Here is a 43489-nt window from a genome sequence, read left to right on the forward strand (position 1 = left end):
CACCTTGCGCGCATCGAACAGCGAATGCGTATCGAGCGTTTCGACGCCCTCGCGGATGCGCTTGAGGGTCACTTCAGGAATGCGGTCGCCGACGTGGATGGTCATGGGGAACTCCTTGCAGGGGCAGGCTAGGGGACCGGATGGGACAGGGGCGTCAAGACATTGGAAACCCGGTGTGCAGGCTCCATCTTCAGGCCTCGCGGCGCAGGCATCCAGCCACAGTCTGGGGCAGGGCGATGGCCGCCGCATTGCGCAGGATCAGTCGGCCTCACCGGGGCCGCACGAGGGGCGGAGTAGCATCGCCGGCGCGTAGAATGAACCCGGGGCGGCGCCACCGGCGCGGCCGAAGCGAATCGAGGTAGCTGGATGGAATTCAAGGATTACTACGCCACCCTAGGGGTGGAACCGAGCGCGGGCGAGGCGGAGATCAAGACCGCCTACCGCCGGCTGGCACGCAAGTACCACCCGGACGTCAGCAAGGAGGCCGGGGCCGAAGACAAGTTCAAGGCGGTCAATGAGGCCTACGAGGCACTGCGTGACCCGGAGAAGCGCGCGGCCTACGACCAGTTGCGCGCACAGGGCTACCGCCCGGGCGAGGAGTTCAACGTGCCGCCGAACTACGGCGGTGCCGGCGGCTTCAACTTCGAGGAAGTGTTCGGCGGCGGTGGCGCCAATGGCGGCTTCAGCGACTTCTTCGAGAGCCTGTTCGCCCGCCAGCGCGGCGGTGCCGGCCCGGGTCCGGGCTTCAGCAGCCAGGGCCATGCGCCCAATCGCGATACCCGCGCCAAGCTGTCGGTACCGCTTGAGGCGGCCTACAGCGGCGACAGCCTGCGCATCACCGTCAACGGCAAGCAGCTGGACGTGCGCGTGCCCAAGGGCATCCGTCCGGGCCAGGTGATCCGGCTGGCCGGGCAGGGCAACCATGGCGGCAACCTGCTGCTGGAAGTGGAGTACGCCGCACACCCCCAGTTCGAGGTCGATGGCCGCAACATCCTCTACACGCTGCCGGTCACTCCATGGCAGGCGGCGCTTGGCACCAGCATCAGCGTGCCGACCCTGGGCGGGGCGGTGGAGCTGAAGATCCCGGCCGACTCCGATGCCGGCCGCAAGCTGCGCCTGCGCGGGCGCGGCCTGCCGGGCAGCCCGGACGGCGATCAGATCGTTGAACTCGAGATCGTGGCTCCGGCAGCGACCGACGAGGCGCAGAAGAAGGCCTACCGCAATCTGGCCAAGGCGTTCGGCGAGACGATCTGAGACCTGGGTCCGCACGCCTTCCGGTAGTGCCGGCCGCTGGCCGGCAGAACAAAAGCGTGCCAACCAAGGTTGGCACCTCCCGGAGCAGCCTCAGCCCTGGCCGGCGAACACCCGTTCCAGCACCTCGGACAGCTCGTCTTCCGAGAACGGCTTGGTGATGTAGGCCTTGGCGCCCTGGCGCATGCCCCACATGCGGTCGGTGTCCTGGTCCTTGGTGGTCACCAGGATCACCGGGATATGCCGGGTCGCCTCATCGCGGGCCAGCGTGCGGGTGGCCTGGAAGCCGTTGAGATTCGGCATTACCACGTCCATCAGGACCAGGTCGGGCAGCTCGGCCTTGGCGGTCTCGACCCCGGCGGCGCCATCGGTGGCGGTCAGGATCTGGTGCCCGAGCTTCTCGACGATGCGCTGTATCCCCAACAGCTGCGACGGTGAGTCGTCGACGATCAGAATGCGTGCCATGTTGTTCCCCAGGTAATGCCCGCAGTGTAGTGCGGGCACATTACCGGCGGGAGGGGCACGCGTGCCGTCCGTCGCCTGCCTGCGACGTTCAGTCGATCCGCACCACGGTACGGCCCAGCGAACCGCCGGCCAGCATCCGCTCGAAGACGGCCGGCAGGCCATCCAGGCCGACTTCGGCGGTGCAGATGCGGTCCAGGTGCTGCGGCTTCCATTGGTTGCCCAACCGCGCCCAGACTTCTTCGCGCAGTCCGCGCGGCGCATTGGCCGAGGACACACCCAGCAGCGACACGCCGCGCAGGATGAACGGCATCACCGTCATGTCCAGCGTCGGGCTGGCGGCCAGGCCCGCACTGACCACGCTGCCGTAGGGCACGGTCTGCGCCAGCAGGCTGGCCAGCATGTCGCCGCCGGCATTGTCCAGGCCACCGCCGAAACGCGCCGACTGCAGCGGACCGGTATCGGCCAGCGCTTCGCGCGGCAGCACCTCGGTGGCACCGATGGCGCGCAGGAAGTCGGCCTGGTCGGGCTTGCCGCTGACTGCATGCACCGTGTAGCCGGCACGGCTGAAGATCGACAGGGCCAGCGCACCGACGCCGCCGCTGGCGCCGGTGACCGCCAGCGGGCCCAGTTCCGGGGTCTGCCGGTTGTCCTGCATGCGCAGCAGGGCCAGCGCCGCAGTGAAGCCGGCGGTACCCAGCACCATCGCTTCGCGCGGGCTCAGCCCGGCCGGCTGCGCGATCACCGCGCTCGATTCCAGCCGCACGTACTGGCTGTAGCCGCCATCACGGGTCTCGCTGAGGCCGCAGCCGGTGGCCAGCACCGCGTCGCCTTCACGCCAGGCCGGGTCGGTGCTGGCAACCACGGTACCGGCCACGTCGATGCCCCCCACCAGCGGAAAGCGGCGCAGGATCCGGCCCTTGCCGGTACCGGCCAGTGCGTCCTTGTAATTGACCGAAGACCACTGCGCGCGGATCAGCACCTGCCCCGGGTTGAGATCGTTGACATTGAGCTGGGCCAGGCCGCTGCGGTAGCCGGCGTCGTCGTTTTCAATACGGAAGGCGGTGAACGGGGTGGTGGGGGCCATCGGCGCTGCCTGACTTCGAGGAAAACGCCACCTTACCCCGCCGGGCCCCTTTCGATCCTGCCGATCCGCCCCATCTTGTATGATCGGTAATGGTTTCACGGCTGGTGGTGCGGGAAGGGCCCGCGCCGCAGCCCAAATCTTGACGGAGCGTGCATGGCCTGGAATACACCCGGCGGCAACAAGGGCGGACAAGGCCCCGAGGACAATCGACGCGGGCCGTTCGGCTCCCGCGGCGGTGGCAATGGTGGTGGCTGGGGCGGACTGCCCGGGCCGCTGAAAGACCTGTTCGACGGCGGCATCGTGCGTTGGGTGGTGGCGGCCGTGGTGCTGCTGGTGCTGTTCTCCAGCTTCCAGCTGATCGGCGAACAGCAGCGTGGCGTGGTGCTGCGCTTTGGCCAGTTCTCGCGCATCCTGCAGCCCGGACCGAACTTCAAGCTGCCGTGGCCGATCGAATCGGTTACCAAGGTCAACGCCACCGAGATCAAGACCTTCTCGATCCAGGTGCCGGTGCTGACCCGTGACGAGAACATCGTCAACGTCTCGCTGAACGTCCAGTACCGCATCGACGACCCGCAGCAGTACCTGTTCGGCACCGTGGATGCCAACCAGGTGCTGGAACAGTCGGCGCAGAGCGCGGTGCGTGAGGAAGTCGGCCGCGCCGACCTCAACGCCGTGCTGAACAACCGTGGCCCGCTGGCCGTGGCCGCCGAAGAGCGCCTGCAGGCGCTGCTGAAGGCGTTCAAGACCGGCCTGACCGTGACCGGCCTGACCCTGCAGGACGCCCGTCCGCCGGAAGAAGTGAAGCCGGCCTTTGACGAGGTCAACGGCGCCCAGCAGGTCAAGGAACGCCTGATCAACGAAGCCCAGGCCTACGCCGCCAAGGTCGTGCCGGAAGCCCGTGGCCAGGCCTCGCGTGCCCGTACCACCGCCGAAGGCTACAAGCAGGCCGTGGTGTCCAAGGCCGAGGGTGACGCGCAGCGCTTCAGCCTGTTGCAGGCCCAGTACAAGGACGCCCCGGAAGTGACCCGCAAGCGCCTGTGGCTGGAGACCGTGCAGCAGGTGCTGAGCGAGAACCGCAAGGTGATCGGTGGCGATGGCCGCCAGCTGATCTACGTGCCGATGACCGGCGATACCCGTCCCACCACCTCGGCCCCGCCGGGGGTCACCAACCCGGAGGTGGTGATGCCGTCGCTGCCGGGTACGGCGGTGGAACAGTCCCGTGATCCGGGTCGGCCGGTGGGCCGCCCGACCGGGCGACCGAGCGGCCGTGAGGAGGGCAGCCGATGAAGAGTCCAATCTGGATCGCCGTGATCGTGGCGGTGGTGCTGGGCCTGCTCGGCTCGGTGTACGTGGTCCGTGAGGACCAGACCGCCATGGTGCTGAACCTGGGCAAGGTGGTGCGTTCGGACATCAAGCCGGGCCTGCACTTCAAGGTGCCGGTGGTGGAAACGGTGAAGGTCTTCGACCGCCGCTTCCAGGTGCTCGATACTGCCCCGGCGCGCTACTTCACCGCCGAGCAGAAGGACGTCAGCGTCGACTTCTTCGCCATCGGTTACATCTCCAACGTGGGTGACTACTTCCGTGCCACCGGCGGCGATCCGCGCATCGCCAATGCCCGCCTGGCGCCGATCATCACCGACTCGCTGCGCAACCAGATCAACTCGCGCACCCTGCAGCAGCTGGTCTCCGGCGACCGCAGCGAGCTGATCGCCGAGCAGCTGAAGGGGATCAATGAAGCCGTGGCCGGCCTGGGCATGCAGATGATCGACCTGCGCATCAAGCAGGTGGACCTGCCGACCGACAGCCAGGTGATCAACGACGTGTACGAGCGCATGCGCGCCCAGCGCAAGCAGGAAGCCGCCAAGCTGCGTGCGGAGGGCGAGGAGCAGTCGCTGACCATCCGCGCCCAGGCCGACCGTGACAGCACCGTGCTGATCGCCGAAGCCGAGCGTGATGCGCAGCGCCTGCGCGGTGAAGGCGATGCCGATGCCGCCCGCATCTACGGCAAGGCCGGCTCGGCCGACCCGTCGTTCTACGCGTTCTACCGCAGCCTGGAGGCCTACCGTGGCTCCATGACCGACGGCAACGGGGTGATCGTGCTGGACAAGAACGACCCGTTCCTGCAGTACCTGAAGAACGACCGCTGAGGTCGCAGGGCATTACCCCACGGGGCCCGGCCAGATGCCGGGCCCCGTGCTTTTTCCGGAGTCCCCCATGAAAGATCTGTTCGCTGCCGTCTGCCTGGTGGCGGTGCTGGAAGGCCTGTTCCTGTTCGTTGCGCCGATCGCCTGGAAACGCATGGCAGAGCGCCTGCTGGATCTGCCCAGCCCGGCCCTGCGCAGCTTCGGTGGGCTGGTGCTGCTGGCCGGCCTTAGCCTGCTGTGGTGGGCCCGCCACTAGACGCCCCGGGGCGGCGGCCTGCGTTCACATGTGTGGCCCGGCTCTGGTAGATGCCAACCTTGATTGGCGTTGCCGGCCAGCGGCCGGCACTACCAGGCGGGGCGCCTGACCGGCCGGTGAAGCCGCCCGTCGGAAAGGTGGCACCCGACCCCGGAAACCCGGATAATGCACAAAAGCCGGACGGGCCTCCCCCGTTCGGCTTTTTCCGTGTCTGGGCCATCCATCGCCGGCCGCTCCCCGTTTGGAGCCGCCTTGCAGGTGCTGGCCAGCCCCGCCACGGTTTACCCGTCCGCGGCCCCGATGGCCGCAACAAATCGAGGAGCCCGTCATGGGTCAGTCTGTCGTAGTGTTGGGTGCCCAGTGGGGCGATGAGGGCAAGGGCAAGATCGTCGATCTGCTCACTGAGGAAATCGGCGCCGTCGTGCGCTTCCAGGGCGGCCACAATGCCGGCCACACGCTGGTCATCAACGGCAAGAAGACCGTTCTGCACCTGATCCCGTCGGGCATCCTGCGTGATGATGCGCTGTGCCTGATCGGCAACGGCGTGGTGATCTCGCCGGCCGCGCTGCAGAAGGAAATCGCCGAGCTGGAAGCCTCCGGCGTGGAAGTGCGTTCGCGCCTGAAGATCTCCCCGGCCGCGCCGCTGATCATGCCGTACCACATCGCCCTGGACCAGGCGCGCGAGCGCGCTGCCGGCGGCAAGGCGATCGGCACCACCGGCCGTGGCATCGGCCCGGCCTACGAAGACAAGGTGGCGCGCCGCGGCATCCGCATCGCCGACCTGCACTACCCCAAGCAGCTGGAAGAACTCCTGCGCACCGCGCTGGATTACCACAACTTCGTGCTGACCAAGTACCTCAACACCGATGCGGTCGACTTCCAGAAGACCTTCGACGAAGCACTGGCCTTCGGTGAGTACGTGCAGCCGATGAAGTCCGACGTGGCCGGCATCCTGCACGACCTGCGCAAGCAGGGCAAGCGCGTGCTGTTCGAAGGCGCGCAGGGTGCGCTGCTGGACATCGACCACGGCACCTACCCGTACGTCACCAGCTCCAACACCACCGTCGGTGGTGCGCTGGCCGGTTCCGGCGTCGGCGCCGATTCGATCGACTACGTGCTGGGCATCGCCAAGGCCTACGCCACCCGCGTTGGCGGTGGCCCGTTCCCGACCGAGCTGGATGATGAAGTCGGCCAAGGCATTCGTGACCGCGGCGCCGAGTACGGTGCCTCGACCGGTCGCCCGCGTCGTTGCGGCTGGATGGACATCGTTGCGCTGAAGCGCGCCGTGGCCATCAACGGCATCAGCGGCCTGTGCATCACCAAGCTGGACGTGCTCGATGGCATGGAAAAGCTGAAGGTCTGCATCGCCTACGAATACAACGGCAAGCGCACCGAGTACGCGCCGCTGGACGCGCAGGGCTGGGAAGACTGCACCCCGGTGTACCTGGAGTTCCCGGGCTGGAGCGAGAACACCCACGGCATCACCCAGTGGGACGAGCTGCCGCCGGCCGCACGCGCCTACCTGCGTTCGCTGGAAGAGCTGGCCGGCTGCCCGATCAGCATCGTCTCCACCGGCCCGGACCGCGATCACACCATGGTCCTGCAGGACCCGTTCGCCTGAGGTAGCGCCGGGCCATGCCCGGCGAAGCGACCATCCGGCAGTGCCGAGCGCTGCCCGGCGTCGCTGAAAGAAGAAGCCCCGCGAAAGCGGGGCTTTTTCGTTACTGTGTCGACAAGACCAGCAGGGAAGCGCCGTGATGACCCGGATGTCAGCGTGAAAGGCGAGACCGTGGTGCGCATCGCCCTGTGGGTGTTGTGGAGCCTGTGGGGCATTGCCTGCGTGGTGTTGGCGCTGGGCGCCGCTGCCAATGCCCTGGCCTCGCGTACGCAGACGGTGCCGCTGATGCTGAGTCCTGGCGCAACCGCCCAGATCACCGTCTACCGCCTCATCGATGACCAACTGCGGCTGCGCCTGCGCTATGCCGCGGACGGTACAGAGACTGACCCCGAGGTGCTGTTGCGCATCGATACTCCCACCGATCATGGAGACTTCCGCGCGGGAGAGCGTTCGGGTGTGGCCGGGCAGGGCATCGACCGAAGGCTGGCATCGGTTGAATCCAGCGGCCTCACGGCGTCCTATTTCGGCTATGGCCGCGGCGATGCATTGCCGCGCGGCCGTTCATGGCTGCGGGCAACCGTGCTGGAGGTGGACCCTGCGCTCGCGGGGCGCGCGGCAGACATCGAGCTGCAGCCGCCGCTGGATCTGCTGAAGCTGACCAACCTGGATTACATCTGGTTGTGGCCGTTCTTCTTCTGGAAAGTGGCGGCGCTGTTCCTGCTGATTCCAGGGGCTGCGTTGGCAGTGTTCACTTTTACCTTGTGGCGCTGGCGGCGCCTGCCGTCGAAGCTGCCGGCTTCAGCAGCGGATACGGATTGATCGATTCGCCCTTCCACCACTGTTTTTCAGGGCCCAGCACGTGCACCTCGAAATGCAGGTGCGGCGCCTCGGCGCTGGCATTGCCGGTGCTGCCCACGTAACCGATCACGTCTCCGCGTTTGATCATCTGCTTCTCAGCAAGGCCATCGGCATAGCGCTGCAGATGTGCGTAGTAGTAGCACCAGCGTCCGCTGGGTTCGAACTGGTAGATCGTCAGCCCGCCGCGCTTGCTGTCGAACAGTTTCTCCACCGTGCCGTCGGCCGCGGCCAGCACGGGCGTTCCGGCATCGGCCATGATGTCGATCGCATCATGCACGCGTCCTTCGCTGCGGGCATCGGTGAAGGTATCGCGCAGCTGCGAGGGCAGCACGCCCTGCACCGGCAACAGCAGGCCGCCCGGTGCTTCATCCAGGCTGGCCGGCAGCGGCGCGCTCGCTGTGGTCGCTTCCGCCGTCGGCGTTGCCATCACGGTGAGTGGCGTTGCAGGCATGGACGCCGCCCTGGGTTCAGCGGCATCGCGGCGCAGCCACCAGCCCAGTCCCACACCCAGCAGCACGCCCAGCACGATCAGCTGCGAAAGACGCATCGGCTCACTCCTGCATCAGCACGGGTACGGAGGTGTCCACCGCATCGGCCACTCGCAGCGCATCCCAGTTGGTCATGCGCACGCAGCCATGCGATTCGGTCTTGCCGACATGGCCCGGCACCGGCGTTCCGTGCAGGCCATAGTGGGGCTTGGACAGATCGATCCAGACCCGGCCGACCGGATTGTTCGGGCCGGGCGGCAGCGTGGCCTTCCTGTCGCCCTTGCGCGCATCCCAGAACAGCTTGGGGTTGTAGTGGAAGGGTGGGTCACGATACACGCCGAGAATCTTCCATTCGCCGATCGGCAGCGGATCGTGCTGGCTGCCTGACGAGACCGGCACCTGTGCGATCACCTTGCCCTGCGCATCCAGCAACTGCAGGGTGGAATCGGATTTGTCGACCACGATCTTCGCCGCCTTCGGCAAGGCCCCCGCTGCGATGTTGGGCACCTGGATGCGGTTACCGGCCCTGGCCAGATCGACGCCAGGATTGAGTGCCTTCAGCAGCTCGGGCGAGGCATGGAATCGCTCGCCCAGTGATTCCTCCACGCTGCTGTAGCCCAGCGCCTTCAGCTTTGCCTGCGCAGCGGGCGTCTTCGGAACGGCGACGAATGGCCCGGCCACGTCCTCGGCGGTCAGCGTGTAGCTGGCCAGTGGCACGACCGTATCGGCCTGCAGGGCCTTCCAGGTGCTGTCGTCCAGCTCTCCGCTCACTGCCAGGCCGTGGGCGGCCTGGAAGCCGGCCACGGCGCGACGCTGGTTGCTGCCGACTTCACCGTCGATCTCGCCCGGGGAGAAATTGGCGCGATCCAGCAGCACCTGGGCGTGCAGCGGTGAGCGCGCCGCGATATCGGGTCCGGCCTTCTCGGCAATGGGCTCCGGCAACGGGGCCGGCGGCGGCACCTGCGCGAAGGCGGGCGACACCAGCAGGGAAAGGGCGAGCAGGGCGGGGCGGTGTACGGGCATGGGCGTCTCCGGCAGATGGCCGCTCCACCCTGCCCGCAGAGGCTGCGCAGCCCCCGTGAAAGCAACCTGATGCCGGCATGAGCAGGTCCGTCTCTGCGCGGTGCAGGCCCTTGTCGCAGAAGCGCGTCACGTGGCCTCACCAAGGTGAACGGCTGCCGACGGGTGTGCGGGTGGCCGATCAAGAATGCCGGTGGGCCGGCCGATACGGGCGCATCCCCCCGTTTTGGATGTACCGATGAATTTCTTGAGGAATGTCAGGGTTGCCTGGCGTCTTGGGCTGGGCTTTGGCCTGTTGCTGCTGCTGGTTGCCGCCGTGGTGGCCACCGGCGCCACCGCCAGCGTGGTGCAGAAGCGCGCGATGCAGCAGGTGGTCGATGTCAGTGTGGCCAAAGTGCGGCTGCTGTCGCAGATGCTCGATGCCAACAACCAGATGATGGTGGTGCGCCGCGAGATGCTGATCCGCCAGGGCGAAGACCGTGGCCACGACGAGCAGCGCATCGCCGACCTGGTCAAGCGCTACGAAGCCAGCTGGAGTGCCTACCAGGCGTTGCCCAGCGATGCCGAAGGCAAGGCGTTCGCTGAAACCATTGCCGCCAAGCGTGCCATCGCACGCCCGCTGAACAAGCAGACCAGCGACCTGATGGAGCATGGCGACTATCCGGGCGCAGTGGCGCTGACCCTGGGCCCGGTGCAGGAAGCGGCCAACGGCTGGAACAAGGCGCTGTCCGATGGCGTGGACTTCGAAGAGAAGGAAAGCCGTACTGCCGCCGCCGAGGCGATCCGCCTGGGCGAGCGCAGCCTGCTGCAGCTGCTGGTGCTGGGCGGTGTTGCACTGCTGGTCGGCATCGCGGCCTCGGTGATGATCGGGCGCAGCCTGACCGGCCCGCTGGCACGCGCGGTGAACCTGGCCGAACGCCTGTCCAAGGGCCAGCTGGACCAGGAATTCCGTCTGGGTGGGCGTGACGAACTGACCCAGCTGGGTGAGGCGATGGCCAGCGTGCGGCAGAGTGTGCAGGCGGCAATCGGCGCGCAGCTGCAGATGGCCGAACAGCACGAGGCCGGCGCGATCCGCTACCGCATGGATGCCAGCGCCTTCCCCGGTGACTTCGGGCGCATGGTGCAGGCCACCAACAGCCTGGTCGAATCGCACGTGCAGGTGGAGCTGCTGATGGCCGAGGTGATGCAGCGCTACGCCATCGGTGATCTCAGTCGTGACCTGCCCGAGTACCCGGGTGAGAAGGGCGCGCTGACCCGCACCCTGGCCGCGGTGAAGCAGAGCCTGATGGCGATCAACGCGCAGATCGATGAACTGGCCCGCGCCGCACGTGCCGGCGACTTCAGCATGCGTGGCGATGCCGCTGCGTTCCAGTTCCAGTTCAAGGCGATGGTCGAGCACCTCAACGGCATGATGGCCAGTTCGCAGGCCAGCATCGCCGATGTCTCCGACGTGCTGCGCGCGATTTCGCATGGCGACCTGACCGCACGCATGGACGGCGACTACGAGGGCGTGTTCGCGCGCATGCGCGATGATGCCAACACCACCACCGCACAGCTGACCGGTATCGTGCGTGGCATCCAGGTGGCTGCCGACAGCATCAACAACGCGGCGCAGGAGCTGGCCGCCGGCAACAATGACCTGTCGCGCCGCACCGAGCAGCAGGCCGCCAATCTGGAAGAAGCTGCTGCATCGATGGAAGAGCTGACCTCCACCGTGCGCCAGAATGCCGAGCTGGCCCGCCAGGCTGACAGCGAAGCGCATGCGGCCGGTGCCGCGGTGCGCGAGACCGAGCAGGCGATGTCACAGATGGCCTCGGTCATGGGTGAGATCGATCAGTCCTCGGCACGCATCTCGGAAATCTCCACGGTGATCGACGGCATTGCGTTCCAGACCAACATCCTGGCGCTGAACGCCGCAGTGGAAGCCGCACGTGCCGGTGAGCAGGGCCGTGGCTTTGCCGTGGTTGCCAGCGAAGTGCGCACGCTCGCACAACGTGCCGGTGTGGCCGCCAAGGAGATCAAGGAACTGATCGAAGATGCCGCTGCGAAGGTGAAAAGTGGCCTGGCGGTGACCGTTGAATCCGAAGCGGCGATCGCCCGCGTGGCCCAGGCCAGTTCGCGCACTACCCAGCTGATGAGCGATATCGCCGCGGCCAGCAAGGAACAGGCGGCTGGCATCGAGCAGGTCAACCAGGTGGTGGTGCAGATGGATCAGGTGACCCAGCAGAACGCTGCGCTGGTGGAAGAAGCCACCGCCGCCAGCCGCGCGCTGGAAGAGCAGGCGCATGCGCTGACCACCTCGGTGTCGGTGTTTCAGCTGGAGCAGGGCGCTGCTGCCCGCGCCGCGGTGGCGCGCGCGGCCTGACCGGTAGGCTACCGCACGCCCCCTTTTTCGGCGATGCTCGCCGGAAAAGGGGGTGGCATGGACAGCAGGGAACCAGAAGGCGCCTATGGCGACGTGCCGAGGGTGCAGGGCATGGAGGTGGCCGCCGTCGCGCCACCGGAAGGACCGACCGACTGGTCGATGCTGCCGCTGACCGGCGGTGATGATGATTCGGCGGTGATGCAGATGGTGCGCCGCATGCGCCGCGAACCGGCGCTGCTGTTCAGCGTGGCCTATCTGCTGGTGTCAGCACTGGGCCTGTGGTGCAGCTTCTGGTTCTACCGCGGGTTCGAGCTGTCGATCCTGGACTACATGCAGCCCAGTGATTTCCTGGTTGCCGGTATCCGCGACCCCGCCTATGTGCTGCTGCTGGCGCTGGGGCTGCTGGTGGTGCTGGTGGCGAGCTGGCCGGAAACGCTGCGCATGCGCAATGCCGCCAAGCTGGAGCAGCTGCGTGGACGCAGCTGGATCTGGCGGGTGCTGCTCCGGCGTTCGTTCCTGACCAGCTGGGAGGGCATCGGCTGCGGCCCCTGACGGCGATGACCCTGGCCGTGGCCGCTTTCATGGCCATCGGCGCGGCCAACTACGTGCAGGTGCGCGGGCAGCAGATCCGAAGTCATGGCAAGGGCGAGGTGATCCGCCTGCAACTCAACGGCGACCCGGCACCGCTGCCGGGCAGTGCCCGCCTTCTGGGCTCCAGCAGCGCTTTCCTGTTCGTCTGGTGGCCGCAGCAGCGGCGTGCCGAAGCCATTCCAATCGCAGCGGTGCGCACGCTGCAGGCGCTGCCGGTGGCGGTGCGCACGCCCGCGCCGGCCGCACCCGCGTCTGGGGCGCCACGTTGACCGGCGCGGTGCCGCCCTGCCTGGTCATGCTGCCGGGGCTGGACGGCACCGGCCAGCTGTCTGTCGCCTTCCTGGCCGCCGTGCGGGCGCACGGTGTGCCCACCCGCGCGCTGGCCTTGCCCAGCAACGGCCCGCAGGACTACGCCAGCCTGCTGCAACTGCTGCGCCCGCAGCTGCCCTGCCAGCCGTTCGTGCTGCTGGGTGAATCGTTCGCCGGCCCGCTGGCCATCCAGTTGGCGGCCGAGGCGCCACCCGCGCTGCGCGGACTGGCGCTGTGCACCACCTTCGCGCGCAGGCCTTTGCCGGTTCCGGCTGCAGGTGCGGCGTTGCTCGCGCCCGCCTGGCCGATGCCACCGTTGCTGCTGCTGTCGCAGCTGCTGCTGGGGCGCTGGCGCAGCCGGCAGACCCTGCGTGAGCTGCGCCTGGCGCTGGCCCAGGTGCCTGCAGCCACACTGCGCCAGCGCGCCGCAACCACCCTGCGCGTGGATGCGCGCCAGGCGCTGCCACGCATCGCGGTGCCGACGCTGTGTCTGCAGGCCCGCCAGGACCGCCTGCTGTGGCCGCCCAGTGTGGCCGAACTGCAGGCGCTGCTGCCGGACGCCCGGCATGTCACCCTGGAAGGGCCGCACTTCCTGTTGCAGGCGCGCACCGACGCGGCCGCCACCGTGGTGTCCAGCTGGGTGAGGGCGCTGCCGGGCTGACGCGCCGTTCGCTAGCGTTTGCTCTTGCGGCCACTGCCACTGCGTTTGCCACCGCCATCCTGCTTGTTGACGGTGGCCCAGGCGATGCGCTCGGCGGTGCTTTCACTCGCGCCGCGCGCGCGCTCGCTTTCCTCGATATGTTCGGCCTGGCGCTTCTGCTTGTCGGTGTAGGCAGATTTGTCACCCTGGGACATGTCGTTTCTCCGGGAAGGATGATTCAGGCCAGCAGGCGCAGCTTGGGTTCGCGCGCCCACTGGCGGGTGGCCGCGGCAGCCAGGAAACCCTTGGCGTCCTCGGCCTCGACGATGCCGGCATCGTTGCCCACGCGCGCGGCCTTCAACAGCGCCTGGCCACCCGCATCGCAGGCGATCGCCTTGAGATGGGCCCAGGCATGGCTGACGAACTCCACCGCGGCCGCTTCCTTGACCAGCCCTTTGGCGGCGTCTGCGCTGAGCACCACCGCCACCGCATCGAACAGCACCGACGGCGTGCCGGCCAACTGGCCGTCGGCGGCCTGCACCTTGCCATCGCTCAGGCGCGCGCCGCCCACCTTCGGCGCGACCAGCTTCACCTCGGCGCCGGCCTTCTGCGCGGCCTTGCGCAGGCTGGCGATCAACCCCGCATCCGAGCCTTCGTCGAACAGGATGCCGATGCAGCGCCCCTGCAGCGTGTCCTTGGTACGGCCGATGATGCGCACTTCGGGAATGGCGGGCATGTCGCGTGCCGGCGTTGCGGTCGGCGCGGGTTCGGGCAGGTCTGCCAGCGCCAGTCCGTCGGCCACGCGCTTGGCCAGCGATTCATCGATGTTGCGCAGATGGCTGATCGTACGCACGCGCACCTTCAGCGTTTCCACCTTCGACAATTCGAACACCAGCGCCGAGGCGAGGTGTGCCTGCTCGGGCTTTTCCAGGCTGCGGAAGAACGCGCGCGCCTGGCTGTAATGGTCGGCGAAGCTCTCTGCACGGGTGCGCCCCTTGCGTCCGTCGTCGGCCGTGGCGTGGCTGCGGAAACCAGCCTGCGTCTCGCGCGGGCTGTCGTCTTCCAACGAACTGGGGTCATACGCCACGCGCCCCTTCGGCACCTGCATCTGCATGTGCCCATCGCGCTGGTGGTTGGCGAAGGGGCACTTGGGCGCATTGACCGGAATCTGGTGGAAGTTCGGGCCGCCCAGCCGGATCAGCTGCGTATCCAGATACGAGAACAGGCGCCCCTGCAGCAGCGGGTCGTTGCTGAAGTCGATGCCCGGCGGCACGTTGGCCGGGCAGAATGCCACCTGCTCGGTTTCGGCGAAGAAATTGTCCGGCCAGCGGTCCAGCACCATCCTGCCGATCACCTGCAGCGGCACCAGCGATTCGGGAATGATCTTGGTCGGGTCCAGGTGGTCGAACGGGAACGCTTCGGCGTCTTCCTCGCTGAACAGCTGCACGGCCAGTTCCCATTCGGGGAAGTCGCCGCGCTGGATGGCCTCGAACAGGTCGCGACGGTGGAAGTCATTGTCGGCGGCCTGCAGCTTCAGCGCTTCGTCCCAGACGGTGGACTGGATGCCCAGTTTCGGCCGCCAGTGGAACTTGACGAAGGTGGAATCGCCGGCCTCGTTCAACAGGCGGAAGCTGTGCACGCCGAAGCCTTCTATCATGCGCAGGGACCGCGGAATGGCGCGGTCGCTCATCGCCCACATGATCATGTGCATCGATTCGGGCATCAGCGAAATGAAATCCCAGAACGTGTCGTGCGCGCTGGCCGCTTGGGGGAACGCGCGGTCCGGTTCCATCTTCACCGCGTGCACCAGGTCGGGGAATTTCATCGCGTCCTGGATGAAGAACACCGGGATGTTGTTGCCCACCAGGTCCCAGTTGCCTTCCGGCGTGTAGAACTTCACCGCGAAGCCGCGCACGTCACGCGGGGTGTCGACCGAACCGGCACCGCCGGCCACGGTGGAAAAGCGGGTGAACACAGGCGTCTTCGTGCCCACCTCGGTGAGCACGCGGGCGCGTGTGTACTTGCCCAGCGACCGGGTCAACTGAAAGTAGCCATGGGCGGCGCTGCCGCGCGCGTGCACGATGCGCTCGGGAATGCGCTCATGGTCGAAGTGGGTGATCTTTTCGCGCAGGATGAAATCTTCCAGCAGGGTGGGGCCGCGTGGCCCCTGGCGCAGCGAGTTCTGGTTGTCGGCAACCGGGATGCCCTGGGCGGTGGTCATGGGCGGGTGCGTGCCGCCGGCGTGCAGATGCAGTTCGTCGCCTTCGCCGCGGCGCTGGCTGGGGGACGGGGTGGGTGCGCGCTTGCCGGTCTGCTTGCTGGCGGCCATCGGGAGCTCCGGGATCGAAGGACAAAGAAAGACTGACAGTCGCCCCATGGCCGTTAACCCAGGGTCCGCCGCGGGTGAACGTACGGGCAAAAGCAGGCTCGGGTATGCTTGCCGCATGCGAGTCGAGCCCACCGACATCGAAGCCCTGTTCGACGCCATCCCGGACGTGCTGTTCTTCATGAAGGACCGCCAGGGGCGTTACACCCACGTCAACCAGACCATGCTGCGGCGGCTGGGCCTGCGCGCGCGCAAGGACGTGATCGGGCGCACCGCAGCAGAGATCTACCCGACCGGGTTGAGCGCGGACTACGTGGACCAGGACGCCCGCGTGTTGTCCGGCGAGGTCATCGAGAACCTGATGGAACTGCATCTGTTCGCCAACCGCGAACCGGGCTGGTGCCTGACCTGCAAGCGCCCGCTGGTGGTCGATGGGGCCATCGAGGGCTTGATCGGCATTTCCCGCGACCTCGGCCAGAAGGACAGCCTGGGCAGCCAGTACGAGCAGCTGCGGCTGGCGCTGGCCCATCTCAACGCGCACTACGCCGAGAACGTGCGGATGCAGACCCTGCTGGACATCACCGGCTTTTCGCTGTCCAAGCTTGAGCGCAGCTTCCGCAAGGTGTTCCAGATGACCCCGCAGCAGGTGCTGACCCGGCTGCGGATCCAGATGGCGATGCACCTGCTGCATGGCGACGACAGCATCGCCTGCATCGGCCAGGCCTGCGGTTTCAGTGACCAGAGCGCCTTCACCCGCAAGTTCAAGGCTGAAACCGGTTTCTCGCCCCGTGCCTACCGGGCCCGTATCGGTGGCAACGTCGGCGAGCCTGCGCTGGCCTGAGCCACCTGCTGCGCTGCGCCTATCCGTGCAGGCGTGGGACAGGGTAAGGTGTCGCCCCTGTAGCCGCCGCCAGCCCCGCCGATGCCCAATTCGACTCCGTCCGCTTCATCGTCCCGCCTCGGGCATTCGCTCAAGCCGCGCCAGCTGATCATGATGGGGCTGGGCAGCGCCATCGGCGCCGGCCTGTTCCTCGGCTCGGGCGTGGGTGTGCAGGCGGCCGGTCCGGCGGTATTGGTCTCCTACCTGGTCGCCGGCGCGCTGGTGATCATCGTGATGAACGCCCTGGGCGAGATGGCGGCGGCCAAACCCACCAGCGGCGCGTTCTCGGTGTATGCCGCCGATGCCATGGGCGCCACTGCGGGCGCTACCGTCGGCTGGTTGTGGTGGGTGCAGCTGGTGATCGTGATCGCCGCCGAGGCGGTGGGGGCGGCCGGGCTGCTGGCCACCGTCTGGCCGGCCATACCGGTGCCGATGGCGGCGCTGGCCTTCATGCTGTTCTTCACCGCCATCAACCTGCTCGGGGTGAAGAACTTCGGCGAGTTCGAATTCTGGTTCGCCATCCTCAAGGTGGCGGCGATCCTGGCCTTCATTGCCATCGGCGTGGCGCTGCTGATGGGCTGGCTGCCGCAGGTCACCTCACCGGGCCTGAGCAACTTCACCGAACACGGCGGTTTCGCGCCGAAGGGCCTGGCCGGTATCGGCGCGGCGCTGCTGGTGGTGGTGTTCGCCTTCGGCGGCACCGAAATCGTGGCGGTGGCGGCAGCCGAGACCGAAGATCCCGAACGCAGCATCGCCCGTGCCATCCGCACTGTGGCCTGGCGCATCCTGGTGTTCTACATCGGCTCGCTGAGCGTGATCATCGCGGTGGTGCCGTGGACCAGCGAGGCGCTGAAGTCGCCGTTCGCCGCGGTGCTGGATATCGCCCGCATCCCGGGCGCCGGTACCGCCATCACGCTGATTGCGGTGATCGCGCTGCTGTCGGCGCTCAACGCCAACCTCTACGGCGCCTCGCGGATGATGTACTCGCTGGCCCAGCGCCGCGAAGCGCCGGCGGTGCTGGGCTGGACCGATCCGCGCCAGGTGCCGGTGATCGCCGTGCTGGCCAGCGTGCTGTTCGGTTTCGCCGCCACCGTGATGGAACTGTTGTTCCCGGACCGGGTGCTGCCGGTCCTGCTCAACATCGTCGGTTCCACCTGCCTGCTGGTGTGGACGCTGTCGCTGGTCTCGCAGCTGGTGCTGCGTCGCCGTGCCGACCGCCTTGGCACCCGCCTGCCGTTCCGCATGGCCGGTTTCCCGTGGCTGACGGTGTGCGCGCTGGGCATCCTGGCGCTGATCTTCGGCCTGCTGCTGAGCGAGGCGCATACCCGCCTGCAGTTCCTGTCGATGGTGGCGCTGACGGCCACGATCGCCGCTGGCAGTGCCATCGCACGGCGCATGCGCGAGGCGTGATTGCCGTTGTAGAGCCGACCCCACGGTCGGCTGCGGTCGCCGAATTTCCTGTAGAGCCGACCCTATGGTCGGCTGCTGTTTGCGTGGTCGCCAGCCGAGCATGGGCTCGGCTCTACAGCAGGCATACATGGGCCGTGCGATGCTGATCGCGTAGGCCGTCATCGGCCCGTCGACCGGGAGTACCGCATGCTGCGCAGCCGTCCGTTCCTGATGTTCACCGGCCAGGCCGAGGCCGCTTTGGCCCTGTACGCCGAGGCCTTTGCCGATTTCCGCCTGCTGGCCCTGCAACGGCACCCGGAGGGGCCCGGTGCCGGCGTACCCGGGCAGGTGCGCCAGGCCATCTTCCTGCTCGGTGGCACCCACTACCTGTGCTTCGACAGCCTGGATGTGCACGACTTCACTTTCAGCCCGTCGATCTCGTTGTTCGTCGAGTGCTCCGGCGCCGAACAGTTCGAACGCGCCGCGCGCGTGCTGGGCGAGGGCGGGCACTGGCTGATGCCGGTGGGTGACTACGATTTCAGCAACCGCTATGGCTGGGTGCAGGACCGCTACGGCGTGTCGTGGCAGTTGAGCCTGGGACAGATGCCGGACCCGTGATCGACCTGTTGTGGGTGTGGACCTTGGTCCACACGCCCTTATGAAAACGGCCCGCTCGCGCGGGCCGTTTTCATTTCCGATGGGTCGAAGGATTACGCCTCGACTTCATCATCCTTGTAGGCATCGACCGGGATGCAGGCGCACATCACATTCTTGTCGCCGTACACGTTGTCCACGCGTGCCACCGGCGGCCAGTACTTGCTCTGCTTCAGGCTGGCCAGCGGGAAGGCGGCCAGTTCGCGCGGGTAGGCGTGGGTCCACTCGCTGGCGGTCACTGCGGTAGCAGTGTGCGGCGCGTTCTTCAGCGGGTTGTCCTCGCGGTCCAGGCGGCCGTCTTCGATCGCGCTGATTTCCTCGCGGATCTGGATCATCGCGTCGATGAAGCGGTCCAGCTCGTGCAGCGATTCGCTCTCGGTCGGCTCGACCATCAGCGTGCCGGCCACCGGGAAGCTCAGGGTCGGGGCGTGGAAGCCGAAGTCGATCAGGCGCTTGGCCACGTCTTCGGCGCCGATGCCGCTGGTCTTCTCCAGCGGGCGCACGTCCAGGATGCACTCATGCGCGACCAGGCCGTTGCGGCCGGTGTACAGGGTCTTGAAGTGCGGGGCCAGGCGCTTGGCGATGTAGTTGGCATTGAGCTGCGCGACCTGGGTGGCCTTGCGCAGGCCTTCGCTGCCCATCATGGCGATGTACATCCAGCTGATCGGCAGGATCGAGGCGCTGCCGAAGCTGGCCGCACTGACCATGCCGACCGGGCCGTTGTCGCCCAGCTTGCCCGGCAGGAACGGTGCCAGGTGCTCCTTGACCGCGCACGGGCCCACGCCCGGACCGCCGCCGCCATGCGGAATGCAGAAAGTCTTGTGCAGGTTCAGGTGCGAAACGTCCGAACCCCACTTGCCCGGCTTGGCCACGCCGACCAGGGCGTTCATGTTGGCGCCGTCGGTGTACACCTGGCCGCCGTGCTGGTGGATGATCTCGCAGATCTCGACCACTTCTTCCTCGAACACGCCGTGCGTGGACGGGTAGGTGATCATGATCGCGGCCAGACGGTCGCTGTACTTCTCGGCGTTGACGCGGATGTCTTCGACATCGACGTTGCCGTTGGCATCGGTCTTGGTGACCACCACCTTCATGCCGCACATCTGCGCCGAGGCCGGGTTGGTACCGTGCGCCGAATCGGGAATCAGGCAGATGTCGCGGTGGCCTTCGCCGCGCGAGCGGTGGTAGGCGCGGATCGCCAGCAGGCCGGCGTACTCGCCCTGCGCGCCGGAGTTCGGCTGCAGGCTGACGGCATCGTAGCCGGTGCATTCGACCAGCATCGCTTCCAGCGTATCGATCAGTTCCTTGTAGCCCAGTGCCTGGTCGGCCGGCACCAGCGGATGGATCTGCGAGAACTCCGGCCAGGTCACCGGGATCATCTCGGCGGTGGCGTTGAGCTTCATGGTGCACGAACCCAGCGGGATCATCGTGCGGTCCATCGCCAGGTCCTTGTCGGCCAGCGAACGCAGGTAGCGCAGCAGTTCGTGCTCGCTGTGGTGGGTGTTGAACACCGGGTGGGTCAGGAACGCGGACTGGCGCAGCAGGCCGGCCGGCAGTGCATCGGCGGTGCTGGCATCGAGCGCGTCGACGTCGGCCTGGGCACCGAACACCGCAGCCAGCGCAACCACGTCGGCGCGGGTGGTGGTTTCGTCCAGGCTGATGCCCACCGAGTCGCTGTCGATCGCGCGCAGGTTGTAACCGGCGGCGCGCGCCTTGGCGTGGATCTCATCGGCATGCACGCCGGTGATGTGCAGGGTGTCGAAGAAGTCGCCACCGACCTGCACGCCGGCCGTGCGCAGCGCCGCGGCCAGGATCGAGGCCAGGCGGTGGGTGCGGCGGGCGATGCGGGTCAGGCCGTCCGGGCCGTGGTAGACGGCGTACATCGAGGCCATCACCGCCAGCAGCACCTGCGCGGTGCAGATGTTGGAGGTGGCCTTCTCGCGGCGGATGTGCTGCTCGCGGGTCTGCAGGGTCAGGCGGTAGGCCGGGTTGCCCTGCGCGTCGATCGAGACGCCGATCAGGCGGCCGGGCATCGAGCGCTTGTAGGCATCGCGGCAGGCCATGAAGGCCGCATGCGGGCCACCGAAGCCGAACGGCACACCGAAACGCTGGCTGTTGCCGACCACGATGTCCGCACCCCATTCGCCCGGGGCGGCCAGCAGGGTCAGGGCCAGCAGGTCGGTGGCCACGGCCACCAGGCCGCCGCGTGCGTGCACGGCATCCACCAGCGCCTTGTAGTCGCCGACCTGGCCGAAGGTATCCGGGTACTGCAGCAGCAGGCCGAACGCTTCGGCTTCCAGGGCCTCGGCCGGGGTGCCGACGCGCAGCACGATGCCCATCGGCTCGGCGCGTGTGCGCAGCAGTTCCAGGGTCTGCGGGTGCACAGCATCGTGCACGAAGAAGGTGTCCGACTTCGACTTGGCCGAACGCTTGGCCAGGGTCATCGCTTCGGCGGCGGCGGTGGCTTCGTCCAGCAGCGAGGCGTTGGCGATCTCCATGCCGGTCAGGTCGGCGCACAGGGTCTGGAAGTTGATCAGCGCTTCCATGCGGCCCTGCGAGATTTCCGCCTGGTACGGGGTGTAGGCGGTGTACCAGGCCGGGTTTTCCAGGATGTTGCGCAGGATCACGTTCGGCGTGTGGGTACCGTAGTAGCCCTGGCCGATGAAGCTGCGCAGCACGGTGTTCTTGTCGGCGATCGCACGGATCCTGGCCAGTGCCTGCACTTCGGTCATCGACTGCGGCAGCGCCAGCGGCGCCGGCGACTTGATCTTGGCCGGCACGATGGCATCGGTCATCGCATCCAGCGACGCGTGGCCGACGACGTCGAGCATCTGCGCGATCTCGGCATCGTTGGGGCCGATGTGACGCTCGACGAACGCAGAGTGGTGCTCAAGCTCACGCAGGGAAGGGGTGTTCTGGGACATGGCGAAGGATCCGTCAGGAAAGGGCACACGCACGGGCACAAGCCGCCGGTCGGCGGTCTGCGGGGCGCCCCTCTGTCCTTTTGCCTGAGAGTTTAAAAGCGCGGCCAACCGCAGCTTCGTGCCCCTTCGGCGCCGGATCGAACCGGTCTCTCCAGAGTTGTGTTACGGGTGGTATCGGGCCTGAGCGATTACGGGCGTTGCGCCTTCGGCAGCGGTGTTCCGCTTCTCCCACCGTGTTGCCCGGCGATTATAGCCCGTTGCGGGCCCGCCGGCGGCCGCCGGTCGGTGCCGCCGGGCCTGAATGGCCGATGGCCCGGTCGTGCGTTTTGTGCAGCGCTGCATGGCATCGCGTGCAATCCCCACCTATGATGGCCGGATTCTCGTATTCATCTGGCGCCGTCCCTGCCGCAAGGGGACCGGCGCCGGCCGTGCGTGCCGCGCATGGCCCTGCCGGACACCTTTTCCATGACCGCCGCTGTTGCTCCTTCCACCCGCCGCATGGCTCTGCTGCTCGCCGGCCTGGCCATGTTCGGTCCGTTCTCGATCGACACCATCTTCCCGGCCTTCCCGCAGCTGGCCCAGCGCTTGGCGGTGGACGAGGTGGCGGTGCAGCAGACCATCAGCGTGTACCTGTTGTTCTACGGCCTGATGAGCCTGGCGCACGGCCCGCTGTCCGACGCCTGGGGGCGCAAGCGGGTGATCCTCGGTGGCCTGGTGGTGTTTGTCGGCGCCTCGGTCGGTTGCGCGCTGTCCACCGACCTGAGCACGCTGCTGGCCTTCCGCGCGCTGCAGGGCCTGTCGGCGGGCGTGGGCATGATCGTCGGTCGCGCGGTGATCCGCGACCTGTACCACGGTCATGACGCACAGCGGCTGATGAGCCAGGTGTCGATGCTGTTCGGCATCGCGCCGGCGATCGCACCGATCATCGGTGGCTGGATCCTGCTCAGCGGTGCCGGCTGGCCGCTGATCTTCTGGTTCCTGGTGGTGTTCGGGTTGGTGCTGCTGGCGGCCACCGCGCGGTTCCTGCCGGAAACCCACCCGGTCGAGGCGCGGCTGCCGCTGTCGCCGCGCGTGCTGCTGCGCGATTACGTGCGCATCGGTTTCAACCCGCGCTTCCTGCGCCTGGCGCTGGCCGGCAGCATCGGCTTCGGCGGCATCTTCCTGTACATCTCCTCGGCGCCGGTGTTCGTGATGCAGCACCTGCATCTGGGCGAGGGCGGTTTCGCGTGGCTGTTCATTCCCACCATTGGTGGCATGACCACCGGCTCGTTCCTGTCCGGGCGCATGGCCGGCCACACCACGCCGACGCGCCAGATCGCCATCGGTTTCGGCCTGTGCGCGCTGTCGGTGCTGCTCAACGTCGGCTACGTGGCGCTGGCGCCGCAGTTCGTGCTGCCGTGGGCGGTGCTGCCGATCTTCCTGGGCGGCATGGGCATGGCGTTGATCTTCCCGATCCTGGCGCTGGCGGTGCTGGACATGTACCCGCACCAGCGTGGCCTGGCCTCGTCGCTGCAGGCCTTCGTGCAGCTGATGCTCAGCACCGTGGTGGCCGGCGTGGTGTCGCCGCTGCTCAGTGCCAGCCCGCTGCACCTGGCATTGGGCCAGGCCGCGTTCTTCGCCGCCGGCTTCGTGTTCTGGTTCTGGGAACACCAGCGCGAGCGCGCGGCACAGGCGGCCTGCACGGGCCATTGAGCAGCGCGCAGGGGTAGGGCAGGCCGCGCTGCCCAGATCCCTTGCGACGGGGAACGACCGGACTAGGCTGGAGACTCCAGCCAGCCAGTGCGTGGGTGCACGACCGCCAGCCGATCCGATGTCGTCGCATGAGGTTCCCCCATGGCTGCGCAGCAGACCTACCGCCTGTTCGAGGTGGCGCTGAAGGAGCGCCGCGTTCTTTCCCCTTCCCTGGACCGCATGGTGTTCACCGGTGCCGACGTGGCGCGGATGAAGACCGAAGGCCCGGACCAGCGCATCAAGGTGTTCTTCCCCTTGCCCGGCCAGCAGGTGCCGCAGGTGCCCAGCGGCGAAGACTGGTATCCGCGCTATCGGGCCCTGCCGGACGACCAGCGCCCGCCGATGCGCACCTACACCATCCGCCAGCTGCGCGCCGAGCAGGGCGAGGTCGACGTCGATTTCGTCATTCATGGCGAGACCGGGCCGGCCTCGCGCTGGGCCATTCATGCGCGGCCAGGCGACCGCGTGGTGCTGCTGGCGCCCGATGCCGATTGCGCCGACAGCAGCGAAGGCTGGGAATGGAAGCCGCCGGCCGGTGTCGGCCAAGTGCTGCTGGTGGCCGATGAAACCGCGCTGCCGGCAGTGGCCGGCATCCTCGAGGAACTGGCCGCGCTGGCCGATCCGCCGCGCACGCTGGCGCTGCTGGAGGTCGCCCAGGCCGGCGATGCGGTGCCGCTGAAGGCGCCGGCCACGGCCGAGCTGGTCTGGTTGCCGCGTGGTCAGGCGGCCCACGGTCAGCCGCTGTTGCAGGCGGTGCAGGCGCGGCTGGCGGCGGCCTCGGCGGTGTCCGCCGATGACCAACTGGAGGAGATCGATGTCGACGCGCAGATCCTGTGGGAGCAGGCTGATGCCAGCGTCGCCGGGCCGCTGTATGCCTGGGTGGCAGGCGAGGCCGGGGCGGTGATGGCGATCCGTCGCCATCTGGTCCGCGACTGCGGCCTGGACCGTCGTGCGATCACCTTCATGGGCTATTGGCGGCACGGCAAAGTGCTGGACTGAGGGGTGTGAAGCGGCGTGGCGGGCGGGGTGCGCTATCCTTGCGCCCCCCTTTCGCAGCGGTACCGCACCATGTCCACCAGCTCCAAGACCCGCCGCGACCAACGCCGTCGCCAGGAAAAGCAGGCCGCCAACAAGGCCGCTGCGCAGGCGTCGCCGGTTGAACCGCATGCCGAACTGCGCGACGCGCAGCGCACCCTGCTGGCCGGTGTCGTGCGCCGCGACGGTGAATGGGTGCTGGGAATGGATGGGCGCATTGCCGGCCACAGCGAGAGCGCTGCGCAGGTACTGGCGCTGATCATGCAGGCCGGTGAGCTGCACGAACGCAATGGCACGCCGGTGCGCCTGATGTATTCGGACGCGTTGCGCGATGCCGCACAGGCCGAAGCCAAGGAGAAGGGCCAGACCTTCGAGGAATTCAAGGCCGAGCTGGCCGCGGCGATGGCGGCGAAGAAGAACAGCTGATCCACTTCGCGGTAGTGCCGGCCAGCGGCTGGCACTACCGGAAAGGGGCGGATCCTCGCGGATCCGCCCCTTCTTTCATTTCGCCGCCGGCGCCGCGTTGGCCTGCCAGCCGCACATCTGGCCTTCGTTCTGCTGCTTCAGCCACTCGTTGACCGGGGTGAAGTACTCGATCATCGGGCCGGCATCGAGCTTGTCGGTGCCGGTCAGTTCCTTCAGCGTGGCCTGCCACGGCTGGCTGGCACCCTTGCTCAGCATCGCCCAGTACTTCTGGCCGGCTTCCTTGTTGCCGTAGAAGGTGCACTCATGCAGCGGGCCCTTGTAGCCGGACGCGTCGCACAGGCCCTTGTAGAACTGGAACTGCAGAATGCGCGCCAGGAAGTAGCGGGTGTACGGGGTGTTGCCCGGCACGTGGTACTTCGCGCCCGGGTCGAAGAATTCTTCGCCACGGGTGCTGGCCGGGGCCACGCCCTGGTACTTGGCCTTCAGGTCCCACCAGGCCTTGTTGTAGTTGTCGGCAGTGATCGAACCGTCGAACACGCCCCAGCGCCAGCGATCGATCATCAGCCCGAACGGCAGGAACGACACGCCCGACAGCGCCATGCGCATCTGGTTGTTGATCACCGCCTCACGGCTTTCGGTCGGTGCGTCGACCAGACCGATCGAGCTGAGGTACTTGGGCGTCATCGCCAGCACGATGGTGTCGCCGATCGCTTCGTGGAAGCCATCGTTGGCACCGCCCTGGAACAGCGGCGGCAGCGGGTTGTAGGCCAGGTCGTAATAGATGTGGCCCAGCTCGTGGTAGATGGTGGTGAAGTTTTCTTCGTTCGGCTTGATGCACATCTTGGTGCGCACGTCGCCTTCCATGTTCATGTCCCAGGCGCTGGCGTGGCAGACCACGTCGCGGTCATCGGGCTTGATGAACTGGGTCTTGTCCCAGTACGACTGCGGCAGCGACGGCATGCCCAGCGACACGTAGAAGTCCTGCGCGCGCTCGGTCATCTGCTTGGCGGTACGCAGTTCGGCCTCGCGCTGCGCCTTGTACTGCGCGGCGACGTTGGCGTCCTTGCCGGCCTTGGCCAGCGCGGCACTCAAGTTGGTCTGGTACTGCTTCTCAAGTGCGGCGGTGATGTCCAGGCTGCCGGCACCCGGGTACGGTTCCAGCTGGTCCCACAGGTTCGACCAGTCCTGCTGCCACATGTTGCCGAGCAGGTGTGCGGCGATCAGGCCGTTGCCCACTTCGGCCTTGTCCTTGCCGTAGGTCTTGTCCAGCTTGCCGCGTGCGTAGCAGTGCAGCTGCTCGTACATCGGCTTGACCTGATCCCACAGGCGGTCGGTTTCCGGACCGATCTGCTCCGGCGGCATGTCGTAGCCACTGCGCCACATCTGCCCGGCATCGGTGAAGCCCATGCCCTTGGCGCCTTCGTTCACCAGGCTGACGAAGGTCTGGTAGTCGCCGCGCATGCTCTTGGTGGTGCTGTGCCAGCCCTGCCAGGCATCGAGCTGCTTGTCGTAGTCGCGGCTGCGCGCCAGCACCTGCTCCAGTTCGCCCAGCTGGCGGCAGGAGTTCGGATCGTTGGCGTCGGTGCAGTACTTGCCGGCACCGTAGCTGCCTTCCATGCGGGTGGCGATCTGGGTCAGCTGGGCCAGCTTGGCCGGGTCGCGCGGCGCCGGCATCGAGGACATCAGCTTCAGCAGGTGGATCGCCCGCTTGCTGTCCTCGCTCATCGGCTTGCCATCGAACCTGGCGGCCTGTTCGATCCAGCTGTTGAGCTGGGTCAGCGAGCGCTCGTTGGCCTTGGCCGCGATGCGTTCCGAATCACTGTTGATGTAGGTGGAGGACAGCCACTGGGCCGAGGTCATCTCCGGGTAGGCGGCCTTGAATTCGGCATTGATGCGGGCCACGAACTGGTCGGCGGTTTCGCCGGCCGGGGTGCTGCTGCTGGCGGTGTCGGTGCCTGGGCTGGGTTCCTTCTTGCAGGCGGCCAGGGCCAGCGTGGCGGCGGCGATTGCCGAGGCCAGCAGGAGATGACGGTGTTTCACGGGCGATCCTTGGGTGGTGAACGACGGCCGAAGGCTAGTGGGCAGGCGCTGCCACCGCAAGTGGCGGAAGTCGGCCGGGCCGCGCCCGGCACCCGCAGAGGCGTTCAAGCAACGGCAACGTCAACGTCAAAAGCGGTGATTCCGTGGGGTGGCGGGGCGGTGTCGGAGTGCGGGGACGCCGCAAGTACGTCCTTGTAGGCTTGGCAGCCGCATCCATGCGGCTGACACCCCGCACTCCGACACCGCCCCACCTCTGACAGATCGCGGCGGCTGTTGGTGGGTGTCGACCTTGGTCGACACATCTGTCAGGTATCGACAATCAAAATGGGGTCGGATCCGTTTTCCTCCGGAAAACGGATCCGACCCCAAGGTCATTCCAACCGCTCGCGGAAAACCGTCGAAGGCGGGGTGGGTCCGGTGGCGGGGGCGTGAGCCGCATGGATGCGGCGACCGAGCCTACAAGGACGTATTTACGGCGTCCCCCGCCACCGGACCCACCCCGCCATCCCACGGAATGCACGCTGTTGCTGCTGCCGTTGCTTCGGCCGTTGCCTCTGCAGGTGCAGGGCTGCAAGCCCTGCCGAACAACCCTCAACGCTCGCAGTTGGCGAACACGTCGCGGTCGCGTTCGTACAGCGAGGTCTTCACCTGCATCAGCCCCAGCACCGACGGGAACAGGTTGTCGTGGTCGGTATACGCCGCCGAGCGCTTGCGCACGCACTGCAGATCCAGCCCGCGACTGCTGGCGAAGCCCGGCGAGAACCACATCGTCATCGGCACCCGGGTCTGCTCGGCCGGGGCGATCGCATACGGCACACCGTGCAGGAACAGGCCCTTCTCGCCCAGCGACTCGCCGTGGTCGGACAGGTAGATCATCGCCGTGTCGTAATCCTGCATACCCTGCAGCGTGCCGATGGTCTTGGTCAGGAAGTGATCGGTATACAGCACCGCGTTGTCGTAGCTGTTGGTGATCTCTTCGCGCGAGCAGCGGCCGATGTCACGGGTGTCGCAGGTTGGCTTGAAGCGGGCGAAGGCAGCCGGGTAGCGCTCGAAATAGGCCGGGCCGTGGTTGCCCAGCTGGTGCAGCACCACCACGCGGTCACCGGGCCGGGCGCGCACCTGGGTGGCCAGATCCTGCAGCAGGATCTCGTCCATGCAACGACCGTCCGCGCACAGGCCCGGCGTGGTCGCATCGGACAGTGACTGGAAATCCAGGTTCTCGCACACGCCCTTGCAGCCGGACTGGTTGTCACGCCACAGCGGCGCGATGCCGGCGCGGTTCAGTACGTGCAGCAGCGACTGATGCGCACGGATCTTCTTCTCGTCGTAGTCGTGGCGGCCCCATGGTGAGAACAGGCACGGCAGCGAGACCTCGGTGCTGGTGCCGCATGAGTGCATGTCCGGGAAATTGATCACGCTGGCCTGGGCCAGCTCCGGGGTGGTGTTGCGGCCGCCATTGAGGCCCCAGTTCTGCGCACGCACGGTCTCGCCCATCACGATCACCAGCAGGCGCGGCTTGCTGGCCGGCGCACGCGGGGTGGCCTTGGCATCGGTGCCGATCGGCAGCTTCGGCGCGCGCTGCACCGGGTTGTCGCCACGCAGTGCGCGCGGCATGCCCAGCAGCACGTTGGCCGGCGTGGCGAGATAGCGCACTTCACGCTGGTTGCGCATCAGCGCCGAGACGTCCTGGAACGAGATCAGCGCACCCCCCAGTGCGGTTACTGCGGCCACCACCAGGAAGCCGAGGCGCCACAGCAGACTACGGCCCCAGCTGCGGCGGCGCAGCTGCACCCGCCACAGCACCGCCATCGGCAGTACCGCCAGCAGCAGCACCGGCCATACCAGCGACACGGTCATCAGCTCGCGGCTTTCCTTGGGGTCGGTCGCCAGCACATTGCGCAGCATGTCCGCATCCAGATAGATGTGGTAGCGGCTCATGTAGTGCGCAGCGAATGCGGTCACCAGCAGCAACAGACTGATCACCACCTTGGCATTCCATCGCCAGACCAGGATGCCGAGCAGCACGCCGTGCGCGCCCAGCAGCAACAGCAGCAGCGACAGCGCGTAGCGCAGGCTGCCCGGATGGCTGGCCATCGCGCTGTGCCAGAACAGGCCGTTGCCGGCCACCGCAAAGAACAGGCTGGTCAGCGCGATCAGCGCTTCGGTGGACAACTGCGGTCGCCAGTGGCGGAGGTTGGCCAGTGCAGGAAAACGCGCGGGACGTTGGACCGATGCACTCATGCGTTTGCCTCCTGGCGGTGAGGACGGTCTGGCTGACGGTGGATCAGGACGCGTTTGACGATCAGGTATAGGCCCAGCGACAGCAGCCAACATATCAACACGGTGGCAACGTCATGCGAAAGGAAATGGGCGCCCCGCAGCTGCTGGCTGATGCCGAACACCAGGCCGGTGCCCAGGCCGATCCACAGCCCGACCCAGCGCCAGGACGGCCGCCACAACAGCGCGAAGAAGTACAGGCAGAGCCAGGCGTAACCGGCACTGGCATGGCCGGCCGGGAAGCAGGCCTGTGCCTGCATGCCGGCAGGACGTGCGGTGAACAGACCGATGAAAGGCTGATGCCCGCCGTAGCGCAGCAGGTCCCAGGGGCATTCCATCGGCACCAGCGACTTCAGCAGGGAGATCACGCCGGTGCCCAGGGCCATGGCAATGACGACATAAAGCAGCGCCCAGCGCAGCGTGGGATCGCGCCCCTTCCGCCAGTGATGGAAGCACAGCAGGATCGCCACCAGTGCGGCGGCGCTGCTGAGCCACTTGCCGGCCTTGTGCACCACCGTGCGGGTGAGCCACGCATCCTGCAGCGCCCAGCGGCCCCCTTCGAGGCGGAACAGGTGATCAGCCACCCATTGGTCGCCGCCGAAACCCATCAGCAGGGTGAACACCGGCAGAGCGATCGCGACAGGCAGCCAGAGGTGAGTTACGGCAAATTTTGACGCCAGTGGCGATGTTGCAAGCGGCGCTACCGAATCAATGGGACGGACGGGCATGCTGGGCAGGGGCGGTTCGGGAATCCGCGCCCATGCTCGTCACCGGCATGTCGGAGAAGGGTCGGACACGCGTTCGCGCCGGGTTAAGGATTGCCCGGCGCGTGCCAACGTTCAGTCTTCTTCGGCGTTCGCACCGGCCCGTTCGGCGTGGCACTGCGCGTCCCAGGCCGTACCGGGAAGCAGTTGCCAACGATTCCTGTTGGCAACACCGATATCGATCACCTTGGTCGGATCCACGCAGGGGCTCATTGCCTCGTCCAGCACCAGCAGCCAGCGCTTATCAGGCGCCTTGGCCAGCCATGGGCCGGCGTCGTGCCATTGCTCGGCCCAGGGCCGCTTGAAACCGAACTCGCGTGCCGGGCGGTCGGCCTGCAGCAGGTTCTGTTCACGCCAGGCGACCAGCGCCAGCTCGGCGTCCGGGCCGATCCGCGCGCCGACCCGGCGCATCAACGCCGAGGCCGAGGCATAGGGGTCCAGCGCCGGGATCAGCACCAGGCCGTAGAGCATCCACAGCAGGCCGTGGGTCAGCAGCACCAGCGTCGCCGCACGACGCACCCGCAGCCAGACGATCAGGGTGGCCAGGGCGATGGCGAAGGTCAGCAGCCCATCGCCCAGCACCGGCAGCAGCGTGTCAGGCATCGCCCGCCGCTCCAGCTGCGCCAGCGCCCAGGGGTGCTCGGTCAACAGCATCACGCCCAGTGTGCCGGTGGCCAGCATCAGCATCACGCTGTAGCCGAACAGGTAGCGGCGTACGCACAGCCGGCGCAGCAGTCCGGGCAGCAGCGGCGCCACGGCCAACGCCATCGCCGGCAGCATCGGCAGCAGGTACACCTCGCGCTTGCCCGGGCTGGCGCTGAAGAACACCAGCACCAGCAGCGCCCAGCCCAGCAACAGCCACTGGCGGCGGTCGCCACGGCGCAGGCGGCGCCACCAGGGCCTGAACAGCATCGGCAGCAGCAGGCTGCCCGGCAGCCACAGCGTGAGGATCACCTGCAGGTAGTACCAGACCGGTTGCCGGTGATGCCAGGCGTTGGCATAACGCGTGCCGGTCTGCTTGAACAGCAGTTCATGCGCGTAGGCCTGCAGTTCGGCGCTGGGCGAGTGCAGCAGGGCCCAGCCCAGCGGCGCCAGCCACACACCTACGCCGAGCAGGAAGGCCGGGATCAGCCACAACAGGGTGGCCGGATGCGGGCCCGCCACCGTGTAGCCGCGACGGCGCTGGTACAGCCACCAGCCGAACCAGGGCAGCACCATCAGCAGCGGCAGGAAGCCCACGCCCTTGGTGACCGTGCCGAGGCCGGCGGCGAAGCCGGCCAACCACAGGGCCGGCAGGTTGCGACGCTCGCACAGGTGTCGCAACAGTCCCCACAGGGCCACGGTGGTCATGCCCACCAGCACCATGTCGATCTGCGCACGCTTGGCCATCAGCCCGAACTGCAGGGTGCAGAACAGTGCGGCCAGGGCATAGACCGCGTGTCGTGGCGACCACAGCCGGCGCGCCAGGTCCGATACCAGCCACAGGCTGAGCAGGGCGCCCAGCAGCGAGGGCAGCAGGAACGACCATTGCCAGCTGCCCACCACCTCGTAGGCGGCGGCCTGCAGCCACATGAACACCGGCGGCTTCTCCGCATACAGCTCGATGCCCCGGTGCGGCAGCAGCCATTGCCCGCTTTCGACCATGGTGCGGGCGGCCAGCACGAAACGCGGCTCGTCCGGCGGCTGCGGTTGGCGCAGGCCGATACCGGCTGCCAACGCAGCGATGATCAGCAGCCACAACAGGGGCAGGCGCCAGCGGTGGGGCAGGGCTACGGGCACGGCAGGCTCCGGGAGCAAAACGGCCACTCTGACGTGGCAGGGGTAGGAAAGGCGTCGGAACCGGCGCAGGGCGACCGCATTCCGACATGCGCAGCGCTACCATGGTACGAACTTCCGTGGATGTTTCGTGCATGCGTCTGTTGGTGATCGAGGACAACCGCCAGCTGGTGGCCAACCTGTTCGACTATTTCGAGTCGCGCGGGCATGTGCTGGACGTGGCCCCGGATGGCATCACCGGCCTGCACCTGGCCGGCAGTCATCCATACGATGCGGTGATCCTGGACTGGATGCTGCCGCGCATGGAGGGCCCGGAGGTGCTGCGACGGCTGCGCGCCGAGCATGCCTCGGAGGTGCCGGTGATCATGCTCACCGCGCGCGACGAACTGCCGGACAAGATCGCCGGTTTCCGCGCCGGCGCCGATGACTATCTGACCAAGCCGTTCGCCCTGCCGGAACTGGAAGTGCGGCTGGAGGCGCTGCTGTTGCGCGCGCAGGGCCGCAACCCGCGCAAGCGCCTGGAGGTGGGCGACCTGGTGCTGGACCTGGCAACCCTGGAAGCCCAGCGGGGCGGCCAGGTGCTGCACCTGTACCCGGCCTGCCGCAAGTTGCTGGAAGTGCTGATGCGCGCCAGCCCCGGCGCGGTCACCCGCCAGCAGCTGGAATTCGCGCTGTGGGGCGACGAGCCGCCGGACGGCGATCTGCTGCGTTCGCATGTCTACGAGCTGCGCCGCAGTGTCGACGGTCCGTTCGGCGAAAAGCTGATCCATACCCTGCCGCGGGTCGGCTATCGCCTGGCCGAGGCCACCCCCGGCACTGACGGCAAGGTCGATGATGAAGGCGCGTAAGCCGGGGCCGCTGTATCGGCGCGTGGTGTGGTGGTTGCTGGGCTACCTGGCGCTGATTTCGCTGGCCGTGTTCAGTGTCGGCAACTATGTGCACGAGCACGCCGAACACGCCGCCTGGCGCGCGCTGCTCAATTCCGAGCTGGACAGCATCGTTGAGCACGTCGAACACGAGCCGCACTACCGCTGGCAGGATTCAGACACGCTCAGCCTGTACCGCTTCGATGCAGTCAATCTGCCTGACAGCCTGCGCACGCTGCACCCGGGGCTGCATGACGGGGTGATGATCAAGGGGCGGGAGACGGCGGTGATGGTGCGCGAGACCCGGTCCATGGGCCGCGTCGGGCTGGCGCTGGACATCTCCGACTTCCATGATCTGGAGCAGTTCGCCACGCGCTGGGTGATGCTGGCCGGGGTGATCATGATCTTCGTCACCGTGCTGATGGCGTCCTTCGGCATGGAGCGCATGGTGCGCCCGTTGAGCCTGCTGGCACAGCGCATTGGTGCGCTGCGCCCGGGCGTGCAGGGGCAGCGCATCGAGGTCGATCCGCGTGGCAGTTCCGAGCTGCATACCATCGCCGATGCGCTGAACGACTATCTGGATCGCAACGAGCAGTTTGTCGAGCGCGAGCGGGTGTTCATCAGCACCGCCAGTCACGAACTGCGTACGCCGATCGCGGTGATGACCGGTGCGGCCGAGCTGGCACTGGAACAGCCGGGCCTGCCCGAGCGCGCGCGCCAGCAGGTGCAGCGGGTGCTGCGTACCGCGCAGAACGTGGAGCAGCTGATCGAGCTGCTGCTGGTGCTGGCACGTGATCCGGCGCGGCTGGCCGCACGCGCCGAGCGCATCGCGCTGGACCAGCTGCTGCCGGAGATCGTCGACGACCATCGCCACCTGCTCGGCGACAAGGACCTGAGCATCGGCATCCACGCCGCGCCGGTGGATATCGTCGCACCGCTGGCGGTGGTGCAGGCGGCCATCGGCAACCTGCTGCGCAATGCCATCGAGAACAGCGGGCGTGGCCATATCGAACTGCGGCTGAGCGCGTCGGCGGTGCTGACCCTGCAGGATCCTGGGCATGGCATGAGCCCGGAGGAGATCGCCGCGATCCACGCGCGGATGGCCCGTGGCGAGCGCGCCGACCGTGGCGGCGGCATCGGCCTGGACCTGATCGCGCGGCTGTGCGAACACCTGGGCTGGACCCTGCAGCTGGATCCCTGCGAGCCGCGCGGCACGCGCGCCACCCTCGACTTCGGTGCATCACGACCGGCCTGATCCGGCCGCCACCCCTGCCTGGAACGCTGCCCGTCGACCAAGGTCGACGCCTACCGGTAGATGGCTGGCTTGCTTGGCATGCCGAACGCGTCACCGCCCGTTGGGTCGTGCCACATGCTGGTCGATCAGGATCACATTGCCATCCGGATCGGCCAGCTGCACATACCCGGTGCCCTGGCCGTCAGGGTCGGTGCGCACCGCCAGCTCGATGCCCCGGGCATCGAGTTCGGCCTGCAGCTCACGCACGTCCTGGAACTGGGGCAGTTCCTGCTTGTGCTGGTCCCAGCCCGGGTTGAAGGTCAGAAGATTGCCTTCAAACATGCCCTGGAACAGGCCGATGACGATGCCGTTGTTGCGCATCACCAGCCAGTTCTGTGCCGGCTCGCCACCGGTCACCGAAAACCCGAGGGCTTCGTAGAAGTCACGGGAGGCCTGGAGGTCTTTGACCGAGAGACTGACCGAAAAGGCACCAAGCTGCATGGGACGGGCTCCAGGAAGGACAGCCGGCACTGCAGCATGACCCGGCGTGAAGACAATGTTAATCTCGGGATGCGCCGCTTTAAGCGGCGCTTTTTTTTCTCCGCTCTTTCGATCGACAGAGGATCCCATGCCGACCGAACCCGCTACCGCCCTGATCAGCAACGACATCGTTGGCCTGGGCCTGATTGCCGCCACCCTGGCCCTGATCTTCTGGGCCGCCAGTGGCCCGACCCCCTTGCTGAAGAAGATCTTTGCCTGGGTGCCGGCGCTGCTGCTGTGCTACTTCATCCCAGCCATCTACAACACCGCCGGTGTCATCGATGGCCACAACACCTCGCTCTACAACCCGGTTGCACGCGACGTGCTGCTGCCGGCCGCGCTGGTCCTGCTGACCCTGTCGATCGACCTCAAAGGGGTCATCAAGCTCGGCCCGAAGCTGCTGATCGTGTTCTGCGCCGGTACCGCCGGCATCATGCTCGGCGCCATTGTCTCGTTCCAGCTGATGAAGCTGATCCACCCGGAAACCGTGGCCGGTGACACCTGGGCCGGCATGGCCGCATTGGCCGGCAGCTGGATCGGGGGTGGCGCCAACATGGTCGCGATGCGCGAAGTGTTCGGTACCGATGCGACCACCTTCGGCCAGTTCGCCGTGGTCGATGTGGCCTGCGCCAGCCTGTGGATGGCGATCCTGCTGTTCCTGGCCAACCGCGCGCAGCAGATCGATACCCGCAACGGGGCCGACACCCGTGCCATCGACGAGATGAAGGCGCGCATCAGTGCCTACGAGGCGCAGAACGCACGCATCCCCAGCATGACCGACCTGATGGTGATCGTCGGCGTGGCCCTGGGCGGTGTCGGTCTGGCGCATGCGATCGCCGCGCCGCTGTCGGGCTGGTTCAAGGCCAACATCAGCTGGGCCAGCCAGTTCAGCCTGGACAGCCAGTTCGTGTGGGTGATCCTGCTGTCCACCGCGATGGGCCTGGGCCTGAGCTTCACCCGCGCGCGCCGGCTGGAAGCGGCCGGTGCCTCGCGGCTGGGCACGGTGTTCCTGTACTTCCTGATCGCCTGCATCGGCATGCAGATGAATCTGTTGTCGCTGCTGGATCGGCCGTGGCTGTTCCTGCTCGGTGCGATCTGGATGGCCACCCACGTGCTGGTGCTGTGGATCGTCGCCAAGCTGCTGCGTGCGCCGCTGTTCTTCTTCGCGATCGGTTCGCAGGGCAACATCGGTGCGGCGGCGTCGGCACCGGTGGTGGCGGCGGCGTTCCATCCGACGCTGGCGCCGGTGGGCGTACTGCTCGGCACAGTGGGCTATGCCACCGGCACCGGGCTGGCCTATGTCACCGGCCTGATCCTGAAGTGGATGGCCGGCGCCTGAGGCCGTCGCCTTCGCGGAAACGCAGTCCGTGTAGAGCCGAGCCCACGCTCGGCTCTTTTTTTTGCCGGCCGCAGGTGGAACTGTGCGGTACATACCGGATCGTATGGTTTCCGCGTCGTAGCGTAGGCAGCTCCTGTCGCTCATCCGCAGCGACGTTGGCCTGGGGGCTGGGATGAGGCAACAACCATTGATTCGAGGGGCTGCACTGCTGGCACTGCTGCTGGTCAGCGCGGCTGCGGCTGCACAGGGCGGTGTCGCCGCGCGGGCTGACCAGGTGCAGGCCGTGACCGAGGCCAGTGCGCGCGAGGTGGCGCTGCTGATCGCGCAGCCGGGCTTCGCCGAAGCCGTGCAACGCACGCTGGCAGCATCGCCCGGGCACGAGGTGGCGCTGGAGGCGGTGATCGAGCGCTTCGACCCGGGGGCGCGTACCCGGGCCAGTGCTGCCCTGGCCAGCAACGATCAACGGCTGCGCCAGGCCAAGGGCCTGCCGGAGCAGGGCGAGGGCCTGCTGCAGCTGCGTGCCTACGTACCTGAAGGCCAATCATTGGCCGATCCCGCTCCGCGCCAGTTGTGGGTGGCCAGCCTGCCGCGCGGTGATGACCGCCACTGGACCACGTTGACGGCCTACGACGCCCAGGGCCGCGCGCATGTGCTGGATGCGAAGCATGCGCCCTCATTCCCGGTGCTGATCGTCGATGTCGATACCCGTCGTTCGGTGCGCGAGGGCATGGCGCTGGTCAACGCCGGGTTGCGTGCACGCGGCCTGCAGTCGCCCGAGCGGATCCAGCTTTCGGCCGATGGCGCGCGTGCGTCGCTGGATATCACCCGTCTGGACCGCATTCGACTGGCCGATGACCAGGAGCCGTGGGCATTGGGTGCGGCCGAGGTGTTCGCGGTGGTGTCCGGACTACAGATCGGCAAGGCCGAACCGGAGATGGCCACCGTCGACATGCCCTACCTGGACTACGACAAGACCGATTACACCCCGCAGCAGGCGCTGATCCTGTGGGGCAACTACCGCTTCAACGCTGCCAATGTTCAGCTGTTCGAGGATGACGGTGACACCAACTATCAGGACCTGCTGGTGGCGCTGAGCAATGGTGTGAAGGCGGCACTGGGCGCGTTCGCACCGGAGTACGCGGTCATCGCCGATATCGCCGGTGCGATTCTGAAGGCGATGCCGACGTCGTGGTTCTCCAATGACATTGATTACGTGGACAGCTTCTATCTGGTGCAGCGCGGCCAGGCGTACACCGATCGCATGGGCGCGGCGAACAACGCCAGGGTCACGCTGACGCCGATCACACTGGTGGAGTAGGTCAGCAGGGCTTGCAGCCCTGAACCTTCAGAGGCCGAAGCCAAAGCCGAAGCAAGATCAGAGCGGCATTCCGCGGGATGGCGGGGTGGGTCCAGTTGCGGGGGCGGCGCAAGTACGTCCATGTAGCCTCGGTCGCCGCATCCATGCGGCTCACGCCCCCGCAACCGGACCCACCCCGCCTTCGACAGGTTCACGCGGCTGTGGGTAACGGCGACTGCTGGTACGCGCGGCTTTGGGTAGGTGTCGACCTTGGTCGACACGATTTTTCTGTCAGATATCGATAAACAGAAGGGGTCAGATCCGTTTTCCTTCGGAAAATGGATCTGACCCCGCATGTGTGTCGCCGTCACCGGCAATCTGTCGAAGGTGGGGCGGTGTGGGCTTGCAGGACCGTTGGCGCCATGGAGGGCGCCATCGAGCCCCCATGGAGGGGTTTACGGCGTGTCCTGCAAGCCCACACCGCCCCGCCAAACCCACAGAAAGCCAGAGCAGACGCTCCCGCAGTTGCAGTTGCAGTTGCAGTTGCTCCGGCCTCTGCGGGCGCCGGGCTGCAAGCCCGGCACCCACACAGAACCTCAACAGCAGCGGCCGCCGTTGCGTCCGCCGTAGCGCGCTTCCTGGCGCTCGCGGAAGAACGTCTTGTAGTCCATCGGCTCCTGATCCGGATGCTTCTCCAGCATGTGCCGGACATAGTTGTCGTAATCAGGAATGCCACAGCACAGCCGTGCGGTCTGCACCAGGCGCCGCCAGATACGGCGGTGCGCCTGGTACTGCCCAACGGGAACCAGTTGCGTACTCATCACAGATCCACCATTTCATGCGGCTTCAGCGCCACGTACGGGGTCTCGCGGTCGCTGCGCTGCGGGTTGCGGCGAGCGGCCAGGATGGTCTTGATTGCATACACCAGCACCGAGGCCACCACCAGCAGGAACAGCGCGGTCAGGCCGGTGTTGACGTAGGCGTTGACCACGATCTGCTGCATCTGTGCCACCGACTTGGCCGGCGCGGTGATGGTGTCGCTGGCGATGGCGGCCTGGAACTTGTGCGCCTGTGCCAAGAAACCCTGCGCCGGGTTGCTGTCGAAGATCTTGATGAAACCCGCATACGTGGTGCAGATCAGCAGCCACACGGCCGGCACGGCAGTCACCCACGCGTAGCGGTCACGCTTCATCTTGAACAGCACCACGGTACCGAGCATCAGCGCGATACCGGCCAGCATCTGGTTGGAAATGCCGAACAGCGGCCACAGCGTCTGGATGCCACCGAACGGATCGACCACGCCGGTGTACAGCAGGTAGCCCCACAAGGCCACGCAGCCGGCCGTGCCGATGATGTTGGCCGTCCACGATTCGGTCTTCTTCAGGGCCGGCACGAAGTTGCCCAGCAGGTCCTGCAGCATGAAGCGGCCGGCACGGGTACCGGCGTCCACCGCGGTCAGGATGAACAGCGCTTCGAACAGGATCGCGAAGTGGTACCAGAACGCCATCATCGCGTCGCTGCCACTGGGAATCGCTTCATGCAGGATCTGCGCGATGCCGACCGCCAGCGTGGGCGCACCACCGGCACGATGCAGGATGGTCGGTTCACCAATCGCCGCTGCCGTTGCAGTCAACTGCTCGGGGGTGATGGTGAAGCCCCAGGTGTTGGTGATGTAGTGCGCGGCCGATGCGGCATCGGCACCGATCACCGCCGCCGGGCTGTTCATCGCGAAGTAGATGCCCGGATCGATGATCGAGGCCGCCACCAGTGCCATCACCGCCACGAACGATTCCATCAGCATGCCGCCGTAGCCGATGTAGCGCATGTGCGCTTCATTGGCCAGCAACTTGGGCGTGGTGCCCGAGGAAATCAATGCGTGGAAACCCGACACCGCACCACAGGCGATGGTGATGAACAGGAACGGGAACATGCCGCCTTTCCACACCGGGCCATCGCCACTGGCGGCGAACTGGGTCAGTGCCGGCATCTTCAGTTCCGGCATCACCACCAGGATGCCGATGGCCAGGGCGATGATGGTGCCGATCTTCAGGAAGGTCGACAGGTAGTCGCGCGGGGCCAGCAGCAGCCACACCGGCAGCACCGAGGCGACGAAACCGTAGCCGATCAGCATCCAGGTGATCTGGGTGCCGGTGAAGGTGAACGCCGGGCCCCACACCGGATCGGCGGCGACCTTGCCGCCGTACCAGATCGCAGCCAGCAGCAGGATCAGGCCAACCACCGAGATCTCGCCGATCTTGCCGGGGCGGATGTAACGCATGTACACGCCCATCAGGATCGCGATGGGCATCGTCGCGATCACCGTGAACATGCCCCACGGGCTTTCGGCCAGCGCCTTGACCACCACCATCGCCAGCACCGCCAGGATGATGATCATGATCAGGAATGCGCCGAACAACGCGATCGTTCCGGGCACCTGGCCCATCTCCTCGCGCACCAGGTCACCCAGCGAGCGGCCGTTGCGGCGGCTGGACAGGAACAGGACCACGAAGTCCTGCACCGCACCGGCCAGCACCACGCCCACCACCAGCCACAGCAGGCCGGGCAGGTAGCCCATCTGCGCGGCCAGCACCGGCCCGACCAGCGGGCCAGCGCCGGCGATGGCGGCGAAGTGGTGGCCGAACAGCACGTGCTTGTTGGTGGGCACGTAGTCCAGGCCATCATTGTTGATCACCGCCGGGGTGGCCCGGGTCGGATCGAGCTGCATCACCTTGTTGGCGATGAACAGGCTGTAGAAGCGGTAGGCCACCAGATACAACGACACCGCGGCGACGACGATCCACAGCGCATTGATGTGTTCGCCACGGCGCAGGGCCACGGTGCCCAGACAGAACGCGCCGAGCAGCGCGAGTGCGGCCCAGCCTATTTTGGAAAACCCTTTCATGAGGTGCTCTCTCCCGGAAAGACAGGCAAAGAGTCCCGCGTGCCCCTGGCAGGGTCAATGTGCACGGGACCATTCTGCGGTAGTACTTTGGTCGTACGCAGGTTGCGTGGATGTGTGCGCCGGTGCGGGCGTGCGCTGGACATGACGCGCGGCGAACACCGGCAATGGAACAATCGGTTGCGGCGCCGTCCATTGGCCAGACGCGGTATGGCGTCCATCTTCACTGGCATCCATCCAACAGGAGTCGCCATGAGCCTTCCCGAACCGGCGCGCGTGCTGCGCACCATCCGTGGCATGCCCACCTCCGACGGTGCCGGCGTGCGCCTGACCCGTGTCATCGGCGGCCCGGCGCTGCCCGACCTGGACCCGTTCCTGCTGCTCGACGAGTTCGGCACCGACCGCGCCGAGGACTACATCGCCGGCTTCCCGGAACATCCGCACCGGGGCTTTGAGACCGTCACCTACATGCTCGACGGGCGCATGCGCCATCGCGACAACCACGGCAACGAAGGGCTGTTGACTCCGGGCAGCGTGCAGTGGATGACCGCCGGCCGCGGCCTGGTGCATTCGGAGATGCCCGAGCAGGAAAGCGGGCAGATGCGCGGTTTCCAGCTGTGGGTGAACCTGCCGGCGAAGGAAAAGATGACCGACCCGAAGTACCAGGAATTCGCGCCCGAGCGCATTCCGGTGGTACGGCCGGAAACCGGCGTGGAAGTGAAGGTGATCGCCGGCACGGTCGACGGCACCCGTGGGCCGATCGTGCAGCCGGCCACCGATCCGTTGTACCTGGACATCACGCTGGCGCCCGATCGCGCCTGGACGTACCCGTTGCCGGAGGGCCACAACGCGTTCGCCTATGTGTTCGAAGGGGCACTGACGGTGGGCGAGCAGGATGCCGCGCGCGATGTCGCCCGCCAGGAGCTGGCGGTGCTCGGCGGCGGCGAGCAGCTGCATCTGTCGGCCGGCAGCGACGGCGCGAGGCTGATCCTGGTGGCTGGGCGTCCGTTGCGCGAGCCGGTGATGCGGCACGGCCCGTTCGTGATGAACACGCGCCAGGAGCTGATGCAGGCCTTCGTTGATTTCCAGGAAGGCAAGTTCTGAGGAACGCCGCCGGGCCCTGCCCGGCGGACGTCTCACGCGTCGGATGCTGCGGGGACGCTGCCAGGCAGTCATCCCCGCCACCTTCAGCGACCGGCGGCCACGGCCGACGGGGTCAGGCTCATGCCCTGCGCCAGCTGCTGCAGCGAGCCCAGTTCCTGCGCGCTGTCCGGATACAGCGAAATCTGCGCGTAACGCCCTTTGTCGAGCTTGACCACGCTGATGCGGCGCTCGGCGTAGCCGGGCGGCTGCTGGCCGCCCAGATCGGGCTGATACCAGTACAGCGATTCCCCGCCGAAGCTGCCTTTTTCCTGGCGCAGCGAACGGTTCAGTGGAATGGCCGGGTCACGTGCACTGAGCATCAGGCTCAGCACTTCACGGCCCTCTGCGGTGGCGGCGCGGCAGACCAGGAAATCGGCCTGCGCCTGCTGCTGCCATTGCAGGCCGCTGCTGGCCGGCAGCGAAGGGCATTCGGTGGGCGCCTGGGCAGCGGCCTGGGCCGCAGCGAACAGCAGGCTCGACAACACGACAGGCACGAACTTCATGCATCCCCCAAGGTGACGAGTAGGTTGGCTCGGCCCCCTGAGACCGGCGGCCATGGCATCCCATCCCCGGATGCCGCCCCGCCCGGCATGTGCACGGACGGTCAACTCAACCTTAACGGAACGTGAGCGATCGCACAATTCGCGGTTACAGACGTAACCATTGCGGCCGAGGGTCGGCCGCAATGGTCAGGTTGCAGATCAGCGGTCGTTGCCGATCCACTTGTAGATGATGCCGCCGATCGCGCCGCCCAGCAGCGGGGCGGCCCAGAACAGCCACAGCTGGCTGACCGCGCCGCTGCCGGCGAAGAAGGCCACGGCGGTGGAGCGGGCCGGGTTCACCGAGGTGTTGGTCACCGGGATGCTGATCAGGTGGATCAGGGTCAGCGACAGGCCGATGGCCAGCGGTGCGAAGCCCGCCGGCGCCTTGCCATGGGTAGCGCCCATGATCACGATCAGGAACACCGCGGTCAGCACCACTTCGCACAGGAAGGCCGCGGCCACGCTGTAGCCACCGGGCGACAGGGCGCCATAGCCGTTGCTGGCGAATGCGCCGGCCTGGCTGCCGTCGATGGCAAAACCACTGGCCCCCGACGCGATCTGCAGCAGGATGAAGCCGGCCAGCAGGCCGCCGGCGACCTGGGCAATGATGTACGGCACCAGGTCCCTGGTCGGGAAACGGCCGCCGGCCCACAGGCCGACGCTGACCGCCGGGTTGAAGTGGGCGCCGGAGATATGGCCGAACGCGTAGGCGCCGGTGACCACGGTCAGACCGAAGGCCAGGGCCACGCCGAGAAAACCAATACCCAGGGGATTGCTGTCACCGCCGAACTTGGCGGCCAGCACCGCGCTGCCACAACCGCCCAGAACCAGCCAGAACGTGCCGAGGAACTCGGCGGACAAGCGTTTACCCATGCTCATGTGTTGCACTCCTTTGACGGTGAAAGTGTGATTTATGTCACATTTCAGTGATCAGCGGGTGACTGTAGCGTCAACGACGGGTGCAGGGATACACCTTCGGATGTGTGCAACACGCGATGTTCAGTACTGCGGCAGCGGGATGAACTCCTTGTCGTCGCCGGGGATGGTGCCGAAGCGGCCGGCTTCCCAGTCGTGCTTGGCCTGCTCGATGCGCTCTTTCGAGCTGGACACGAAGTTCCACCACAGGTGACGCGGGCCATCCAGCGGCTCGCCGCCGAACAGCATCGCCTTCACCGGCGTCTTCGCGCGCAGGCGGCCGACCGCGCCGGCTTCGGGAATGATCAGATGCTGGGCGGGCACATCCACGCCATCCAGCTGCGCCTGGCCTTCGAGGATGTACAGCGCACGCTCGCGATGACCGTTGTCGATGTCGATCTCCGCATCCGGGTCGAGGTCGATCGCCACGTTGAGGGTGTCGGCGAACACCTTCACCGGCGATTCCTCGCCATATGCACGGCCGGCGATCACCCGCAGCCATGCGCCATTGCGGCGCTGCTCGGGCAGGGTGGCGGCGGCGTGGTGGTAGAACGCCGGTTCGATTTCCTCGTGCGATTTCGGCAGCGCCACCCAGGTCTGCATGCCGTGGATCGGGTTGTCATGGTCGCGGTCCGGCTGCGGGGTGCGCTCGGAATGGGCGATGCCACGGCCGGCGGTCATCCAGTTCACATCGCCGGGGCGGATCACCTGGTCCGAGCCGAGCGTATCGCGGTGGCCGATCGCACCGGACCACAGGTAGGTGACGGTGGCCAGGCCGATATGCGGATGCGGGCGCACGTCGATGGCCGTACCGGGGTGCATCAGGGCCGGGCCCATCTGGTCGACGAACACGAACGAGCCGATGCTGCGGGCCTGCAGGGTAGGGACGGCGCGACGGACTTCCAGGCCGCCGATGTCGTGCACGCGCGGGGCGATGATGGTGGTCATGCGGGCGTTCTCGCTGGCAGGGATCAGGTGATCAGCATCGCATGCAGCTGTGACGGGGACATGCCCCGTATGGGTAACAGGTTGTTCCAGCCAACGGCGCAGCCCCTCGTGGCTGTTGGTTGGTTGGTCGCGTAAAGCGGAAAGCCGCGCTTGGCCGGGCGGGTGGATTGCGCAGGACACGCCGTAAACCCATCCATGGGGGCTCGATGGCGCCATCCATGGCGCCAACGGTCCTGCGCAACCCACCCGCCCGGCCTCTGACGGTTTCCGTGTGCATCCAGCCACGGAGAAGAAAAAAGAAAATCAAAATCAAAATCAAACGCCGGTCGCTTCGCTCGCATCCAAGCATGGCGTGGATCAAGCGTGTCGACCAAGGTCGACACCTGCCAGCCATCGCAGTTCACCCACCGTCACCGGGAAACTGTCAGGGGTGGGGCGGTGTCGGGTTGCGGGGT

The 43489-nt window shown here is 67.1% G+C and carries 39 protein-coding genes and 1 riboswitch (1 of these 40 only partly in view); of the genes, 21 read left to right on the forward strand and 18 right to left on the reverse strand.

All coding sequences use genetic code 11. The annotated features are described in order from the left end of the window. A protein-coding gene (locus tag AC5YGJ_RS17480; protein WP_496187266.1) for a peroxiredoxin crosses the window boundary here: on the reverse strand, nt 1-105 show its beginning. The gene continues 378 nt to the left of window position 1, outside the view; 105 of the gene's 483 nt are visible here — the first part of the coding sequence; its start codon is at nt 103-105; the stop codon falls past the left edge of the window. A gap of 261 nt (nt 106-366) precedes the next feature. Here AC5YGJ_RS17480 and AC5YGJ_RS17485 point away from each other — a divergent pair, with 261 nt between their 5' ends. Continuing rightward, nucleotides 367-1254 (forward strand): DnaJ C-terminal domain-containing protein, encoded by an 888-nt coding sequence (locus AC5YGJ_RS17485; protein ID WP_249843203.1) that lies wholly within the window; start codon nt 367-369, stop codon nt 1252-1254. A 90-nt stretch (nt 1255-1344) separates the two neighbouring features. Here AC5YGJ_RS17485 and pilH read toward each other — a convergent pair whose 3' ends face one another. Continuing rightward, on the reverse strand, nt 1345-1716 hold the full coding sequence (pilH, locus tag AC5YGJ_RS17490; RefSeq protein ID WP_005410644.1) for a twitching motility response regulator PilH: 372 nt from the start codon (nt 1714-1716) through the stop codon (nt 1345-1347). A gap of 88 nt (nt 1717-1804) precedes the next feature. Continuing rightward, nucleotides 1805-2800 (reverse strand): YhdH/YhfP family quinone oxidoreductase, encoded by a 996-nt coding sequence (locus AC5YGJ_RS17495; RefSeq protein WP_496187267.1) that lies wholly within the window; start codon nt 2798-2800, stop codon nt 1805-1807. A gap of 153 nt (nt 2801-2953) precedes the next feature. Between AC5YGJ_RS17495 and hflK the strand changes: the two genes are divergently transcribed. The 5 genes from hflK to AC5YGJ_RS17520 all read left to right on the forward strand — a co-directional run bounded on the left by hflK (nt 2954) and on the right by AC5YGJ_RS17520 (nt 7637). Next, nucleotides 2954-4087, forward strand: coding sequence for an FtsH protease activity modulator HflK (gene hflK / locus AC5YGJ_RS17500; protein WP_106550318.1), 1134 nt, complete (start codon nt 2954-2956; stop codon nt 4085-4087). Continuing rightward, nucleotides 4084-4947: a protease modulator HflC gene (gene hflC, locus AC5YGJ_RS17505; protein ID WP_010482785.1), complete on the forward strand. Its 864-nt coding sequence runs from the start codon at nt 4084-4086 to the stop codon at nt 4945-4947. The genes hflK and hflC overlap by 4 nt, the downstream gene beginning before the upstream one ends. A 67-nt stretch (nt 4948-5014) precedes the next feature. Further along, nucleotides 5015-5200 (forward strand): DUF2065 domain-containing protein, encoded by a 186-nt coding sequence (locus tag AC5YGJ_RS17510; protein WP_106468837.1) that lies wholly within the window; start codon nt 5015-5017, stop codon nt 5198-5200. A gap of 328 nt (nt 5201-5528) precedes the next feature. Further along, nucleotides 5529-6821, forward strand: a complete 1293-nt coding sequence (locus AC5YGJ_RS17515) for an adenylosuccinate synthase (RefSeq protein ID WP_049421231.1) — start codon at nt 5529-5531, stop codon at nt 6819-6821. Between the two features lie 153 nt (nt 6822-6974). Beyond that, nucleotides 6975-7637 carry a hypothetical protein gene (locus AC5YGJ_RS17520; protein ID WP_496187268.1) on the forward strand — a complete coding sequence of 221 codons (663 nt, stop codon included), beginning with the start codon at nt 6975-6977 and terminating at the stop codon, nt 7635-7637. Here AC5YGJ_RS17520 and AC5YGJ_RS17525 read toward each other — a convergent pair. Both AC5YGJ_RS17525 and AC5YGJ_RS17530 read right to left on the reverse strand, forming a co-directional pair. Beyond that, nucleotides 7573-8223: a M23 family metallopeptidase gene (locus tag AC5YGJ_RS17525; protein WP_496187269.1), complete on the reverse strand. Its 651-nt coding sequence runs from the start codon at nt 8221-8223 to the stop codon at nt 7573-7575. The two genes, AC5YGJ_RS17520 and AC5YGJ_RS17525, sit on opposite strands and share 65 nt — an antisense overlap. A 4-nt stretch (nt 8224-8227) precedes the next feature. After that, complete coding sequence (locus tag AC5YGJ_RS17530) at nt 8228-9187, reverse strand: L,D-transpeptidase family protein (RefSeq protein ID WP_409460342.1); 960 nt, start codon at nt 9185-9187, stop codon at nt 8228-8230. Between the two features lie 235 nt (nt 9188-9422). On the opposite strand from AC5YGJ_RS17530, the gene AC5YGJ_RS17535 reads away from it, so the two are divergent. From AC5YGJ_RS17535 to AC5YGJ_RS17550, 4 genes are read left to right on the forward strand one after another with little or no spacing between them, the layout of a single operon-like run. After that, entirely contained in the window at nt 9423-11549 is a 2127-nt protein-coding gene (locus AC5YGJ_RS17535) for a methyl-accepting chemotaxis protein (RefSeq protein WP_249843208.1), read from the forward strand. A 57-nt stretch (nt 11550-11606) separates the two neighbouring features. After that, nucleotides 11607-12101, forward strand: coding sequence for a hypothetical protein (locus AC5YGJ_RS17540; protein ID WP_496187270.1), 495 nt, complete (start codon nt 11607-11609; stop codon nt 12099-12101). Between the two features lie 5 nt (nt 12102-12106). Then, nucleotides 12107-12409 carry a hypothetical protein gene (locus AC5YGJ_RS17545; RefSeq protein ID WP_496187271.1) on the forward strand — a complete coding sequence of 101 codons (303 nt, stop codon included), beginning with the start codon at nt 12107-12109 and terminating at the stop codon, nt 12407-12409. After that, nucleotides 12406-13110 carry an alpha/beta fold hydrolase gene (locus AC5YGJ_RS17550; protein ID WP_496187272.1) on the forward strand — a complete coding sequence of 235 codons (705 nt, stop codon included), beginning with the start codon at nt 12406-12408 and terminating at the stop codon, nt 13108-13110. The genes AC5YGJ_RS17545 and AC5YGJ_RS17550 overlap by 4 nt, the downstream gene beginning before the upstream one ends. 11 nt (nt 13111-13121) lie before the next feature. On the opposite strand, the gene AC5YGJ_RS17555 is transcribed toward AC5YGJ_RS17550, so the two are convergent. Together AC5YGJ_RS17555 and AC5YGJ_RS17560 are read right to left on the reverse strand one after the other, a co-directional pair. Further along, on the reverse strand, nt 13122-13304 hold the full coding sequence (locus AC5YGJ_RS17555) for a hypothetical protein (RefSeq protein ID WP_249843211.1): 183 nt from the start codon (nt 13302-13304) through the stop codon (nt 13122-13124). Nucleotides 13305-13327: 23 nt separating this feature from the next. After that, nucleotides 13328-15418, reverse strand: coding sequence for a catalase (locus AC5YGJ_RS17560; RefSeq protein ID WP_249843212.1), 2091 nt, complete (start codon nt 15416-15418; stop codon nt 13328-13330). Nucleotides 15419-15533: 115 nt separating this feature from the next. On the opposite strand from AC5YGJ_RS17560, the gene AC5YGJ_RS17565 reads away from it, so the two are divergent. From AC5YGJ_RS17565 to AC5YGJ_RS17575, 3 genes are all read left to right on the forward strand, one after another. Then, on the forward strand, nt 15534-16256 hold the full coding sequence (locus AC5YGJ_RS17565; RefSeq protein ID WP_107231198.1) for an AraC family transcriptional regulator: 723 nt from the start codon (nt 15534-15536) through the stop codon (nt 16254-16256). Nucleotides 16257-16337: 81 nt separating this feature from the next. After that, the gene (locus AC5YGJ_RS17570; protein ID WP_249843213.1) at nt 16338-17705 is read left to right on the forward strand and encodes an amino acid permease; all 1368 of its coding nucleotides are present in this window, start codon (nt 16338-16340) and stop codon (nt 17703-17705) included. Between the two features lie 186 nt (nt 17706-17891). Then, nucleotides 17892-18302 (forward strand): VOC family protein, encoded by a 411-nt coding sequence (locus AC5YGJ_RS17575; RefSeq protein WP_107231196.1) that lies wholly within the window; start codon nt 17892-17894, stop codon nt 18300-18302. Nucleotides 18303-18394: 92 nt separating this feature from the next. On the opposite strand, the gene gcvP is transcribed toward AC5YGJ_RS17575, so the two are convergent. Continuing rightward, nucleotides 18395-21262 (reverse strand): aminomethyl-transferring glycine dehydrogenase, encoded by a 2868-nt coding sequence (gcvP, locus tag AC5YGJ_RS17580; RefSeq protein ID WP_496187273.1) that lies wholly within the window; start codon nt 21260-21262, stop codon nt 18395-18397. Nucleotides 21263-21324: 62 nt separating this feature from the next. Beyond that, nucleotides 21325-21427: riboswitch (glycine riboswitch) on the reverse strand. Between the two features lie 300 nt (nt 21428-21727). Between gcvP and AC5YGJ_RS17585 the strand changes: the two genes are divergently transcribed. From AC5YGJ_RS17585 to AC5YGJ_RS17595, 3 genes are all read left to right on the forward strand, one after another. Beyond that, entirely contained in the window at nt 21728-22954 is a 1227-nt protein-coding gene (locus tag AC5YGJ_RS17585) for a multidrug effflux MFS transporter (RefSeq protein ID WP_496187274.1), read from the forward strand. Nucleotides 22955-23095: 141 nt separating this feature from the next. Further along, entirely contained in the window at nt 23096-23992 is an 897-nt protein-coding gene (locus AC5YGJ_RS17590) for a siderophore-interacting protein (protein ID WP_496187275.1), read from the forward strand. A gap of 69 nt (nt 23993-24061) precedes the next feature. Further along, nucleotides 24062-24454: a hypothetical protein gene (locus tag AC5YGJ_RS17595; protein ID WP_008265644.1), complete on the forward strand. Its 393-nt coding sequence runs from the start codon at nt 24062-24064 to the stop codon at nt 24452-24454. A 75-nt stretch (nt 24455-24529) separates the two neighbouring features. Here AC5YGJ_RS17595 and AC5YGJ_RS17600 read toward each other — a convergent pair whose 3' ends face one another. The 4 genes from AC5YGJ_RS17600 to AC5YGJ_RS17615 all read right to left on the reverse strand — a co-directional run bounded on the left by AC5YGJ_RS17600 (nt 24530) and on the right by AC5YGJ_RS17615 (nt 31332). Then, nucleotides 24530-26494 (reverse strand): M2 family metallopeptidase, encoded by a 1965-nt coding sequence (locus AC5YGJ_RS17600; protein ID WP_309339200.1) that lies wholly within the window; start codon nt 26492-26494, stop codon nt 24530-24532. A gap of 591 nt (nt 26495-27085) precedes the next feature. Then, nucleotides 27086-28735 carry a phosphoethanolamine transferase gene (locus AC5YGJ_RS17605; RefSeq protein WP_496187276.1) on the reverse strand — a complete coding sequence of 550 codons (1650 nt, stop codon included), beginning with the start codon at nt 28733-28735 and terminating at the stop codon, nt 27086-27088. Then, nucleotides 28732-29499: a phosphatase PAP2 family protein gene (locus AC5YGJ_RS17610; RefSeq protein ID WP_496187277.1), complete on the reverse strand. Its 768-nt coding sequence runs from the start codon at nt 29497-29499 to the stop codon at nt 28732-28734. Before AC5YGJ_RS17610 ends, AC5YGJ_RS17605 begins: the two co-directional genes overlap by 4 nt. Before the next feature lie 111 nt (nt 29500-29610). Further along, on the reverse strand, nt 29611-31332 hold the full coding sequence (locus tag AC5YGJ_RS17615; protein ID WP_496187282.1) for an ArnT family glycosyltransferase: 1722 nt from the start codon (nt 31330-31332) through the stop codon (nt 29611-29613). Nucleotides 31333-31445: 113 nt separating this feature from the next. Here AC5YGJ_RS17615 and AC5YGJ_RS17620 point away from each other — a divergent pair, with 113 nt between their 5' ends. Both AC5YGJ_RS17620 and AC5YGJ_RS17625 read left to right on the forward strand, forming a co-directional pair. Beyond that, complete coding sequence (locus AC5YGJ_RS17620; protein ID WP_496187278.1) at nt 31446-32159, forward strand: response regulator transcription factor; 714 nt, start codon at nt 31446-31448, stop codon at nt 32157-32159. Further along, the gene (locus tag AC5YGJ_RS17625; RefSeq protein WP_496187283.1) at nt 32146-33432 is read left to right on the forward strand and encodes a sensor histidine kinase; all 1287 of its coding nucleotides are present in this window, start codon (nt 32146-32148) and stop codon (nt 33430-33432) included. The genes AC5YGJ_RS17620 and AC5YGJ_RS17625 overlap by 14 nt, the downstream gene beginning before the upstream one ends. 90 nt (nt 33433-33522) lie before the next feature. On the opposite strand, the gene AC5YGJ_RS17630 is transcribed toward AC5YGJ_RS17625, so the two are convergent. Continuing rightward, nucleotides 33523-33912, reverse strand: coding sequence for a VOC family protein (locus AC5YGJ_RS17630; protein WP_496187284.1), 390 nt, complete (start codon nt 33910-33912; stop codon nt 33523-33525). Between the two features lie 127 nt (nt 33913-34039). Here AC5YGJ_RS17630 and AC5YGJ_RS17635 point away from each other — a divergent pair, with 127 nt between their 5' ends. Further along, complete coding sequence (locus AC5YGJ_RS17635) at nt 34040-35290, forward strand: DUF819 family protein (RefSeq protein WP_249843226.1); 1251 nt, start codon at nt 34040-34042, stop codon at nt 35288-35290. Nucleotides 35291-35462: 172 nt separating this feature from the next. Beyond that, on the forward strand, nt 35463-36608 hold the full coding sequence (locus AC5YGJ_RS17640) for a DUF3103 family protein (RefSeq protein ID WP_309338192.1): 1146 nt from the start codon (nt 35463-35465) through the stop codon (nt 36606-36608). Nucleotides 36609-37183: 575 nt separating this feature from the next. Here the strand turns inward: AC5YGJ_RS17640 and AC5YGJ_RS17645 are convergent. Beyond that, a complete protein-coding gene (locus AC5YGJ_RS17645; protein WP_049467479.1) occupies nt 37184-37408 on the reverse strand; it encodes a YbdD/YjiX family protein in 225 nt (74 codons plus the stop codon). Further along, nucleotides 37408-39489 carry a carbon starvation CstA family protein gene (locus AC5YGJ_RS17650; protein ID WP_249843228.1) on the reverse strand — a complete coding sequence of 694 codons (2082 nt, stop codon included), beginning with the start codon at nt 39487-39489 and terminating at the stop codon, nt 37408-37410. Before AC5YGJ_RS17650 ends, AC5YGJ_RS17645 begins: the two co-directional genes overlap by 1 nt. 249 nt (nt 39490-39738) lie before the next feature. Between AC5YGJ_RS17650 and AC5YGJ_RS17655 the strand changes: the two genes are divergently transcribed. After that, nucleotides 39739-40590, forward strand: a complete 852-nt coding sequence (locus AC5YGJ_RS17655) for a pirin family protein (protein ID WP_496187279.1) — start codon at nt 39739-39741, stop codon at nt 40588-40590. An 83-nt stretch (nt 40591-40673) separates the two neighbouring features. On the opposite strand, the gene AC5YGJ_RS17660 is transcribed toward AC5YGJ_RS17655, so the two are convergent. From AC5YGJ_RS17660 to AC5YGJ_RS17670, 3 genes are all read right to left on the reverse strand, one after another. Next, complete coding sequence (locus AC5YGJ_RS17660; protein WP_309333333.1) at nt 40674-41132, reverse strand: hypothetical protein; 459 nt, start codon at nt 41130-41132, stop codon at nt 40674-40676. A 198-nt stretch (nt 41133-41330) separates the two neighbouring features. Next, on the reverse strand, nt 41331-42050 hold the full coding sequence (gene aqpZ, locus AC5YGJ_RS17665) for an aquaporin Z (RefSeq protein WP_496187280.1): 720 nt from the start codon (nt 42048-42050) through the stop codon (nt 41331-41333). Nucleotides 42051-42170: 120 nt separating this feature from the next. Beyond that, the gene (locus AC5YGJ_RS17670; RefSeq protein WP_249843231.1) at nt 42171-43034 is read right to left on the reverse strand and encodes a pirin family protein; all 864 of its coding nucleotides are present in this window, start codon (nt 43032-43034) and stop codon (nt 42171-42173) included. Nucleotides 43035-43489: the final 455 nt, after the last annotated feature.

Source organism: Stenotrophomonas sp. CS3K5, assembly GCF_059515225.1.

Coding starts and splice junctions, on each gene's coding strand:
- AC5YGJ_RS17485 (WP_249843203.1), top strand. CDS start 367: ATGGAATTCAAGGATTACTACGCCACCCTAGGGGTGGAACCGAGCGCG.
- AC5YGJ_RS17560 (WP_249843212.1), bottom strand. CDS start 15,418: ATGGCCGCCAGCAAGCAGACCGGCAAGCGCGCACCCACCCCGTCCCCC.
- AC5YGJ_RS17620 (WP_496187278.1), top strand. CDS start 31,446: ATGCGTCTGTTGGTGATCGAGGACAACCGCCAGCTGGTGGCCAACCTG.
- hflK (WP_106550318.1), top strand. CDS start 2,954: ATGGCCTGGAATACACCCGGCGGCAACAAGGGCGGACAAGGCCCCGAG.
- AC5YGJ_RS17525 (WP_496187269.1), bottom strand. CDS start 8,223: ATGCGTCTTTCGCAGCTGATCGTGCTGGGCGTGCTGCTGGGTGTGGGA.
- AC5YGJ_RS17540 (WP_496187270.1), top strand. CDS start 11,607: ATGGACAGCAGGGAACCAGAAGGCGCCTATGGCGACGTGCCGAGGGTG.
- AC5YGJ_RS17565 (WP_107231198.1), top strand. CDS start 15,534: ATGCGAGTCGAGCCCACCGACATCGAAGCCCTGTTCGACGCCATCCCG.
- hflC (WP_010482785.1), top strand. CDS start 4,084: ATGAAGAGTCCAATCTGGATCGCCGTGATCGTGGCGGTGGTGCTGGGC.
- AC5YGJ_RS17630 (WP_496187284.1), bottom strand. CDS start 33,912: ATGCAGCTTGGTGCCTTTTCGGTCAGTCTCTCGGTCAAAGACCTCCAG.
- pilH (WP_005410644.1), bottom strand. CDS start 1,716: ATGGCACGCATTCTGATCGTCGACGACTCACCGTCGCAGCTGTTGGGG.
- AC5YGJ_RS17585 (WP_496187274.1), top strand. CDS start 21,728: ATGACCGCCGCTGTTGCTCCTTCCACCCGCCGCATGGCTCTGCTGCTC.
- AC5YGJ_RS17645 (WP_049467479.1), bottom strand. CDS start 37,408: ATGAGTACGCAACTGGTTCCCGTTGGGCAGTACCAGGCGCACCGCCGT.
- gcvP (WP_496187273.1), bottom strand. CDS start 21,262: ATGTCCCAGAACACCCCTTCCCTGCGTGAGCTTGAGCACCACTCTGCG.
- AC5YGJ_RS17555 (WP_249843211.1), bottom strand. CDS start 13,304: ATGTCCCAGGGTGACAAATCTGCCTACACCGACAAGCAGAAGCGCCAG.
- AC5YGJ_RS17545 (WP_496187271.1), top strand. CDS start 12,107: ATGACCCTGGCCGTGGCCGCTTTCATGGCCATCGGCGCGGCCAACTAC.
- AC5YGJ_RS17595 (WP_008265644.1), top strand. CDS start 24,062: ATGTCCACCAGCTCCAAGACCCGCCGCGACCAACGCCGTCGCCAGGAA.
- AC5YGJ_RS17530 (WP_409460342.1), bottom strand. CDS start 9,187: ATGCCCGTACACCGCCCCGCCCTGCTCGCCCTTTCCCTGCTGGTGTCG.
- AC5YGJ_RS17635 (WP_249843226.1), top strand. CDS start 34,040: ATGCCGACCGAACCCGCTACCGCCCTGATCAGCAACGACATCGTTGGC.
- AC5YGJ_RS17515 (WP_049421231.1), top strand. CDS start 5,529: ATGGGTCAGTCTGTCGTAGTGTTGGGTGCCCAGTGGGGCGATGAGGGC.
- AC5YGJ_RS17660 (WP_309333333.1), bottom strand. CDS start 41,132: ATGAAGTTCGTGCCTGTCGTGTTGTCGAGCCTGCTGTTCGCTGCGGCC.
- AC5YGJ_RS17625 (WP_496187283.1), top strand. CDS start 32,146: ATGAAGGCGCGTAAGCCGGGGCCGCTGTATCGGCGCGTGGTGTGGTGG.
- AC5YGJ_RS17640 (WP_309338192.1), top strand. CDS start 35,463: ATGAGGCAACAACCATTGATTCGAGGGGCTGCACTGCTGGCACTGCTG.
- AC5YGJ_RS17605 (WP_496187276.1), bottom strand. CDS start 28,735: ATGAGTGCATCGGTCCAACGTCCCGCGCGTTTTCCTGCACTGGCCAAC.
- AC5YGJ_RS17610 (WP_496187277.1), bottom strand. CDS start 29,499: ATGCCCGTCCGTCCCATTGATTCGGTAGCGCCGCTTGCAACATCGCCA.
- AC5YGJ_RS17655 (WP_496187279.1), top strand. CDS start 39,739: ATGAGCCTTCCCGAACCGGCGCGCGTGCTGCGCACCATCCGTGGCATG.
- AC5YGJ_RS17670 (WP_249843231.1), bottom strand. CDS start 43,034: ATGACCACCATCATCGCCCCGCGCGTGCACGACATCGGCGGCCTGGAA.
- aqpZ (WP_496187280.1), bottom strand. CDS start 42,050: ATGAGCATGGGTAAACGCTTGTCCGCCGAGTTCCTCGGCACGTTCTGG.
- AC5YGJ_RS17510 (WP_106468837.1), top strand. CDS start 5,015: ATGAAAGATCTGTTCGCTGCCGTCTGCCTGGTGGCGGTGCTGGAAGGC.
- AC5YGJ_RS17650 (WP_249843228.1), bottom strand. CDS start 39,489: ATGAAAGGGTTTTCCAAAATAGGCTGGGCCGCACTCGCGCTGCTCGGC.
- AC5YGJ_RS17535 (WP_249843208.1), top strand. CDS start 9,423: ATGAATTTCTTGAGGAATGTCAGGGTTGCCTGGCGTCTTGGGCTGGGC.
- AC5YGJ_RS17575 (WP_107231196.1), top strand. CDS start 17,892: ATGCTGCGCAGCCGTCCGTTCCTGATGTTCACCGGCCAGGCCGAGGCC.
- AC5YGJ_RS17590 (WP_496187275.1), top strand. CDS start 23,096: ATGGCTGCGCAGCAGACCTACCGCCTGTTCGAGGTGGCGCTGAAGGAG.
- AC5YGJ_RS17495 (WP_496187267.1), bottom strand. CDS start 2,800: ATGGCCCCCACCACCCCGTTCACCGCCTTCCGTATTGAAAACGACGAC.
- AC5YGJ_RS17570 (WP_249843213.1), top strand. CDS start 16,338: ATGCCCAATTCGACTCCGTCCGCTTCATCGTCCCGCCTCGGGCATTCG.